At 59.5% G+C, this 55,036-nt stretch carries 56 protein-coding genes and 1 pseudogene (2 of these 57 only partly in view); 28 read left to right on the top strand and 29 right to left on the bottom strand.

The window, feature by feature from the left end; genetic code table 11:
* A protein-coding gene (locus WHX55_RS30470) for a LysR substrate-binding domain-containing protein (RefSeq protein ID WP_150753821.1) crosses the window boundary here: on the top strand, positions 1 to 633 show its 3' portion. Its footprint begins 279 nt before the window's first position; only the last 633 of its 912 coding nucleotides appear in the window; its start codon lies off the left edge, out of view; the stop codon is at positions 631 to 633.
* A 35-nt stretch (positions 634 to 668) separates the two neighbouring features.
* Here WHX55_RS30470 and WHX55_RS30465 read toward each other — a convergent pair whose 3' ends face one another.
* On the bottom strand, positions 669 to 1,259 hold the full coding sequence (locus WHX55_RS30465; RefSeq protein ID WP_150753822.1) for a reprolysin-like metallopeptidase: 591 nt from the start codon (positions 1,257 to 1,259) through the stop codon (positions 669 to 671).
* A gap of 395 nt (positions 1,260 to 1,654) precedes the next feature.
* Between WHX55_RS30465 and purE the strand changes: the two genes are divergently transcribed.
* The 4 genes from purE (at position 1,655) to WHX55_RS30445 (ending at position 4,217) form a co-directional block, all read left to right on the top strand.
* Positions 1,655 to 2,146, top strand: coding sequence for a 5-(carboxyamino)imidazole ribonucleotide mutase (gene purE, locus WHX55_RS30460; RefSeq protein WP_150753823.1), 492 nt, complete (start codon positions 1,655 to 1,657; stop codon positions 2,144 to 2,146).
* 11 nt (positions 2,147 to 2,157) lie between these two features.
* A complete protein-coding gene (locus tag WHX55_RS30455) occupies positions 2,158 to 3,240 on the top strand; it encodes a 5-(carboxyamino)imidazole ribonucleotide synthase (protein ID WP_150753824.1) in 1,083 nt (360 codons plus the stop codon).
* A 107-nt stretch (positions 3,241 to 3,347) separates the two neighbouring features.
* Positions 3,348 to 3,593, top strand: a complete 246-nt coding sequence (locus tag WHX55_RS30450) for a GlsB/YeaQ/YmgE family stress response membrane protein (RefSeq protein ID WP_008030708.1) — start codon at positions 3,348 to 3,350, stop codon at positions 3,591 to 3,593.
* An 87-nt stretch (positions 3,594 to 3,680) separates the two neighbouring features.
* On the top strand, positions 3,681 to 4,217 hold the full coding sequence (locus WHX55_RS30445; RefSeq protein WP_150753825.1) for a DUF3299 domain-containing protein: 537 nt from the start codon (positions 3,681 to 3,683) through the stop codon (positions 4,215 to 4,217).
* 135 nt (positions 4,218 to 4,352) lie between these two features.
* On the opposite strand, the gene WHX55_RS30440 is transcribed toward WHX55_RS30445, so the two are convergent.
* Both WHX55_RS30440 and WHX55_RS30435 read right to left on the bottom strand, forming a co-directional pair.
* Positions 4,353 to 5,252, bottom strand: coding sequence for a D-hexose-6-phosphate mutarotase (locus WHX55_RS30440; RefSeq protein ID WP_150753826.1), 900 nt, complete (start codon positions 5,250 to 5,252; stop codon positions 4,353 to 4,355).
* Between the two features lie 69 nt (positions 5,253 to 5,321).
* A complete protein-coding gene (locus WHX55_RS30435; protein ID WP_007942704.1) occupies positions 5,322 to 5,726 on the bottom strand; it encodes a hotdog domain-containing protein in 405 nt (134 codons plus the stop codon).
* A 363-nt stretch (positions 5,727 to 6,089) separates the two neighbouring features.
* On the opposite strand from WHX55_RS30435, the gene WHX55_RS30430 reads away from it, so the two are divergent.
* From WHX55_RS30430 to WHX55_RS30395, 8 genes are all read left to right on the top strand, one after another.
* A complete protein-coding gene (locus tag WHX55_RS30430; RefSeq protein WP_150757451.1) occupies positions 6,090 to 7,388 on the top strand; it encodes an MFS transporter in 1,299 nt (432 codons plus the stop codon).
* A 171-nt stretch (positions 7,389 to 7,559) separates the two neighbouring features.
* Positions 7,560 to 8,561 carry a phosphate ABC transporter substrate-binding protein PstS gene (locus tag WHX55_RS30425; RefSeq protein ID WP_150753828.1) on the top strand — a complete coding sequence of 334 codons (1,002 nt, stop codon included), beginning with the start codon at positions 7,560 to 7,562 and terminating at the stop codon, positions 8,559 to 8,561.
* 422 nt (positions 8,562 to 8,983) lie between these two features.
* Complete coding sequence (locus WHX55_RS30420; protein ID WP_191624902.1) at positions 8,984 to 11,017, top strand: ABC transporter permease subunit; 2,034 nt, start codon at positions 8,984 to 8,986, stop codon at positions 11,015 to 11,017.
* Positions 11,018 to 11,032: 15 nt separating this feature from the next.
* The gene (gene pstA / locus WHX55_RS30415) at positions 11,033 to 12,703 is read left to right on the top strand and encodes a phosphate ABC transporter permease PstA (protein WP_150757452.1); all 1,671 of its coding nucleotides are present in this window, start codon (positions 11,033 to 11,035) and stop codon (positions 12,701 to 12,703) included.
* A gap of 143 nt (positions 12,704 to 12,846) precedes the next feature.
* Complete coding sequence (gene pstB / locus WHX55_RS30410) at positions 12,847 to 13,680, top strand: phosphate ABC transporter ATP-binding protein PstB (RefSeq protein ID WP_007971742.1); 834 nt, start codon at positions 12,847 to 12,849, stop codon at positions 13,678 to 13,680.
* Positions 13,681 to 13,791: 111 nt separating this feature from the next.
* The gene (gene phoU / locus WHX55_RS30405) at positions 13,792 to 14,553 is read left to right on the top strand and encodes a phosphate signaling complex protein PhoU (protein ID WP_150757453.1); all 762 of its coding nucleotides are present in this window, start codon (positions 13,792 to 13,794) and stop codon (positions 14,551 to 14,553) included.
* A gap of 167 nt (positions 14,554 to 14,720) precedes the next feature.
* The gene (locus WHX55_RS30400; protein WP_150753830.1) at positions 14,721 to 15,623 is read left to right on the top strand and encodes a response regulator; all 903 of its coding nucleotides are present in this window, start codon (positions 14,721 to 14,723) and stop codon (positions 15,621 to 15,623) included.
* A gap of 206 nt (positions 15,624 to 15,829) precedes the next feature.
* On the top strand, positions 15,830 to 16,726 hold the full coding sequence (locus tag WHX55_RS30395; RefSeq protein ID WP_150757454.1) for a peptidoglycan DD-metalloendopeptidase family protein: 897 nt from the start codon (positions 15,830 to 15,832) through the stop codon (positions 16,724 to 16,726).
* Between the two features lie 115 nt (positions 16,727 to 16,841).
* Here the strand turns inward: WHX55_RS30395 and WHX55_RS30390 are convergent, their stop codons facing one another.
* From WHX55_RS30390 to phoB, 3 genes are all read right to left on the bottom strand, one after another.
* Positions 16,842 to 18,182: a hemolysin family protein gene (locus WHX55_RS30390; protein WP_150753832.1), complete on the bottom strand. Its 1,341-nt coding sequence runs from the start codon at positions 18,180 to 18,182 to the stop codon at positions 16,842 to 16,844.
* Between the two features lie 124 nt (positions 18,183 to 18,306).
* Positions 18,307 to 19,593, bottom strand: a complete 1,287-nt coding sequence (gene phoR / locus WHX55_RS30385) for a phosphate regulon sensor histidine kinase PhoR (RefSeq protein WP_257605542.1) — start codon at positions 19,591 to 19,593, stop codon at positions 18,307 to 18,309.
* An 80-nt stretch (positions 19,594 to 19,673) separates the two neighbouring features.
* On the bottom strand, positions 19,674 to 20,363 hold the full coding sequence (phoB, locus tag WHX55_RS30380; RefSeq protein WP_003229608.1) for a phosphate regulon transcriptional regulator PhoB: 690 nt from the start codon (positions 20,361 to 20,363) through the stop codon (positions 19,674 to 19,676).
* Positions 20,364 to 20,516: 153 nt separating this feature from the next.
* On the opposite strand from phoB, the gene WHX55_RS30375 reads away from it, so the two are divergent.
* Positions 20,517 to 20,900 carry a hypothetical protein gene (locus WHX55_RS30375; RefSeq protein WP_150757455.1) on the top strand — a complete coding sequence of 128 codons (384 nt, stop codon included), beginning with the start codon at positions 20,517 to 20,519 and terminating at the stop codon, positions 20,898 to 20,900.
* Positions 20,901 to 20,959: 59 nt separating this feature from the next.
* Here WHX55_RS30375 and ubiA read toward each other — a convergent pair whose 3' ends face one another.
* Both ubiA and WHX55_RS30365 read right to left on the bottom strand, forming a co-directional pair.
* A complete protein-coding gene (ubiA, locus tag WHX55_RS30370) occupies positions 20,960 to 21,850 on the bottom strand; it encodes a 4-hydroxybenzoate octaprenyltransferase (protein ID WP_150724876.1) in 891 nt (296 codons plus the stop codon).
* Positions 21,850 to 22,413 carry a chorismate lyase gene (locus WHX55_RS30365; protein ID WP_150753835.1) on the bottom strand — a complete coding sequence of 188 codons (564 nt, stop codon included), beginning with the start codon at positions 22,411 to 22,413 and terminating at the stop codon, positions 21,850 to 21,852. The genes ubiA and WHX55_RS30365 overlap by 1 nt, the downstream gene beginning before the upstream one ends.
* A gap of 198 nt (positions 22,414 to 22,611) precedes the next feature.
* Here WHX55_RS30365 and WHX55_RS30360 point away from each other — a divergent pair, with 198 nt between their 5' ends.
* The 3 genes from WHX55_RS30360 to WHX55_RS30350 all read left to right on the top strand — a co-directional run bounded on the left by WHX55_RS30360 (position 22,612) and on the right by WHX55_RS30350 (position 24,419).
* Entirely contained in the window at positions 22,612 to 22,782 is a 171-nt protein-coding gene (locus tag WHX55_RS30360; protein WP_007995385.1) for a rubredoxin, read from the top strand.
* 18 nt (positions 22,783 to 22,800) lie between these two features.
* Entirely contained in the window at positions 22,801 to 23,949 is a 1,149-nt protein-coding gene (locus WHX55_RS30355; protein ID WP_150757456.1) for an FAD-dependent oxidoreductase, read from the top strand.
* 194 nt (positions 23,950 to 24,143) lie between these two features.
* Complete coding sequence (locus WHX55_RS30350; protein WP_003195589.1) at positions 24,144 to 24,419, top strand: HU family DNA-binding protein; 276 nt, start codon at positions 24,144 to 24,146, stop codon at positions 24,417 to 24,419.
* An 89-nt stretch (positions 24,420 to 24,508) separates the two neighbouring features.
* Here WHX55_RS30350 and WHX55_RS30345 read toward each other — a convergent pair whose 3' ends face one another.
* A complete protein-coding gene (locus tag WHX55_RS30345) occupies positions 24,509 to 24,901 on the bottom strand; it encodes a DUF6124 family protein (protein WP_353741771.1) in 393 nt (130 codons plus the stop codon).
* Positions 24,902 to 25,288: 387 nt separating this feature from the next.
* On the opposite strand from WHX55_RS30345, the gene WHX55_RS30340 reads away from it, so the two are divergent.
* Both WHX55_RS30340 and WHX55_RS30335 read left to right on the top strand, forming a co-directional pair.
* Positions 25,289 to 25,675, top strand: coding sequence for a helicase (locus WHX55_RS30340; protein ID WP_150753838.1), 387 nt, complete (start codon positions 25,289 to 25,291; stop codon positions 25,673 to 25,675).
* Between the two features lie 162 nt (positions 25,676 to 25,837).
* On the top strand, positions 25,838 to 27,139 hold the full coding sequence (locus WHX55_RS30335) for a hypothetical protein (protein WP_353741770.1): 1,302 nt from the start codon (positions 25,838 to 25,840) through the stop codon (positions 27,137 to 27,139).
* 83 nt (positions 27,140 to 27,222) lie between these two features.
* Here WHX55_RS30335 and WHX55_RS30330 read toward each other — a convergent pair whose 3' ends face one another.
* The 6 genes from WHX55_RS30330 to exbB all read right to left on the bottom strand — a co-directional run bounded on the left by WHX55_RS30330 (position 27,223) and on the right by exbB (position 34,157).
* On the bottom strand, positions 27,223 to 28,626 hold the full coding sequence (locus tag WHX55_RS30330; protein ID WP_150757459.1) for an aminoacyl-tRNA deacylase and HDOD domain-containing protein: 1,404 nt from the start codon (positions 28,624 to 28,626) through the stop codon (positions 27,223 to 27,225).
* A 78-nt stretch (positions 28,627 to 28,704) separates the two neighbouring features.
* Positions 28,705 to 30,780: an ATP-dependent DNA helicase RecG gene (gene recG, locus WHX55_RS30325; RefSeq protein WP_150757460.1), complete on the bottom strand. Its 2,076-nt coding sequence runs from the start codon at positions 30,778 to 30,780 to the stop codon at positions 28,705 to 28,707.
* Between the two features lie 9 nt (positions 30,781 to 30,789).
* Positions 30,790 to 31,719, bottom strand: a complete 930-nt coding sequence (locus tag WHX55_RS30320; protein WP_008047093.1) for a hydrogen peroxide-inducible genes activator — start codon at positions 31,717 to 31,719, stop codon at positions 30,790 to 30,792.
* A 285-nt stretch (positions 31,720 to 32,004) separates the two neighbouring features.
* A complete protein-coding gene (locus tag WHX55_RS30315; RefSeq protein WP_150757461.1) occupies positions 32,005 to 32,754 on the bottom strand; it encodes an energy transducer TonB in 750 nt (249 codons plus the stop codon).
* Positions 32,751 to 33,179 carry a TonB system transport protein ExbD gene (gene exbD / locus WHX55_RS30310; protein WP_007975187.1) on the bottom strand — a complete coding sequence of 143 codons (429 nt, stop codon included), beginning with the start codon at positions 33,177 to 33,179 and terminating at the stop codon, positions 32,751 to 32,753. Before exbD ends, WHX55_RS30315 begins: the two co-directional genes overlap by 4 nt.
* Positions 33,180 to 33,185: 6 nt before the next feature.
* Positions 33,186 to 34,157: a tonB-system energizer ExbB gene (exbB, locus tag WHX55_RS30305; RefSeq protein WP_150724883.1), complete on the bottom strand. Its 972-nt coding sequence runs from the start codon at positions 34,155 to 34,157 to the stop codon at positions 33,186 to 33,188.
* A 188-nt stretch (positions 34,158 to 34,345) separates the two neighbouring features.
* On the opposite strand from exbB, the gene WHX55_RS30300 reads away from it, so the two are divergent.
* On the top strand, positions 34,346 to 35,203 hold the full coding sequence (locus WHX55_RS30300; RefSeq protein ID WP_150757462.1) for an SDR family oxidoreductase: 858 nt from the start codon (positions 34,346 to 34,348) through the stop codon (positions 35,201 to 35,203).
* 138 nt (positions 35,204 to 35,341) lie between these two features.
* Here WHX55_RS30300 and WHX55_RS30295 read toward each other — a convergent pair whose 3' ends face one another.
* The 6 genes from WHX55_RS30295 to WHX55_RS30270 form a co-directional block, all read right to left on the bottom strand.
* Positions 35,342 to 36,082 (bottom strand): hypothetical protein, encoded by a 741-nt coding sequence (locus tag WHX55_RS30295; RefSeq protein ID WP_150724885.1) that lies wholly within the window; start codon positions 36,080 to 36,082, stop codon positions 35,342 to 35,344.
* 68 nt (positions 36,083 to 36,150) lie between these two features.
* Positions 36,151 to 36,531: a RidA family protein gene (locus WHX55_RS30290; protein ID WP_003229509.1), complete on the bottom strand. Its 381-nt coding sequence runs from the start codon at positions 36,529 to 36,531 to the stop codon at positions 36,151 to 36,153.
* Between the two features lie 24 nt (positions 36,532 to 36,555).
* Positions 36,556 to 38,661, bottom strand: a complete 2,106-nt coding sequence (gene spoT, locus WHX55_RS30285) for a bifunctional GTP diphosphokinase/guanosine-3',5'-bis pyrophosphate 3'-pyrophosphohydrolase (protein ID WP_095943403.1) — start codon at positions 38,659 to 38,661, stop codon at positions 36,556 to 36,558.
* 57 nt (positions 38,662 to 38,718) lie between these two features.
* The gene (gene rpoZ / locus WHX55_RS30280) at positions 38,719 to 38,982 is read right to left on the bottom strand and encodes a DNA-directed RNA polymerase subunit omega (protein ID WP_007921129.1); all 264 of its coding nucleotides are present in this window, start codon (positions 38,980 to 38,982) and stop codon (positions 38,719 to 38,721) included.
* 167 nt (positions 38,983 to 39,149) lie between these two features.
* Complete coding sequence (gmk, locus tag WHX55_RS30275; protein WP_046038947.1) at positions 39,150 to 39,770, bottom strand: guanylate kinase; 621 nt, start codon at positions 39,768 to 39,770, stop codon at positions 39,150 to 39,152.
* 13 nt (positions 39,771 to 39,783) lie between these two features.
* Entirely contained in the window at positions 39,784 to 40,647 is an 864-nt protein-coding gene (locus tag WHX55_RS30270; RefSeq protein WP_150757463.1) for a YicC/YloC family endoribonuclease, read from the bottom strand.
* A 268-nt stretch (positions 40,648 to 40,915) separates the two neighbouring features.
* Here WHX55_RS30270 and rph point away from each other — a divergent pair, with 268 nt between their 5' ends.
* The 3 genes from rph (at position 40,916) to gltS (ending at position 43,624) form a co-directional block, all read left to right on the top strand.
* The gene (gene rph / locus WHX55_RS30265) at positions 40,916 to 41,638 is read left to right on the top strand and encodes a ribonuclease PH (protein ID WP_007989575.1); all 723 of its coding nucleotides are present in this window, start codon (positions 40,916 to 40,918) and stop codon (positions 41,636 to 41,638) included.
* Positions 41,639 to 41,666: 28 nt separating this feature from the next.
* Complete coding sequence (locus tag WHX55_RS30260) at positions 41,667 to 42,035, top strand: DUF4870 domain-containing protein (RefSeq protein ID WP_103395943.1); 369 nt, start codon at positions 41,667 to 41,669, stop codon at positions 42,033 to 42,035.
* Positions 42,036 to 42,418: 383 nt separating this feature from the next.
* Positions 42,419 to 43,624 (top strand): sodium/glutamate symporter, encoded by a 1,206-nt coding sequence (gene gltS, locus WHX55_RS30255; protein WP_150757464.1) that lies wholly within the window; start codon positions 42,419 to 42,421, stop codon positions 43,622 to 43,624.
* A gap of 107 nt (positions 43,625 to 43,731) precedes the next feature.
* Here the strand turns inward: gltS and WHX55_RS30250 are convergent, their stop codons facing one another.
* Positions 43,732 to 44,511: an exodeoxyribonuclease III gene (locus tag WHX55_RS30250; RefSeq protein ID WP_003176915.1), complete on the bottom strand. Its 780-nt coding sequence runs from the start codon at positions 44,509 to 44,511 to the stop codon at positions 43,732 to 43,734.
* An 82-nt stretch (positions 44,512 to 44,593) separates the two neighbouring features.
* Here WHX55_RS30250 and pyrE point away from each other — a divergent pair, with 82 nt between their 5' ends.
* Positions 44,594 to 45,238, top strand: coding sequence for an orotate phosphoribosyltransferase (gene pyrE, locus WHX55_RS30245; protein WP_011336558.1), 645 nt, complete (start codon positions 44,594 to 44,596; stop codon positions 45,236 to 45,238).
* Between the two features lie 179 nt (positions 45,239 to 45,417).
* On the opposite strand, the gene argB is transcribed toward pyrE, so the two are convergent.
* The 4 genes and pseudogenes from argB to coaBC all read right to left on the bottom strand — a co-directional run bounded on the left by argB (position 45,418) and on the right by coaBC (position 49,644).
* Positions 45,418 to 46,323 (bottom strand): acetylglutamate kinase, encoded by a 906-nt coding sequence (gene argB, locus WHX55_RS30240; protein WP_008047078.1) that lies wholly within the window; start codon positions 46,321 to 46,323, stop codon positions 45,418 to 45,420.
* Between the two features lie 17 nt (positions 46,324 to 46,340).
* Positions 46,341 to 47,744 (bottom strand): annotated as a pseudogene (locus WHX55_RS30235) (phosphomannomutase/phosphoglucomutase); the annotation flags it as partial.
* Between the two features lie 230 nt (positions 47,745 to 47,974).
* The gene (gene dut, locus WHX55_RS30230) at positions 47,975 to 48,430 is read right to left on the bottom strand and encodes a dUTP diphosphatase (protein ID WP_007975171.1); all 456 of its coding nucleotides are present in this window, start codon (positions 48,428 to 48,430) and stop codon (positions 47,975 to 47,977) included.
* Between the two features lie 5 nt (positions 48,431 to 48,435).
* Positions 48,436 to 49,644: a bifunctional phosphopantothenoylcysteine decarboxylase/phosphopantothenate--cysteine ligase CoaBC gene (coaBC, locus tag WHX55_RS30225; protein WP_150753845.1), complete on the bottom strand. Its 1,209-nt coding sequence runs from the start codon at positions 49,642 to 49,644 to the stop codon at positions 48,436 to 48,438.
* A gap of 136 nt (positions 49,645 to 49,780) precedes the next feature.
* Between coaBC and radC the strand changes: the two genes are divergently transcribed.
* On the top strand, positions 49,781 to 50,455 hold the full coding sequence (radC, locus tag WHX55_RS30220) for a DNA repair protein RadC (protein ID WP_150724892.1): 675 nt from the start codon (positions 49,781 to 49,783) through the stop codon (positions 50,453 to 50,455).
* Between the two features lie 134 nt (positions 50,456 to 50,589).
* On the opposite strand, the gene WHX55_RS30215 is transcribed toward radC, so the two are convergent.
* A complete protein-coding gene (locus tag WHX55_RS30215; protein WP_150753846.1) occupies positions 50,590 to 52,176 on the bottom strand; it encodes an ABC transporter substrate-binding protein in 1,587 nt (528 codons plus the stop codon).
* A gap of 445 nt (positions 52,177 to 52,621) precedes the next feature.
* Between WHX55_RS30215 and rpmB the strand changes: the two genes are divergently transcribed.
* Positions 52,622 to 52,855: a 50S ribosomal protein L28 gene (gene rpmB / locus WHX55_RS30210; RefSeq protein WP_007975166.1), complete on the top strand. Its 234-nt coding sequence runs from the start codon at positions 52,622 to 52,624 to the stop codon at positions 52,853 to 52,855.
* An 11-nt stretch (positions 52,856 to 52,866) separates the two neighbouring features.
* A complete protein-coding gene (rpmG, locus tag WHX55_RS30205) occupies positions 52,867 to 53,022 on the top strand; it encodes a 50S ribosomal protein L33 (protein ID WP_003177274.1) in 156 nt (51 codons plus the stop codon).
* Between the two features lie 95 nt (positions 53,023 to 53,117).
* Here rpmG and WHX55_RS30200 read toward each other — a convergent pair whose 3' ends face one another.
* Together WHX55_RS30200 and WHX55_RS30195 are read right to left on the bottom strand one after the other, a co-directional pair.
* A complete protein-coding gene (locus tag WHX55_RS30200) occupies positions 53,118 to 53,336 on the bottom strand; it encodes a peptidase inhibitor (RefSeq protein WP_150753847.1) in 219 nt (72 codons plus the stop codon).
* 169 nt (positions 53,337 to 53,505) lie between these two features.
* On the bottom strand, positions 53,506 to 53,868 hold the full coding sequence (locus WHX55_RS30195) for a cupin domain-containing protein (protein WP_150724895.1): 363 nt from the start codon (positions 53,866 to 53,868) through the stop codon (positions 53,506 to 53,508).
* A gap of 234 nt (positions 53,869 to 54,102) precedes the next feature.
* Between WHX55_RS30195 and WHX55_RS30190 the strand changes: the two genes are divergently transcribed.
* Positions 54,103 to 55,036, top strand: partial view of an aldehyde dehydrogenase gene (locus WHX55_RS30190; RefSeq protein ID WP_150757467.1) — the 5' portion only. The gene runs 560 nt beyond the window's last position; 934 of the gene's 1,494 nt are visible here — the first part of the coding sequence; its start codon is at positions 54,103 to 54,105; the stop codon falls past the right edge of the window.

The raw sequence follows: 55,036 nt of genomic DNA, 5'->3' as shown, positions 1-55,036 counted from the left end.
GTGATGCAGGTCGCTGCCGCGCACTCCCTGGCGCTCGGTTTCTTTCCGCGCTGGATCGCACAGTTGCGCAATGAAGGCCTGAACATTGCCACGCGGCTGGTGGCGACCAACGTCGGCGACGCCGTGCATGCATTGCGCGAAGGCGGCTGCGATCTGATGTTGGCGTTCTACGACCCGGACGCCGCCATGCAGATGGACCCGGAAATCTTCCCCTCGCTGCACCTGGGCCACACCGAGATGCTGCCGGTCTGCGCCGCCGACGCCGACGGCAAACCACTGTTCGATCTGGAAGGCGAAGGCAGCGTGCCGTTGCTGGCGTACAGCGCCGGGGCCTTTCTTGGCCGTTCGGTGAACATGCTATTGCGTCAACGTGCGCTGCGCTTCACCACCATCTACGAAACCGCCATGGCCGACAGCCTGAAAAGCATGGCTTTGGAAGGCCTAGGCATCGCCTGGGTACCGCAACTGAGCGTGCGCGCCGAGCTGGCGCGCGGTGAGTTGGTGGTCTGCGGCGGGCCGCAATGGCATGTGCCGCTGGAGATTCGCTTGTACCGCTGTGCGCTTGTGCGCAAGGCCAACGTGCGGTTGTTGTGGCGCAAGCTGGAGGGTGGTGCGGCCAGTTCGGCTTCGTGAGAGTGTTTGTGGTAACTATCGCAAGGCGACTGAACTTATGAAAAGCGATTTAGATATTCGCGAATATTTTCCCTGTTCTTGTCGCTGAAGCGGTAAACGTTTCCACGAGCAAGAGAAAAATCATCGGCGAGCATGATTGTGTCGTGCCACCAGCCGTCATAGACAACTTCACTGTCTTCGTGGGTCGCACCAAGCATATGACCTATTTCATGTGCGGGAGCTCGGTATGAGCTGATCGACGCGATTGCGCAATGACCTTTGAACATGGCAATTCCGCCTGTCCACCCGAGAACTCCGCCGAGTTGTTCGTTGATGTTGTCTCGGGTCAGCAAGAGATACTTGGTGAGATTCGCTTCATCACGGTCCCTGTATGAAATTTTTGAATACAAGTCGTGTAACAGATCTCTCCAGCCTTGCAATGCGGCTTGTTCATTCTCATTTCTGTAGTTGTATCCGGCCAGTTTTGGAGCCTCGTCATGGTGGTACATTAAAATCAGGACTTCACGTCCCGAGATGAGTTCGAGTTCGGTTTTAAGCCAGACAAAGTAATCGGCGTATAATTTGTTTTTTTGATAATCCTGTAAGTCGCTGTGAATGATGACCATTATGGTGACGTTTTTTTTCATATCTGTTAACTCCCTATTTAATTTAAAGCTTCCTGCCGTTTGAAGCTAAATCTTCTACAGGTTTTTAACCAGTTATAGTTTGTTTTTTAATATTTATAAGCATCAAGATGCCGGCAACTAATGGTGATAAAAGTTGCGAGATTAATTAAAGTAAGAAACCAAGCCTTTCGTGACATGCCGGAATCTAATGGTTGACTTGATAGTCAAGATGCATGGATTTCTCGATGGCATGACAGATGGTCGCAACAGGGGCTGTTTATCTGCTTCATTGAGGTATACTGCGCGGCCTTCGGCCGGTTACGACCGGCCATAATTCGTACAATCAAGCCACGCATCCTGCGTGGCTTGTTGTTTTTTGACGCGCCTGCGGGCGCCCAGAGAGAAGAGGCACGACGATGAGTGCACTGGTTGGCGTGATCATGGGCTCCAAGTCCGATTGGTCCACCCTTAGCCACACCGCCGATATGCTGGAAAAGCTCGGCATTCCCTACGAGGTGAAAGTGGTTTCTGCCCACCGCACCCCGGACCTGCTGTTCCAGTACGCTGAACAAGCCGAGGCGCGTGGCATCGAGGTGATCATCGCCGGTGCCGGCGGCGCGGCCCACTTGCCAGGCATGTGTGCGGCCAAGACCCACCTGCCGGTGCTGGGCGTACCCGTGCAATCGGCAATGCTGTCGGGCGTCGATTCACTGCTTTCCATTGTGCAGATGCCAGCGGGCATTCCGGTTGCCACCCTGGCCATCGGCAAGGCAGGCGCGATCAACGCAGCACTGCTGTCGGCGAGTATCCTTGGCGCCAAGCACCCGCAGTTCCATACGGTGCTGAAAACCTTCCGTGCTGAGCAGACAGACAGCGTCCTGGACAATCCAGACCCACGCATCGCCTGAGGTTGTTGACGATGAAGATCGGTGTAATCGGTGGCGGCCAGTTGGGTCGCATGTTGGCGCTGGCGGGCACTCCGCTGGGCATGAACTTCGCTTTCCTGGACCCGGCGCCGGATGCTTGCGCAGCCGCGTTGGGCGAACACCTGCGAGCCGATTACGGCGATCAGGATCACCTGCGTCAGCTGGCCGATGAAGTCGATCTGGTGACCTTCGAGTTCGAAAGCGTTCCGGCCGAGACCGTGGCTTTCCTGTCGCAATTCGTTCCGGTCTACCCGAGCGCCGAAGCGCTGCGCATCGCCCGCGATCGCTGGTTCGAGAAGAGCATGTTCAAGGACCTGGGGATTCCTACCCCGGCGTTCGCCGACATTCAGTCCCAGGCTGATCTGGACGCTGCCGTGGCTTCCATCGGTCTGCCGGCGGTGCTGAAGACCCGTACCCTGGGTTATGACGGCAAGGGTCAGAAAGTCCTGCGCACCCCTGAAGATGTAGTCGGTACCTTTGCCGAACTGGGCAGCGTGGCCTGTCTGCTGGAAGGCTTCGTGCCGTTCACCGGTGAAGTCTCGCTGATCGCCGTGCGTGCCCGCGACGGTGAAATCCGCTTCTATCCGCTGGTGCACAACACCCACGAAAGCGGCATTCTCAAGCTGTCCGTGGCCAGCACCGATCACCCCTTGCAAGCCCTGGCCGAAGACTACTCCAGCCGTGTGCTCAAGCAACTGGATTACGTCGGCGTGATGGCGTTCGAGTTCTTTGAAGTCGACGGTGGCCTCAAGGCCAACGAAATTGCCCCGCGCGTGCACAACTCAGGGCACTGGACCACCGAAGGCGCCGAGTGCAGCCAGTTCGAAAACCACCTGCGGGCCGTTGCAGGCCTGCCGTTGGGTTCGACCGCCAAGGTTGGGGAAAGCGCGATGCTCAACTTCATCGGCAAAGTGCCGGACACCGAGAAAGTCGTGGCCATCGCCGATTGCCATCTGCATCACTACGGCAAGGCCTTCAAGGTCGGCCGCAAGGTCGGTCACGCCAACCTGCGTTGCGCGGATCGCGAAACGCTCACCGCGCAGATCCTCAAGGTCGAAGCGCTGATCGCCGAATAGTTTCATGTGGCAGCGGCGGAACCATTCAGGGACCGCCGTTCTCTCATGGCAGGATGCCAAAGTCTGGCTAGGCTTTCGCATAGCCATCTCAATCAGAGGGAAATGCCATGGGAATCATCGGAACCATCTTTATCGGCTTGATTGTCGGCCTGCTGGCGCGGTTCCTGAAGCCGGGCGATGACAGCATGGGCTGGATCATGACGATCCTGCTCGGTATCGGCGGTTCGCTGGCGGCCACTTACGGCGGTCAAGCCCTGGGCATCTATCAGGCTGGCCAAGGCGCAGGCTTCATCGGTGCGCTGGTGGGCGCCGTTGTGTTGCTGGTGATCTACGGACTGATCAAAAAGAACTGATTCAGGCGACAAAGTCCTCTCGGCCGCACAAGCCGGGAGGGCTAGAATGCTCGGCGTTTCCTGATCCTTCCTATACCGAGCACCTTCATGCGCCGTCTTCTGCTGACTCTACTTTTATTGGGAACGGGCCTTGCCCATGCTGGCGAGCTGCCGGAAACCGACTGGCTTGAACTGATGCCCAAGTCGGACCAGAAGGCCCTCGAGGCCATGCCTGAAATTGACCACAATTCCCCTGAAGCCAATGGCACTTTCACCGACAAGGGTGGGATGAAGCAGGCCAAAGGCTTGCCGGCGGTGATGTACTCGACCAAGACCGTTGCGTCGATGAACGACAAGGACATCCGCATTGGCGGTTACCCCGTGCCGCTGGAGTCCGACGCTAAGGGCCGCAGTACGCTGTTCTTCCTGGTGCCGTACCCGGGCGCGTGCATCCACGTACCACCTCCGCCGCCCAATCAATTGGTGCTGGTGCGCTATCCAAAGGGCTTGAAGCTGAACGATATCTACACGCCGCTGTGGGTGACCGGCACGTTGAAGGTCGAGAAGGTCAGCAATGACCTGGCGGATGCGGCGTATGCGCTGGATGCGCAGACGGTACGGGTGGTGGAAGAGTCGGATCTATAAACAGCCTTTCAGACTGACCCAATCAACTGTGGGAGCGAGCCTGCTCGCGAAGGCGTCGTGTCATGCGACATTAATGCAATCTGACACACCGAATTCGCGAGCAAGCCCGCTCCCACATTGGTTTTGTGGAGTTGCTTAGAGCGGCTTGCTGCCGATACTCACACCCAGGGTGTGGCTCGCCCCTGGTTTCAGTTTCACCACATCGTCCATCACGTTCGCCGTCTCGATGCATAGCATGCGCTGCCAGCCATCGTCGGCCATGTCGCTGAACGCGGCGGCGCGGTCGATCCATGGGTTCCAGATCACCGCCGTACGCGATCCGCTGCTGGTCAGTTCGATGCGTCGCTCCCAAGCCGGGTCGACGATGCTCAGCAGTGGCGGGGCGTCGAGATAGATGCGATCGGTCTCCCCGGTAAAGCGCAGATCACCGGTCTGGGGGACGGTTTTCCAGTTGTCCAGGGTTTCGATGTAGTTGAGGCCATCCACACCTTCGACATGCACCTCGCGCACATCGCTGACGGCAAAGTAACTGTGCAGCGCCTGGCTGATGCTGACGGTTTCAGAGCCCCGGTTGTGGCTGATCAGATGGATGTGCAATTGCTCGTCGAGGCGAATGCTCAGCGTCAAATCCACCTGGTGCGGCCAGCCGGGAAAGCCGCCTTCGGGGTAGGGCAGGAGGAATTCGACCTTCAGGCTTTCACCTTCGGCTTCGATGCCGCCCAGTTCCCAATCCATCGCTCGTACGAAGCCGTGAGCCGACGGCGCTTCATTGCTGGTGCGCATCGCCTGAACGCTTTGCGGGTTGCGCGCAAAGTTGCCGAACCATGGCCAGCACACCGGCACGCCGGCGCGGATGCTCTTGCCGGTCTTGAACACGGCCTCGTCGTTGAGCCAGATCAGCGGCGGCTGGCCGGCCAGTTGATAACTGAGGATGTGCGCGCCTTGCTGGGCCACCAGTAATTCGGCCTGACCGTGGCGGATGCGCCAGCAGTTCAGTTCATCCAGTTTTACGGCTTCAACATTGGGCATGCTCATGGGACAGCTCTCGATCAGTAACGTGGACGACTATCGACCGCAAAACGGCTACCAGGTTTAGAAGCTCTTTCAGCGAGCCCGAGGCGGAACCGAACGGGTGCGGCCGCTGCCGTCGATGGCAACGAATACAAACACCGCTTCGGTTACTTTACGCCACTCGCTGGACAGTGGATCGTCGCTCCAGACCTCGACCATCATCTTGATCGAGCTGCGGCCGATTTCCAGGGCCTGGGTATAAAAGGAGAGCTGAGCGCCCACCGCCACCGGAACCAGGAATGCCATGCGGTCGATTGCAACGGTGGCAACACGCCCGCCGGCGACCTTGCTGGCCATCGCGGTGCCTGCCAAATCCATCTGCGCCACCAGCCAGCCGCCGAAAATATCGCCAAAGCCGTTGGTTTCGCGAGGAAGCGCGGTGATTTGCAGGGCCAGGTCGCCTTGCGGGATCGGATCTTCTTGTTCGAGCTCTATCATTCCGGGGGTGCCTCTGACCCGTGACTCTTCGTTGGTATTGCTGGTGGTAGCCGTCTTCGGGAAAAACGATTCAGCACCGAACATACTACGTTCGTCACGTTTTCCATAAGGCGCCTAAAGGGAAACTCTGCGAAATCGCCTATGAACCTGACAGGCGCTTTCGCACAGCAACCCCTCAAAAACCGGAGCAGGCTTTGAGTATATCGGTCGGTAGACTCCGCGACGACCGTCCGGTTCTCATTTTGACCGTCAAAAACGCACCTCTATGTGCTTTTTCGAACAATTTGCTATCGTGCCGGACCTGCCCAAACCTCAGCCAGCGTTGTTGAGGTTGCAGATCCGACTATAAGAGAAGCCCTTGCCATGACCACAGCGCCCTCGAGCATCGCGCAGCCAGACCAACCCGCACGTCCGCTGACCCGCAGCGACTACAAGACTCTATCGCTGTCTGCCCTGGGCGGCGCGCTGGAGTTCTACGATTTCATCATCTTCGTGTTCTTCGCCACGGTGGTGGGCAAGCTGTTCTTCCCGGCGGACATGCCTGAGTGGCTACGCCTGATGCAGACCTTCGGCATCTTCGCCGCCGGCTACCTGGCGCGGCCGCTGGGCGGCATCGTAATGGCGCACTTCGGCGACCTGCTGGGCCGCAAGAAAATGTTCACCCTGAGCATTTTCATGATGGCGGTGCCGACCTTGATCATGGGTTTGCTGCCGACTTATGCGCAGATCGGCATGTGGGCGCCGATCCTGTTGTTGTTGATGCGGGTGATCCAGGGCGCGGCCATTGGCGGTGAAGTGCCGGGGGCGTGGGTCTTCGTTTCCGAACACGTTCCGCAGCGGCATGTCGGCTACGCCTGCGGCACCCTGACCAGCGGCCTGACGGCGGGCATCCTGCTCGGCTCGCTGGTCGCCACGGCGATCAACAGCATCTACACCCCGGTGGAAGTATCGGATTACGCCTGGCGGATTCCGTTCCTGCTGGGTGGCGTGTTCGGTCTGTTCTCGGTGTACCTGCGTCGCTGGCTGCACGAAACCCCGGTGTTCGCCGAGCTGCAATTGCGCAAGGCCCTGGCCGAAGAAGTGCCGTTGCGTGCGGTGCTGCGTGACCATCGTGGCGCGATTGCCATTTCGATGCTGCTGACCTGGCTACTGTCGGCCGCCATCGTGGTGTTGATCCTGATGACCCCGACTGTGTTGCAGACGGTCTATCACTTCTCGCCAACCACGTCCCTGCAGGCGAACAGCGTGGCGATCGTGTTCCTGAGTTTTGGTTGCATCATTGCCGGCGCACTGGCCGACCGCTTCGGTGCGGGACGAGTCTTCGTGATCGGCTGTACCGCGTTGCTGGCCAGTTCCTGGACCTTCTACCACAGCCTGGCAGACCATCCCGACTGGCTGTTCCCGATGTACGCCCTGACCGGTCTGCTGGTTGGCACCATCGGCGCGGTGCCGTATGTGATGGTCAAGGCGTTCCCGCCGGTGGTGCGTTTCAGCGGCCTGTCGTTTTCGTACAACGTCGCCTATGCGATTTTCGGTGGTCTGACGCCGATGATCGTCAGCCTGTTGCTCAAGGAAAGTGCGATGGGGCCTGCTTATTATGTGGCGGTGCTGTGTGGGGTGGGGATTCTGGTGGGGGCTTATCTCTGGAAGAAGGGGCGTTAAGCGCTATTTTTTCATCGTCTATGCCGGCCCTATCGCGAGCAGGCTCGAATCATCCTGTGAAGAACAGGGTGCTGGCCTTTCATCCAATTGTCATATTTCAGCCATAGAGTGTTCACACGGCCTGCTGATACTTGGCCCCGAATAACACACCCTATCTGCTAGGAGTAAGGCATGAAACTGAAGCGTTTGATGGCGGCAATGACTTTTGTCGCTGCTGGCGTTGCGACTGCCAACGCGGTTGCCGCTGTTGACCCTGCTATCCCGAGCTACACCAAGACCACTGGTGTGTCGGGCAACCTGTCCAGCGTCGGCTCCGATACCCTGGCCAACCTCATGACCCTCTGGGCTGAGAACTACAAAAAAGAATACCCGAACGTAAACATCCAGATTCAGGCTGCCGGTTCTTCTACCGCGCCACCTGCGCTGACTGAAGGCACCGCTAACCTGGGCCCGATGAGCCGCAAAATGAAGGATAACGAGCTGCAGGCCTTCGAAACCAAATACGGTTACAAGCCAACCGCTATTCCGGTTGCCGTGGATGCCTTGGCCGTATTCGTGCACAAGGACAACCCGATCAAGCACATGACCATGGAACAGGTCGATGCGGTCTTCTCGTCCACCCGTCTGTGCGGCGGCAAAGCCGACGTCAAAACCTGGGGTGACCTGGGTGTGACCGGCGACCTGGCCAACAAGCCGGTTCAACTGTTCGGTCGTAACTCGGTATCCGGCACTTATGGCTACTTCAAGGAAGAAGCCCTGTGCAAAGGTGACTTCAAGCCAAACGTCAACGAACAGCCAGGCTCGGCTTCGGTTGTGCAGTCGATCAGCTCCTCGCTGAACGGCATCGGTTACTCGGGTATCGGTTACAAGACTGCCAGCGTGAAGACGGTGGCCTTGGCCAAGAAAGGTAGCACCGAGTTTGTTGAAGACACTGAAGAAAACGCCCTGAACGGCAAGTACCCGCTGTCGCGCTTCCTGTACGTGTACGTCAACAAAGCCCCGAACAAGCCTTTGGCTCCGCTGGAAGCTGAGTTCGTGAAGCTGGTTCTGTCCAAACAGGGCCAGGAAGTTGTGGTGAAAGACGGCTACATCCCACTGCCAGCCAAGGTTGCTGCAAAAGCACTGGCTGACCTGGGTCTGGCGGAAGGCGGCGCTGCAGTCGTAAAAAAGTAACAAATTGAGTCCGGGGTGAACCCTTCCGGACTCAAGTAAAAGGCCGGATCTGCTTGCAGGCCGGCCTTTTACACACCTCAAATTTTCGATCCTCTGCCAGTCCCGCTGGCGGTGGATTTGGTGCGTCACTGCATTGTCATCTTTCTGTCATACAGGATCGCTAGGGTGAGCGCATGAATGATCTGGCCAATTCCAACATGACTACTAATCCCCCCAAGCGAATTGACTTCAATACGCCTGAGCTGCAACGCAAGCGCCGCATTCGTGCGCTCAAAGATCGCTTCACCCGTTGGTACGTCCTCATCGGCGGCCTGGCGGTGCTGGCAGCCATCACCCTGATCTTCTTCTTCCTCGCCTATGTTGTTGCGCCGCTGTTCCAGGGTGCCGACCTGACCGCGAAAGAGTCCATTACCCCGGCCTGGATGCAGGACGCTGGCAAGCCACTGATGATCTCGCTCGAAGAGCAGAATCAGGTGGCCATGCGCGTTTCCGACAAGGGCCAGGCGTTGTTCTTCGATATCGACAGTGGCGCTGAGCTCAAGCGCGTCGATCTGCCGTTGCCGGCAGGCGCAACCGTGGCCTCCATCGGCGAAGACCAGCCAGGTCATCCGCTGGTGGCCGTGGGCCTGTCCAACGGTCAGGCGCTGGTGTTTCGTCACACCTATAAAGTCAGCTACCCCGATGGCAAGAAAACCATCACTCCGGATATCGAGTATCCGTACGGCAACACGCCCATCGCGCTGAACGAAAGCGGCGGTGCGCTGGAACACGTCAGCCTCAACGCCAACGATTCGACCCTGATGCTGGTCGGCTCCACCGGTTCGCAACTTAATGTTCTGTCGCTGACCAGCGAAGAGAACATGATGACCGGTGAAGTCACCAACGAGCAGAAGCGTATCGAACTGCCGCAGATGAACGAGCCGGTGAAGAGTATCTTCGTCGACCCGCGTCAGCAGTGGCTGTATGTGATTAATGGTCGTGCCCAGGCCGACGTGTTCAGCTTGCGTGACAAGAGCCTCAATGGTCGCTACAAGCTGGCGGAAGACGGTGATACTGAAATCACCGCCAGCACCCAGTTGGTGGGTGGCATCTCGCTGATCATCGGTGACTCCAAGGGTGGTCTGGCCCAGTGGTTCATGGCTCGCGACCCGGATGGCGAGCAACGCCTGAAGCAGATCCGCACCTTCCAGATGGGCACCACGCCTATCGTTGAAATCACTGCTGAAGAACGCCGCAAGGGCTTCGTTGCCCTCGACGCTTCCGGCAAACTTGGCGTGTTCCACAGCACCGCCCACCGCACCCTGCTGGTAGAGCCGGTCGCTGAAGGCCAGGGCATTTTCGGTCTGTCGCCTCGCGCCAATCGCGTGATAGTGGAAGCCGGCGGCAAGCTGCACCCGCTGCTGCTCGACAACCCGCACCCGGAAGTCTCGTGGAGCGCACTGTGGAGCAAGGTCTGGTACGAGAACTACGACGAGCCTAAATATGTCTGGCAATCGACCGCCGCCAACACCGACTTCGAACCCAAGCTGAGCCTGTCGCCGCTGACCTTCGGTACCCTGAAAGCCGCGTTCTACGCCATGCTGCTGGCCGCTCCTCTGGCCGTCGCCGCTGCGATCTACACCGCGTACTTCATGGCTCCGGGCATGCGCCGCAAGGTCAAGCCGGTGATCGAGCTGATGGAAGCGATGCCGACGGTGATCCTCGGCTTCTTCGCCGGTCTGTTCCTCGCACCGTATGTGGAAGGGCACTTGCCCGGCATCTTCAGCCTGCTGATGTTGCTGCCAATCGGCATCCTGGTCGCCGGTTTCACTTTCAGCCGCTTGCCTGAATCGATCCGCCTGAAAGTCCCGGACGGCTGGGAAAGTGCGCTGCTGATCCCGGTGATTCTGTTCGTGGGCTGGCTGTCGCTGTACATGAGCCCGTTCATGGAGAACTGGTTCTTCGGCGGCGACATGCGCATGTGGATCTCCCACGATCTGGGCATCACCTACGACCAGCGCAACGCCCTGGTGGTCGGCCTGGCCATGGGCTTCGCGGTCATCCCGAACATCTACTCCATCGCCGAAGACGCCGTGTTCAGCGTGCCTCGCGGCCTGACCCTGGGCTCCCTGGCGCTCGGTGCCACGCCGTGGCAGACCATGACCCGCGTGGTGATCCTCACCGCGAGCCCGGGCATATTCTCGGCGCTGATGATCGGCATGGGCCGTGCGGTCGGTGAAACCATGATCGTGCTGATGGCCACAGGCAACACGCCGGTCATGGAAATGAACCTGTTCGAAGGTCTGCGCACCCTGGCGGCCAACGTCGCAGTGGAAATGCCCGAATCGGAAGTCGGCGGCAGCCACTACCGCGTGCTGTTCCTCTCGGCGCTGGTGCTGCTGTTGTTCACCTTCGTCATGAACACCCTCGCGGAACTGATTCGTCAGCGTCTGCGCAAGAAATACTCGTCGCTTTAAGAAAGGTAGAAGTCTGTGAAACAGAACTCCCTGAAAGGATGGTTCAAGAGCGGCGCCCCCGGCGTCTGGATCAGCGGTGGCGCGGTGTCCATCGCGGTCATCATGACCATTGGCCTGCTGGCGGTTATTGCCGTGCGCGGTCTGGGTCACTTCTGGCCGGCGGATCTGATCCACGCCAGCTACGATGTGCCGGGCCAGGCCCAGCATCTGGTCGTCGGTGAGGTGGTGCAGAAAGAAGAAGTGCCGCGCGTCCGTCTGAAAAGTGCCGGTCTGCCGGTACCCGATCAGGGCCCGGAATTCATGACTCGCGAGCTGATCAAGGTCGGCAACCGTGATCTGAACGGCAACGACTTCACCTGGATCGTCGGCGAGTGGCTGACCAACCAGACCACCCCGGTCGAGTTGATGGCCATCGAGCGTCGCGAGTGGGGCAACTTTTACGGCTACCTCGTTAACGTCAAACAGGACGGCAAGGTCATCGCCGAGGGCGAAGCGGCATGGCCTGAGCTGCAAGCGCGGATCGACCGCGTGAACAAGCTTGCTGCGCAACTGAAGTCACTGGAAAAGAGTGATATTGGTGCGATCAACGCAGGTCTGGAGCGCATCCGTCTGCACGGCCGCAAGCTGGAGCTGGAAGGCAAACTCGACGCCACCGCACAGGCGGACATGGAATCCGAGCGCGCTGAGCTGAACGCCCGCTATCAGGATATCGAATCACGTCTGACTGACTTGCATGCACAGTTCAACCGCGACGCTTTGACAGCCCGCGACGCCAATGGCAAAGAAATCGAAATCGGTCTGGGCAAAGTGGTTCACGCCTACCAGCCGAACGCCATGAACACCTTCACCAAGATCGGTTTCTATTTCAGCAAGATCTGGGAGTTCCTGTCCGACGACCCGCGTGAAGCGAACACCGAAGGCGGGATTTTCCCGGCGATTTTCGGCACCGTGATGATGACCCTGATCATGGCGATGATCGTGACTCCGTTCGGCGTGTTGGCGGCGGTTTACTTGCGTGAATACGCCAAGCAGAACGCACTGACCCGAATCATCCGTATCGCGGTGAACAACCTGGCAGGTGTTCCGGCCATCGTTTACGGCGTGTTCGGCCTGGGTTTCTTCGTCTACGTGCTGGGTGGCTCGCTCGACCGTCTGTTCTTCCCGGAAGCACTGCCGGCACCGACCTTCGGTACGCCGGGTCTGCTCTGGGCTTCGTTGACCCTGGCGCTGCTGGCGGTGCCGGTGGTGATCGTGGCCACCGAAGAAGGCCTGGCGCGGATTCCTCGCACCGTGCGTGAAGGCTCGTTGGCCCTCGGCGCGACCAAGGCTGAAACCTTGTGGAAGATCGTGCTGCCGATGGCCAGCCCGGCGATGATGACCGGCATGATCCTCGCCGTGGCTCGCGCCGCGGGTGAAGTGGCGCCGCTGATGCTGGTGGGTGTGGTGAAACTGGCACCGTCGCTGCCGGTGGACGGTAACTACCCGTACCTGCACCTGGACCAGAAGATCATGCACCTGGGCTTCCACATCTATGACGTCGGCTTCCAGAGCCCGAACGTCGAAGCCGCACGACCGCTGGTGTACGCCACGGCGCTGCTGCTGGTGCTGGTGATCGCGACATTGAACCTGTCGGCGGTGTACATCCGTAACCACCTGCGCGAGAAGTACAAGGCGCTGGATAGCTGATTTGCAGCACTGATTTCTATGTGGGAGCGAGCCTGCTCGCGAAGGCATCACCGCGGTTTCAGCGTTAAACCGCAGTGCCTGAATCGCGAGCAGGCTCGCTCCCACAAAAACTGAACCGAATTTGTTAGCACAGGGAGCCTCCCATGCAGCACGAAGCACATACCCACGGCATCAACATGTCGGCGCTGGGTCGCGACAAGCAGAGCCTGAACCTCGAGCAGGAAACCGTAGCCATCGAAGTACCGGGCCTGAGCCTGTTCTACGGCGAAAAACAAGCGCTGTACGACGTCAGCATGAACATCCCGAAACAGCGCGTGACCGCCTTCATCGGCCCGTCCGGCTGTGGCAAGTCCACGCTGCTGCGTACCTTCAACCGCATGAACGACCTGGTTGACGGCTGCCGCGTTGAAGGCGAGATCAACCTCTACGGCAACAACATCTACCGCAAGGGTGAAGACGTGGCCGAGCTGCGTCGTCGCGTCGGCATGGTGTTCCAGAAGCCCAACCCGTTCCCGAAAACCATCTACGAAAACGTGGTTTACGGTCTGCGCATCCAGGGCATCAACAAGAAGCGCGTCCTCGACGAAGCCGTCGAGTGGGCGTTGAAAGGCGCGGCACTGTGGGACGAGGTCAAGGACCGTCTGCACGAGTCGGCACTGGGCCTGTCCGGTGGTCAGCAGCAGCGTCTGGTGATCGCCCGCACCATCGCCGTTGAGCCGGAAGTGCTGCTGCTCGACGAACCGTGCTCGGCACTCGACCCGATCTCCACGCTGAAAGTCGAAGAGCTGATCTACGAACTGAAATCCAAGTTCACCATCGTGATCGTGACCCACAACATGCAACAGGCGGCACGGGTGTCTGATTACACCGCGTTCATGTACATGGGCAAACTGGTGGAATTCGGCGACACCGATACCCTGTTCACCAACCCGGCGAAGAAGCAGACCGAAGACTACATCACCGGTCGCTACGGCTAGCAGCAGCCACGAGCCGCAAGCTTCAAGCGGCAAGTCAGAGCGGTTCGGGTACGACATACATCAGCTTGCAGCTTGTAGCTTGCAGCTCACAGCTTTTGCGGAGCAGACGACATGATTTCTAAGGAAGGCCTTACACACCACATCTCCCAGCAGTTCAACGCCGAACTGGAGGAAGTGCGCAGCCACCTCCTGGCCATGGGCGGGCTGGTCGAGAAACAGGTCAACGACGCGGTGACCGCGCTGATCGAGGCCGATTCCGGCCTGGCCCAGCAGGTGCGTGAGATCGACGACCAGATCAACCAGATGGAACGCAACATCGACGAGGAATGCCTGCGCATTCTGGCCCGTCGTCAACCGGCAGCGTCCGACCTGCGCCTGATCATCAGCATTTCCAAATCGGTGATCGACCTGGAGCGTATCGGTGACGAAGCGACCAAGATCGCCCGTCGCGCCATCCAGCTATGCGAAGAAGGTGAAGCGCCGCGCGGTTACGTGGAAGTGCGCCACATCGGTGACCAGGTGCGCAACATGGTCCGCGACGCACTGGACGCCTTTGCCCGTTTCGACGCCGAACTGGCTTTGTCGGTGGCGCAGTACGACAAGATCATCGACCGCGAATACAAGACCGCCCTGCGTGAGCTGGCCACCTACATGATGGAAGACCCGCGTTCCATTTCGCGGGTGCTGAGCATTATCTGGGTACTGCGTTCGCTGGAGCGTATCGGCGACCACGCGCGCAATATCTCGGAGCTGGTGATCTACCTGGTACGCGGCACCGACGTGCGGCACCTGGGTCTCAAGCGCATGAAGGAAGAAGTCGAAGGAACAACTGGCGAAAGCGCTAATGTTCCGGTCAAAACTGACGATAAGTAAGGTTGCCCAAGTAAAGCGCCCGGCCTTTTGGCCGGGCGTTTTTGTTTGCGGCTTACGAATTCGAAAAGCAGCACCCGCGAACGAAAAGTCCGGCGTGACTGAAGGTTTTTTGGCAATGTGCCATCAGCAAGGCGGTATGCTGGCCGGGATTTTTAAAGGGGTTTTGGATGAGTAAGGTCAGTGTGTTGGTCGTGGACGATGCGTCGTTCATTCGTGACCTGGTGAAGAAGTGCCTGCGCAATTATTTCCCGGGCATGCGGATCGAAGATGCGATCAACGGCAGAAAGGCCCAGGCCATGCTGGTCAAGGAAGCCTTCGACCTGGTCCTGTGCGACTGGGAAATGCCGGAAATGTCCGGCCTGGAGCTGCTGACCTGGTGCCGCGAGCAGGACAACCTCAAGGCCATGCCCTTCGTGATGGTGACCAGCCGTGGCGACAAGGAGAACGTCGTCCAGGCGATTCAGGCCGGGGTGTCCGGTTACGTCAGCAAGCCGTTCACCAACGAGCAACTGATCACAAAGGTCAAGCAGGCGTTGCACAAGGTCGGCAAACTCGACGCCTTGATCAACGTAGCCGCGACCAAAACCAGCCCTGCCTTCGCTAACGACTCCCTCGCCGCCTTGACCGGTGGCAAGGCGCCCGTCGTCACGCCAACGGCCGCCCCCGCACCGTCCAAAGGCTTGCTCAACAGCCCGCCGGTCAAGACGCCTGCGGCCTCTTCGGCACCCACCAGTGGCCGTGGCCAGGGTCAACTGCGTTTGCCGAACGGCATCGCGCAATGTGTGATCAAGGCCTTGAGCCTCAAGGAAGCCCTGTTGGTGGTCAAGCGCACCGAGGCCCTGCCGCAGATTCTCGACAGCGCCGTGCTGGACCTGGAGCAGGGCGATAACGCCGAAGTCGCCCGCCTCAACGGCTATCTGCACGCCGTCGTGGCCCATGAACCGAAACCCGACAGCGACTGGCTGCAACTGACCTTCCGCTTTGTCGATCAGGATGCGCAGAAGCTCGATTACATTTCGCGCCTGATTGCGCGGGGTACGGCGCAGAAGCATTTCATTCCTGGCGCTTGAGGCGCATCGCCTGACAGTCCGCCATCGCGAGCAAGCTCGCTCCCACAGGATTCACGCCGGACCTGTGGGAGCGGGCTTGCTCGCGAAGGGGCCATCACTGTTACCGCACATCTGCTGAACACCTTTTCTGAAACATCTGCCGACTACCCGGGTCCATTGCAGCTGCTAGGCTCAATCCCTGATCTCACTCGACAGAATCCTTGCTCATGTTCACGCGCCTGCTGCTTTTATGTGGCCTGTTCATGGTCGCCAACTCGGCCATGGCCATGACCATCTACAAATCCAAAGATGCCTATGGCGTGGTTTCCTACAGCGACCGCCCCAGCAAAGGCGCCCATGTGTTCGTTTTTCGCGATGGCATGGTCGAGCACCTTGAGCGTCAGGTGCGCCTCATCATCATGAAAAAAAACGGCGTGCACAGCGTGTACGTACGCAATGACCTGTATGCGCCGGTAGAAGTCGAATTGAGTTTTGCCGGGGTGAAGAACGCCAGCGGTGTGCCGGGGCGGACGATTCGGCGCGTGATACCGCTACGCAGCAGCGTTCGCCTGGCGAAGCTCACGGCGACTAAAGGTGGAAGGCCCCTCGCGTACGTTCCGAAGTTCAAATACTCCCTGGGCGACCCCTCAGGGCCCACGGTGGGCTATCGGTACCCGTTGCCTTGGCGTGGCGGACCGTTCCGGATAAGCCAGGGCGCCAATGGCCCCTACAGCCACTTCGGGCCCAAGAGCCGATACGCCATAGACATCGCAATGCCTGAGGGCACGCCGATCATTGCCGCGCGAGGCGGGGTGGTGGTGAAGACCGAGAACAGACAGAGCGGACGCGGCACCGACGCATCCGGTAATTTCGTGCGGGTGCTGCACGATGACGGGACCATGGGTGTTTACCTGCACCTGAAGAAAGGCTCGGTCTGCGTTCGGGAAGGTCAGCGGGTAACGGTCGGCAGTGCGTTGGCGTTGTCCGGCAACACCGGTAACAGCACCGGGCCGCATTTGCACTTTGTGGTGCAGCGCAATACCGGGCTGGGGCTGGTATCGATTCCGTACCAGTTCAACCAGCCGGTGGGCGCGCTGCCCAACTTTGCGTTGGGCAAGCAGTGAAGCCTTGAAGCAAAAGATCGCAGCCTTCGGCAGCTCCTACAGGGTCATGTGTACACCCTGTAGGAGCTGCCGAAGGCTGCGATCTTTTGGGATCAATGCGGTTTAACGAATCGCATCAATCGAGCATCAACACCTTGGCCAGAACGATCTTCGGCCCTTTCATCTTCTTGATGATGATCCGCAGGCCTTCGACTTCCAGCACTTCTTCCTCTTCGGGAACTCGTTTGAGGCTCTCGTAGACCAGCCCGGCAAGGGTTTCGGCTTCGACGTGGTCGAGGTCGATGCCCAGCAGTCGTTCAACCTTGAACAGCGGCGTATCGCCCCGCACCAGCAACTTGCCCGGCTGATACGCGAGGATTCCGCGTTCGGCCTTGCGGTGTTCGTCCTGGATATCGCCCACCAGCACTTCCAGCACGTCTTCCATGGTCAGGTAGCCGATGATGTTGCCGTCGGCCTCTTCGACCACGGCGAAGTGCGAGCCGCCCTTGCGGAACTGCTCCAGCAACTGTGACAGCGGCATGTGCCGCGATACGCGCTCCAGCGGGCGGGTCAGTTCGGCCAGGTTGAACGACTCGGGAATGTGGTCCAGCGCCGCCAGTTCCAGCAGCAGATCCTTGATGTGCAGCAGGCCGACGAATTCCTGGCGCTCACTGTCGTACACCGGGTAGCGGCTGAACTTGTGGCGACGGAACATCGCCAGGATCTGCTTGAGCGGCGCGTTGAACTCCAGGGTCACCAGGTCTTCGCGGGAGTTGGCCCAGTCGACCACTTCCAGCTCACCCATTTCCACTGCCGAGGCCAAGACACGCATGCCTTGGTCGCTCGGGTCCTGGCCACGGCTGGAGTGCAGGATCAGTTTCAGTTCTTCGCGGCTGTAATGGTGTTCGTGATGCGGGCCGGGTTCACCTTGCCCTGCAATGCGCAGGATCTGGTTGGCGCTGGCGTTGAGCAAGTAAATGGCCGGGTACATGGCCCAGTAGAACAGGTACAGCGGCACGGCGGTCCACAGCGACAGCAATTCGGGTTTGCGGATCGCCCAGGATTTGGGGGCCAGTTCGCCGACCACGATGTGCAGGTACGAAATGATGAAGAAGGCGGTGAAGAACGAGATGCCTTTGACCACTTCGGCCGACTCGACGCCGACCGCGCTCAACACCGGCTCAAGAATGTGGGCAAACGCGGGTTCACCGACCCAACCCAGGCCCAGGGAGGCGAGGGTGATACCCAATTGGCAGGCCGACAGGTAAGCATCGAGCTGACTGTGCACGGTACGCAGGATGTGCCCGCGCCAGCCGTGTTTGTCAGCGATGGCCTCGACCCGGGTCGAACGCAGTTTGACCATGGCAAATTCCGCCGCAACGAAAAATCCGTTGAGCAAAACCAGGATCAGAGCAAAAAGAATCATGCCGAAGTCGGCGAAAATTGTAGCGAGGGTCAAGCCAGGGGAAGGGTCCATGATGGAGTTTTGCGGGTTCCGTATATTCGAGAGGGAAGTAAAAAACCGCGTCTGAAAGGCAGACGCAAGTCAGCCAATGTAGCGGCTGACCGGCCAGTTGCCTAGTGGCGCGTGCTGGCCGGTATCAGTCAGCGGTGCTGATAACCCGTGATTTGGTGACCTGGGCCGGGGCAAAGTGGCAGGTAAAGGTGCTGCCATGGCCCGGTACGCTGCTGATTTCCATCCGTGCCCGATGACGCAACAAGACGTGTTTGACGATCGCCAGTCCCAGGCCGGTGCCCCCGGTGTTGGAGTTGCGGCTGGAGTCGACGCGATAGAAGCGTTCGGTCAGGCGCGGCAGGTGTTTGGCATCGATGCCGATCCCGGAATCCTGCACGCTCAGGTGCGCCCCCTGGTCATCGCCCCACCAGCGAATGCGGATGTTGCCTTCGGCCGGGGTGTATTTCACCGCGTTGAACACCAGGTTGGAAAACGCGCTGCGCAACTCCGCCTCGCTGCCCTTGAGCAGAATCGTCGGGTCGGCTTCCAGGGTGATTTTCTGGTTTTTCTGGGCGGACAACTGCTGCGCGTCGCTCTTGATCGATTGCAGCAAGCCGTCGATCGGCACCGGCTGGTTGTCCGACGGATAATCGGTGGCTTCCAGCTTGGCCAGCAACAACAGGTCGTTGAGCAGGGTCTGCATGCGTCCGCCTTGTTGCTGCATCTGCTGCAAGGCACGGCCCCAGCGCGGGTTCACCTCGTCGACGTTATCGAGCAAGGTTTCCAGGTAACCGCAGATCACCGTCAACGGTGTGCGCAGTTCATGGGAAACGTTGGCTATGAAGTCTTTGCGCATTTGCTCAAGCTGATGGATGCGCGTCACATCGCGCACCAGCATCAAGTGTTCGTTGTTGCCGTAACGGGTGATGTACAGCTGGATGCGCACGCGGTCGTTGGTCGGCGAAGGGATTTCCAGCGGCTCGGCGTAACTGTCTTGCTCGAAGTATTCCTTGAAGCGCGGATGGCGCACCAGGTTGGTCACCGGTTGGCCGCTGTCCTGTGGCGTCTTGAGGCCCAGCAGGGTTTCGGCGGCGCGGTTCCACCATTCCAGGTTGCCGTCGGAGTCGAGCATGATCACCGCATCCTTGAGCGCGGCGGTGGATTCCTGAACCCGGTCGATCACCGCTTGCAGGCGCCCACGTACCCGTTGGTCGCGGCGTTGCAGGTGGTAGATGCTGTCGAACACTTCGCCCCACAGGCCATAGCCGTCGGGTGGCGCTTCATCGGGTTTGTGCAGGCGCAGCCACTCGTGCAGACGCAGCAATTGCTTGAGGGTCCAGGCCAGGTAAAGACCCAGGCCTGCAGCGAGGCTCCAGCCGTAATAGCCGGTGATCAGGCCGATCACCAGGCAGGCGGTGACCAGCAGCAGCATGTGGCGAATCAGGGTGCCATGCCAGTTTTGGTTCACTTGACGCGCGTCCTTGTCAGCTTGTCGGGCGGTAAAGGTCCGGATCAGGCTTTGGTAGAAAAGCGGTAACCGGTGCCGCGCACGGTTTGTACCAGATTCTCGTAAGCATCGCCGAGGGCTTTGCGCAGGCGTCGAATGTGCACGTCGACCGTACGCTCTTCGACGTAGACGTTGCCGCCCCAGACCTGATCCAGCAACTGGCCACGAGTGTAGGCGCGCTCCTGGTGGGTCATGAAGAATTGCAGCAGGCGGTATTCAGTCGGGCCCATCTCGGCAGGACGGCCGTCGATGGTCACGCGGTGGCTGATCGGGTCCAGCAGCAGGCCGCCGACTTCGATTGGCGCCTCGCCATCGGTCGGGCCGGCACGGCGCAGCACGGCCTTCAGGCGCGCCACCAGTTCGCGGGGGGAAAACGGCTTGGTGATGTAGTCGTCGGCGCCAACTTCCAGGCCCTGGATCTTGTTGTCCTCTTCACCCTTGGCGGTGAGCATGATGATCGGGATATCCCCGGTCAGTTCATCACGCTTGAGGCGACGGGCCAGCTCGATGCCGGACGTGCCGGGCAGCATCCAGTCGAGCAGGATCAAGTCCGGTTTGCGGTCGACGATAATGGCGTGGGCCTGCTGGGAGTTTTCAGCCTCCAGGCAGTCATAGCCGGCCATTTCCAACGCAACGGCGATCATTTCGCGAATAGGCGCTTCGTCGTCGACGATCAGAATGCTCCTGCCAACCATGCCCTTAGTCCTCTTGTCATTTAACTGTCTTGCGCCGCATTAGATAACGGAATTATTGCAGTCGTGTGACAGTATTTTAGTCGACCGGCGATTGGCTGGATCCTGGGCTAAGCTCTAAGTCCGAATCCTGACAACCACAAAGGAAGGCTTCAAATGACTCTACACTCGCAATCCATCAAGGCCCTGCTGCTGGCCGCTGCCCTGGCGTTGCCTTCGATGGCCTTCGCCGCCGAACCGGCGATGATGAAAGACGGCATGATGACCGACCACAAAGGGATGACCCTGTACACCTTCGACAAGGACACGGGTGGCACGTCGGTCTGCACAGGTGAGTGTGCAGAGTACTGGCCACCGCTGAAGGCGGAAGCGGGCGCCAAGGCTGAAGGCAAATGGTCTGTCATCAAGCGTGACGACGGGACAATGCAATGGGCCTATGGCGGTAAACCGCTGTACTACTACAAGGACGACAAAGCACCCGGAGAAATGAAGGGCGACAAGAAGAAAGACGTCTGGCACGTCGTTCGCGAGCATATGTAACACTGCAGAAGATCGCAGCCTCCGGTAGGAGCTGCCCAGGGCTGCGATCTTTTCAACCGTCAACGCAACGCGTAATCCAGCACAATCCCGACGAAAATCGCCAAACCCGCCCAGTGATTGTGCAAAAACGCCTTGAAGCAACGCATCCGGTCCTTGTCGCGGGTATACCAGAACTCCCACGCAAAGCAGCCTGCCGCCGCCAGCAACCCAAGGTGGAACCAGCCGCCGAGCTCGAATTTCGACCCCGCCAGCAACAGACAACCCAACGCCAGCCCTTGCAGCGTCAGGATGATCGCCCGGTCCGCGTCGCCGAACAGAATCGCCGTGGATTTCACCCCGATCTTCAAGTCGTCGTCGCGGTCGGTCATCGCGTAATACGTGTCGTAACCCACGGTCCACATCAGGTTGGCGATCCACAGCAGCCATGCAACTGCCGGCAACTCACCGGTTTCTGCAGTGAACGCCATCGGCATCCCCCACGAAAATGCGGCGCCCAGCACCACTTGCGGGTAATAGGTGTAGCGCTTCATGAACGGGTAACTGAACGCCAGCGCCAGGCCGCCCAGCGACAGCCAAATGGTCGCGGCATTGGTGCACAGCACCAGCAGGAAACTCACGCCCATCAGCAATGCGAAGAACACCAGCGCCTCTTTGGAACTGATCTTGCCGCTCACCAGCGGCCGCTGCTCGGTACGCTTCACATGACCATCGACCTTGCGGTCCGCCCAATCATTGATCACGCAGCCGCCGGCGCGGGTCAGCACCACGCCGAGGACGAAAATCACAATGTTGGCCAGGGACGGCGACCCCTTGCCGGCAATCCACAGCGCCCACAGCGTTGGCCAGAGCAGCAGGTAAATGCCGATCGGCTTGTCCATGCGGGTCAGCTGAATGAAATCCCAGGCCCGAGGGTTCAAGCGGTTCAAGGACTTGAGCAGGCTTTGGTACATCAACGGTTCTCCGATTGGGCGCAGGCGGCGTCCCACAGGGAAGGCAGGAATATTTCGGCCACCAGCACGCTCAGCGCACCGCGGTCGAAGCGCGAGCGGCGGCCCCATAGTTCAGGCGATTGCACCTCGACGGGCAGCCACGCTTGCGGATAATGGCAAACCTCGATGGCCCGGCGCTGGAAGGCCTGATCGCAAAACAGCAATTCGCCCAGCGAGCGGCTGCCCAGTTCGTCCATGTGCAAGCCGTCGCCTTGCAATGCACTGCGTGACGCTACGCTGCGCGCAAACACCCACGCCTGGCCATGACCGCGCAAATACACCTCGCGCACCCAGCCCTCACTGCCATCGACCAGGTCCAGTGCTGCGCATTCGTCGGCACGTAGGGGTTGCCAGCCTTCGAACATCGGCGAGACGCTGAAGGCATCATTGGACAGATGAATCAGACGTCTGGTCAGCGAGCCTTCGTCGAACAGCCAGTCGAGGGTGGCAGCATCGGGGAGGGGCGCCAGTTCGCTGCGCGAGAGCCAGAGAGGAGCTGGAGAGGGGGATTCTGTGTGATGCACAATGAGTCATTATTGGCAGCAAATGAGGCGGCGAGCTTAACATGTCAGCCGCCGATATCGATTGAAATGGCCTGCCGTTGCGCCGAACAGGCTTGCATCCGACGGCCCCGATCAGTACAAAACGCGCTGAGTTGGACGGCAGTGCTGCAACCATCGACCGTCTGGCCGGCAAACGCCTGAACCCTGAGGAAGTACCTGATGAAAAAGTGGCAATGTATCGTCTGCGGCCTGATCTACAACGAAGCCGACGGTTGGCCGGATGACGGCATTGCGCCGGGCACCCGTTGGGAAGACGTCCCGGCAGACTGGCTGTGCCCGGACTGCGGTGTGGGCAAAATGGATTTTGAAATGATCGAAATCGCTGCCTGAATAATTGAGGAGTAAGGAATGAACGCACCTGTCGTAATCATTGGCACCGGCCTGGCGGGCTACAACGTGGCCCGCGAGTTTCGCAAACTCGATAGCGAAACCCCGCTGCTGCTGATTACCGCCGATGACGGGCGCTCCTACTCCAAGCCGATGCTCTCCACCGGCTTCGGCAAAAACAAGGATGCCGACGGCCTGAGCATGGCCGAGCCCGGCACCATGGCCGAACAGCTCAAGGCCGAAATACGCACCCACACGCGCATCAGCGGCATCGACCCGGGCCACAAACGCCTGTGGATCGGTGAAGAAGCGGTGATCTACCGCGACCTGATCCTGGCCTGGGGCGCCGAAACCGTGCGCGTGCCCATCGAAGGCGACGCGGCGGATTGCGTATTCCCGATCAACGACCTGGAAGACTACGCACGCTTCCGTGCGGCGGCGGCCGGCAAGCGCCGCGTGCTGCTGCTCGGCGCCGGTCTGATCGGCTGTGAGTTCGCCAACGACCTGACCTTGGGCGGATACGAAGTGCAACTGGTTGCACCGTGCGAACAAGTCATGCCGACCCTGTTGCACCCGGCGGCGGCCGCTGCGGTGCAGGCAGGCCTCGAAAGCCTCGGCGCGCGCTTCCACCTCGGCCCGGTGCTCAATCGCCTGCAGCGAGTGGCTGACGGCCTGGAAGCGCACCTGTCCGATGGCCAGGTGATCCCGTGCGACGTGGTGGTCTCGGCCATTGGCCTGCGCCCGCGCGTCGACCTGGCGGCTGCGGCCGGTTTGCAGGTCAGCCGTGGCGTCATGGTCGATCGGCACCTGAAGACCTCCCACGCCAACATCTACGCCCTGGGCGACTGCGCCGAGGTCGACGGGCTGAACCTGCTGTACGTGATGCCCCTGATGAGCTGTGCGAGGGCGCTGGCGCAAACCCTGGCCGGCAACCCGACCGCCGTCACCTATGGCCCGATGCCAATCACCGTCAAAACCCCGGTCTGCCCGCTGGTGGTGTCCCAGCCGCCACGGGGTGCAGAGGGCATTTGGACAATCGAAGGGCAGGGCGCCGACATCAAGGTTTTATGCCGCGATGCCGCGGGCAAGCTGCTCGGTTACGCCCTCACCGGTGCCGCCGTGATGGAAAAACTGGCCCTGAACAAAGAGCTTCCGGCCCTGTTGGCATAAATACCGGTCGTTCTGTCGGAATCACCCCCCTTTTGCCCTAACAATGGCCGCGCCGATACTGGCGCGGGGCCTCACTGCGTGCCATCCTCACTCCCGTCTGCCGCAGAGTAGAGCACCTGCGGCGCTTTTGGCGCTGCTCCGCAGAGAGCAGCACGGACATAACAACAACAAACCGTCAAAGGGGCTTCACTCACATGCGTAAACCAGACCTCGCAGCAGCCATTGCTGAAAAAGCAGACCTCACCAAAGAACAAGCCAACCGCGTTCTCAACGCCGTTCTTGAAGAAATCACCGGTGCCCTGCACCGCAAAGACAGCGTGACGCTGGTGGGCTTCGGCACCTTCCTGCAACGCCATCGCGGTGCCCGCACCGGCAAAAACCCGCAAACCGGTGAACCCGTCAAAATCAAGGCCAGCAACACCGTTGCGTTCAAGCCAGGCAAATCGTTGAAAGACAGCGTTAATCCGTAATCCTTTTTCACCTCCCGCGTAGCGGGGGAGTGGAATAAAAAATGGGCACGCCAACCAGGGTTGGGTGCCCATTTTTTGTGGGTGGCGAATCAGCCGAGCCCGCTTTGTTGCTTGGCGAGAATCGCCGCCATTTGCGGCTCATCCAGATGATCCAACGCCCGCTCTACCAGCAAATGCGCCCCCTCAGCCACGCGACTGATCGCCAAGGCTACTGAGCGGCGTGAACCGTTTACATCATCGGCCAGGTCAGCGGCGATGGCGCTGATGGACAGCAGATCTTCCGAGGCGTTGGCCAGGAGTGCTTCGGTGCTGATGTCCGGGCAGACACTGAAGAGTTGGCCGCTGCGTTTCGTCGGTGTTTGTTTTGGTGGGGTGAGATAGTGATCGAGGGCGCGTTCGGCGGTTTCGTGGAGTTTTTTGGAATCGAGGGATTCGTAGGGGGATGTGGCTTCGTTTTCGGATGCGTCGGGTATCGGAGTCATTGGTGTAAATCCTTGGTTAAGAAGTTTTGCTCCCGATTTCGGACTTGCACATCCGGTCGCCGTTTTTGGCGGTGACGATCAGAGGTTATCGATGAATCCAAAACTCGCCTAGTTCATGCGTAGCGCAGCATTTTGAAGGAAGTTTCCGATAGGTTTGCAGGGTGGGGGATCAAAAAATCGCAGCCTCCGTCAGCTCCTACAGAATGTGTTTCGTTTGGTGTAGGAGTGGCGTGTGGAGTGGTCGGAGTGATCTGCTGATAATTGTGACTTAGTAGTCATCGTGCAGGTAATGGTAATGATCTTCTCCTAATGCAGCTGGATACTGGTGTTATCCCCTGAAGCCGTTAAACTGCCCCAGCCGTTCATTTTTCTCTTGAGGCTGTGCGCATGAAATTTCGTTTTCTGCTGTGGATGCTGGGTTTGTTGATGGGTAAGGCCAGCCGGACTAATCCGGCGTTTCAGCAGCAGTTGGGGGACAAGGACCTGGTGTTTCAGTTGCAGACCCTGGACGGGAAAGTGGCGCGGCATTTCCGCGTGAAGGACCAGCGCATCACCAGCCAATCGGGTGTGCATGCCGAGCCTGCGTTTGCGATTGCCTTTAAAGACGCCGCGTACGGCTTTGCCACGATGCAGGCGAAGAACAAGCAACTGGCGTTCATGACGGGGATTCAGGACAAGTCGATTCAGATCAAGGGCAACCCGGCGCTGGTGATCTGGTTCCAGGGGTTGACCAAGTATTTGAAGCCGAAGAAAAAGCCTGTTGCTTCGCGTTGAAAGAGTGTTTCGTGGTTGTTTCGGGATTAACGAAGTCGAAATCTAGTTAGAAAAAAACTATGTAACTGTCATTAATGACAGTTACAGCCGAAAATTTTGCGTGCTCCACTGTGTCGGGTGTAGTGGGTCTACACCTTTGATTCGTCACCATGGAGCACGGCTATGGACCAGATGCAGAAAGGCACGAAGGCGGGAGCGCTTGACCCGTCATTTGGAGATAATGGTGTGGTGGGCCTAGTGTCCGAGGGGACTGCTGGTTCCCAATCTATTCTTCCGTTACCAAGCGGAAAATTGCTCTATGCCAACAACGATTTTTTTGATTCGTACAGTACGCTGAAGTTAAGGCGTTTGAATACCAATGGCTTTTTCGATAGTTCGTTCGGTAAGAATGGTTTAATAGTTCTGCCAGGTATTACTACAGCCGGTAGATTTTCACTATTCTCTTATCTGGACGACAGGTTTTTAGTAAAAAGTATGCGGGTGGATGATTTGGGGCACGGCGATATTGTGCTCAGAAAATTGGATCAGAATGGCCAAATTGACACCACTTTTGGTACTGATGGGGTCGTAAATATCAACCCTTGGCGGCCGACTGATAAAGAGAGTTTGCAGTCTCCGCAAGTTGTTGAGATGAAAAGTGAGAGCCGTCGTAAGCGGTTTCTCATTTTGTATGAGTATCAGGGTGGGTCTGTGTGCGTGCAGCCGGATGGAAAAATTCTTGTGGCGCACACTGGAGTTCCGCATTATCCCGACCATTTCCGCGATGGGATGGTGTTTCGCCTTATGCCGGATGGCTCACTCGACAAAACCTTTAATGAAAAGGGTTTCTTATACGTCAAGCTTGAAGGTGTTGATTACGATGAAAGTATGGCCACGAGTATTGCGTATCAAAAAGACGGAAAAATTTTGGTTGCAGGGATCTACGTCAACTCCAACCAAACTCCCACATATTTAAACAGTTATGTTGTTCGTTACAAGGAAGATGGTCAATTAGACGCCGATTTCAATAATTGGCGCGCAGTTATTATTGCCGATTCTGAGTTTTCACAGATTGAAGTTGGGACAATTTCAGTTAGAGGTAGTGACGGTGCAGTTGTAGTGGTAGGCGGTGCAAAAAAGACGTTTGATACTTCATTCTCTGATATACCATGGCTTGCAGTTTTAACCCCGAGCGGGTCGTTCAACCTTTTGTTCAATAATGGCAAGCCGCTGTTTTCTAAAGAATCGCCTGAATGGCGTATGTGGCAAAACTGCGAATGGCAGGAGGGCTCCAACTCGATCATCGTTGCCGGGGGGGAAGTGGCAGCACGGTATTTGTCGAGTGGCTTGCTGGATTTGTCTTTCGACGGGAAGGGCTGGTTCGCCCGCATTGGTTCTTTCAAGGAGATGAAAGTAACGAAGGACCAGAAGCTTGTCCTTGTCGGCAGTGCGGCAAATCCATTTTTACTGCGTTGCCTGTTGTGACGGGTGCTGATCATGTCTTCCAGGTAAGCCTCACTCCTGCCAGCGGATGCTACCTGCAGGAGCGAGGTTTACCCCATAAGCTTTCAGCCCTGAGTAAATTGCGAAGCCAGTTCGCGCAGTAACACTTCGGCCTCGAGGACTTTGCTGACCACGTCGTTGGCTTTTTCGCGGCTCAGGCCAAGGCGTTCGAGCAGGGCGTCGGGGATGTCTTCGTCGGGGCCCGAGCCGATGCCACGGCTGCGCAGCAGGCGCACAGACAGGCACACCAGATTCGGGTATTCGGCGTAGGCGCCGTCGTAGGCCGGGTCGTGCTGGAAGCGCAGGGCGGTGGCCAGTTCTTCAGGCATGTCCCAGTAGCGCATCAGCCACGTGCCGATCTGTTCCCGGCTGATGCCCAGCAGGTGTTGTTCCACAAAGCTGTGGCACAGGTGTGGGTTGACCTCCAGGTGGCGGCAGATCAGCGAGAAGTGTGGCGGGAACACATGGGCCAGCAGCAGGTAGCCGAAGTTGTGCAGCAGGCCGGCCAGGTAGGTCAGGCCGGCTTCCGGACGCTGGGCGCGCGGCATGGCGCGGGTCAGGCCTTCGATGACGGCGGCGGTGTAGATCGATTGCTGCCAGTACGGGGTGGAGTGTTGCGGGTGGTCCTTGGGCAGGCTCAGGGTTTTGCCCAGGGCCAGGCCCAGCGCCAGGTTGATCACCAGGTCGAAGCCCAGCACCCGGACGATGGCATCTTCCACCGAGCGGATCTTGCCCGGCGAGGCGTAGTACGGCGATGCCGCCCAGCTCACGACTTGTGCGGCCAGCGCCGGGTCGGTTTCGACCACGCCGGTGATGTCGTCGATGGTGGCGTTGGGGTCGACGCGCAGCTTGATGATTTTTTGCGCGGTTTCGGCCAGCGGCGGAATTTCGATGGTCGCTTCCAGACGCTGCTGGATGCGTCGTGCGGTGAACGCCTGGACGGCCTGGGTGATTTCCTCGCGGTCGTCATCGGGGCGGTTGAGGTTCGGACGGATGCTGGTCAGGTTTTCGCCGAAATTGGCGGCGCTGGCCTTGGTCAGCATGGTCGCCTTGAAGTCTTCACTGGAGATTTCCAGCAACACGCCCGGCTCACCGGAGTTGATCAGCAACTTCGGCTCGTGCAGCAGGCTTGCGTCGTACAGGCACGGTGAACTGGTCAGTGCCGGCAGGCCCGGCAGCAAGCTGAGATTGTGCTTGCCGAGCATTTTTGTCAGGCGTTCGGTCGGTACGGCGGCGAGGCGGCGACCGGTGAGTTCAGTGAGGCGATTGAGGTCCAGCAATTGGCTCTGCGGGAACAGCACCATCAACACGCCAACGCTGTCATCCAGCAGAACGGCCTGCACTTTGCGCGCGGCATTCAGGCCGTGACGGTCCAGCACTTCTTCGTAGGCAATGCCCAATTTGCCCAGCATCAGCCGAATGACCGACGGAGCGTGCGGGGTGTCGGGTGCGAAGGCAACGTCGGTCATGGTCTGTATCCGGACTAAAACAATTGCGGGAGTATAACCAGCTTGCTTGGGGCCACGCCTCAGAAACCGTGACGGTTGTCACACTTGGCCGTATTGTTGGCCATGACGCAGCCATCGGTCGAGTAGCGGGCTGACGTGGGTCGGCCAGCGCTCGAGCAATGCCTGGGCGGCATCCCGCACGGCGGGCAGCAAATCGGCATCGCGCATCAGGTCGGCGACCTTGAATTGCAGCAAACCTGTCTGCCGGGTGCCGAGCATTTCGCCGGGGCCACGCAGTTCCAGATCCTTTTCGGCGATGACAAAACCGTCGTTGGTTTCGCGCATGATGCCCAGGCGCTGGCGGCCGATCTGCGACAGCGGCGGATGGTAGAGCAGCACGCAATGGCTGACGGCGCTGCCCCGGCCGACGCGGCCGCGCAACTGGTGCAATTGCGCCAGGCCCAGGCGCTCGGGGTTCTCGATGATCATCAGGCTGGCGTTGGGCACGTCCACGCCGACTTCGATCACCGTGGTCGCGACCAGCAGTTGCAGGTTGCCGGCCTTGAACTCGGCCATCACCGCAGCTTTTTCCGCAGGCTTCATACGGCCGTGGATCAGCCCGACTTTCAACTCGCCAAGGGCGGCGGTGAGGTCTTCGAAGGTGGTTTCGGCGGCCTGGCAGGTCAACTCTTCCGACTCTTCGATCAGCGTGCACACCCAATAGGCCTGGCGCCCCTCGGCGCAAGCGCTGCGCACCCGTTCGATGACTTCGACCCGCCGGGTGTCGGTGATCAGCACGGTGTTGACCGGGGTTCGGCCGGGCGGCAATTCGTCGAGGATCGAGGTGTCGAGATCGGCGTAGGCGCTCATGGCCAGCGTGCGCGGAATCGGCGTGGCGGTCATGATCAACTGGTGCGGGCACATGCGCCCGCCGACGCCTTTCTGCCGCAAGGCCAGACGCTGCTGTACGCCGAAACGGTGCTGTTCGTCGATGATCACCAGCGCCAGGTTCTTGAATTGCACTTCGTCCTGGAACAACGCGTGGGTGCCGACCACCATCGGCGTGCCGCTGGCGATTTGCTCCAGCGCGGCTACGCGGTTCTTACCCTTGAGCTTGCCGGCCAGCCATGCGACTTCGATGCCCAGCGGTTCGAGCCAGCGCTTGAAGGTAATGAAGTGCTGCTCGGCGAGAATCTCGGTGGGCGCCATCAGCGCAACCTGATAACCGGCCTCCAGCGCTTGCAGCGCGGCAAGGGCGGCGACCACGGTTTTGCCGGCGCCGACGTCACCCTGGATCAGCCGCAGCATCGGTTCGTGCTGGCTGAGGTCATAGGCGATTTCATTGCCGACCCGTTGCTGGGCACCGGTTGGGTTGAAGCCGAGGTTGGCCAGGTATTTGGCCGGCAGTTGCGTGGCTTTGGGCATCGCGGGCGCACGCAGGGCGCGCATGCTTTCGCGCAGGCGTTGTTGCGACAGCTGATGGGTCAGCAGTTCTTCGAAAGCCAGACGGTGCTGCGCCCAGTGGTGACCGAGGGCCAGTTCATCGACGTCGGCATCGGCGGGCGGGTTGTGCAGGTAGCGAATCGCATCGGCCAGCGGCGCCAATTGGTAGTCGCGGGCCAGTTCGTTCGGCAGCCAGTCGGGCAGGCTGCTGGGGCCGAGCAGGGTGAGGGTCTGCATGCACAACTGGCGCAAGCGCTGTTGGGTCAGGCCTTCGGTCAGCGGGTAGACCGGGGTCAGGGTTTCATCCACCGGCGGCGGTTCGTCGCCGGTGATGGCGCGGTATTCCGGGTGGTAGATCTCCAGCCCCGAAGCACCGGGTCGCGCCTCGCCGTAGCAGCGAATCCGCGTGCCGCGTTTGAGGCCTTCCTTTTGCGCGTTGCTGAAGTGATAGAAACGCAGGCTCAAGCCCCCGGTGCCATCCTGCAATCGGACCACCAGGCTGCGCCGCCGGCCCATGACCACATCGGCACCGCTGACGGTGCCTTCGATGACCGCATCTTGCCCGGGCCGCAGTGCGCCGATCGGCACCACGCGAGTGCGGTCCTGATAGCGCAGGGGCAGGTGAAACAACACGTCCTGGAGGTTTTCCAGGCCGACCTTGGCCAGTTTCTCGGCCATGGCTTCACCGACACCCTTGAGTGCCGTCACCGACACTTGCGACAACTCGCTCATGACCCTTGCTTAGCCCGCAGCGACTTGTGCCGCTGGCTTGGCCACCGAGCACAGGCGAATGGAGTCAGCGAGGATTTCAATCGCTTTCGGGCGCGGAAAGCTGGCGCGCCAGGCAATGGCCACGGTGCGGAACGGTACGGGTGCCGACAACGGACGCACTTCGATCACGCCGGGGGCGTAGTGATGGCTGTCGACTGCCGACAACGGCAGGATCGAAATCCCGAGGCCCGAGGCGACCATGTGGCGAATGGTTTCCAGGGAACTGGATTCCACCGTGGTGTGCTTGGCGCCGTCGTTGCCTTTGGTCAGGGTCGGGCAGGCTTCCAGTACCTGATCGCGGAAGCAGTGGCCTTCGCCGAGCAGCAGCAGGCTCTTGTCGTTGAGCAGACTGGCGTCGATGGATTCCTTTTGTGTCCACGGGTGCTGCGCCGGCATCAGCACGTAGAACGGCTCGTCGTAGAGCTGCAGGGTCAGCACGTCGGCTTCATTGAACGGCAGGGCGATGATGATCGCGTCGAGCTCGCCGTTGCGCAGCTTGTCGCGCAGCACGTGGGTGAAGTTTTCTTCGATGTACAACGGCATCTGCGGGGCGACCCGGTGCAGTTGTGGAATCAGGTGCGGAAACAGGTACGGTCCGACGGTGTAGATCGCGCCGACCTTGAGCGGGGCGGTCAGCTGGTTCTTGCCAGCCTGGGCCAGTTCGCGGATGCCTTGGGCCTGTTCCAATACCTTTTGGGCCTGGGCCACGATGCCTTCGCCGACCGGCGTCAGGCGCACGGCGCTTTTGCTGCGCTCGAAAATCAGCACACCGAGTTCGTCTTCAAGCTTTTTCACACCCACCGACAGGGTCGGTTGGCTGACGTGGCAACGCTCGGCCGCGTGGCCGAAGTGCTGCTCTTGGGCGAGGGTAACGATGTAGCGTAATTCTGTGAGGGTCATAGCTAGCGTCCATGTAGTTGCGGGCCAAGCATACCGGCTGCAATCGATAGACGCACGTTATCAGACTGAGTGCGTCGAGTGACACCGGACAATGCCGGATTGCCGCTGGCAGATATGCAAAAGGCACCTTTCGGTGCCTTTTGGGCTTGGAACGCGGCCTTCCTGCTGGCAGAAACCTCTGTGGGAGCGAGCTTGCTCGCGATGAGGGCCCAACATTCGACATCCGCGTTGAATGTCAGACCGCTATCGCGAGCAAGCTCGCTCCCACATGGGGCGGTGGTGCATTTACCGGCGGCGCTTTTCCAGCGAATACACAAACGGTGCAACAATTTCGATGGAACCGTTGGTCAGCATGTCGGCCGGTGGCTTGGGCAGCGGTTGAGCGCGGCGGATCATTTCCAGGGTGGCCCGGTCCAGATCGGCAGTGCCCGAGGCGCCTACCAGCTCAAACGACAACACATTGCCTTCGGCATCCACGACGAAACGCAGACGGTTCATGCCTTCCTTGCCCCGCGCCTGGGCACTTGCAGGGTACTTCTTGTACTTCTGCAGGTGTGCCAACAGCGTGCCTTGCCAGCTGGCCTTGGCTGCCATTTGAGCAGGCGACGGACCCGGCGCAGGCTGGGCGGATTTCTCCGTCGGTGCCTGAGTCTGCTGGGTTTCGGCAGGCTTTTCTTCGGCCGGTTTTTCCTTCGGCGGCTCAGGTTTCTTTTCTACCGGTTTGGGCGGCTGCGGCTTGGGCTTTGGCTTGACGGGCTTGGGCACGGCAATTTCAGCTTTCGGCGCTTCTGCGAGCTTGGGAATCGGCAGTTCTTCAATCGGAGCCGGTGGCTGCGGCGGGGTGACGACTTTCGGCGGAGCAGGCGGTGGCGGGGCAGGAACCGGTGCCAGCTCGACCATCATTGCCTGGGGAGGCAATTCGATGGGCGGACGGGCGGACCAGTTCAGCGCCAGCGCGATGGCCAGCGCGTGAACACCCAGCACCACAGCCAGGCTACCGCTGTAACGCGTCAGCTTATGGCGCGTCGTGATCATTTCTTGGCTGCCGTCTCGAGTCCGACCAGACCTACCTTCAGGTAACCGGCAGAACGCAGGTTGTCCATCACGCTCATCAGGTCGCCGTAATCCACGCCTTTGTCGGCCTGGAAGAAGATTGTCGTGTCTTTCTTGCCCTGGGTCCTGGCGTCGAGGGTGGCGCCGAGTGCTTCGGCCTTCACTTCGTCTTCACCGAGGAACAGGCGCTGGTCGGCCTTGACGCTGAGGAACACCGGTTTCTCTGGCCGCGGCGCCGGTTTGGCGGTCGAGGCGGGCAGGTCGACCTTGATGTCCACGGTGGCCAGCGGGGCCGCCACCATGAAGATGATCAACAGTACCAACATCACGTCGATGAACGGCGTAACGTTGATTTCGTGGTTTTCGGACAGATCGTCGTCTGCCCCTTCTTTCAAATGCAGGCCCATGGCCGATTACCCCACTTTCACCATGTGCGGTTGCGAGCTGCGCTCAGGCTGGTGGTCGAGGTCGCGGCTGACCAGCAGCAGGACCTGTGCCGACGCGTCGGACACCTGAGCCTTGTAACCGGCGATGGAGCGGGCAAAGACGTTGTAGATCACGACCGCAGGGATCGCTGCAACCAGACCCAGCGCGGTAGCCAGCAGGGCTTCGGCGATGCCGGGGGCGACGACGGCGAGGTTGGTGGTCTGGGTCTTGGCGATGCCGATGAAGCTGTTCATGATGCCCCACACGGTACCGAACAGGCCGACGAACGGCGCGGTGGAACCGATGGTGGCCAGCACGCCGGTGCCGCTGCTCATGTTGCGCCCGCAGGCGGCGACCAGGCGCTCAAGACGGAAGCTGACGCGTTCCTTGATGCCTTCTTTCTCACGGCTGTTGACCGACAGGCGCATCTCTTCGAGAGCGTCATGTACCAGCAGGTTGGCCAGGGTGCCTTCCTTCGCCGCAGTGGCGCTGGCTTCCTTGAGGGAGGCGGATTTTTTCAGTTGGGCGATTTCACCGCGCAGACGACGCTTGGCGCCCATCAGCTCAAGACCCTTGGCGATCCAGATGGTCCAGGTGATGATCGAGGCGATGGCCAGGCCGATCATCACGATTTTGACGATGATGTCGGCGTTCTTGTACATGCCCCACGGCGACAGGTCGTGGGCCATGCCCAAGGTGTTGTCGGCTTCGAGGACCTCAGGGACGTCTTCACCAAGCGTTTCTGCCGGTGCGGCCTGGGCAGGATCGGTCGCTACCGGAGCAACGGAAGGGGCGGCGTGATCGGCCGGAGCCGGCGCGGTGGCGGCTGGTGTAGCTGGCGCCTGGGCATCGGCGAAAGCGGCGACTGGCGCGAGCATCAGGCTGAGGAGCAGGGCGGCCACCGCGCTCCAGGCGCGAGGTCGTTTGGTTGGCGAAGCGGAGAATTGATTGCGTGTCATGCTGGCCGGACCTGAGAGAAAAAACGGGTGATGTTCTTCCAGGCCTCGAAAGGCCGAGAACAAAAGTGGGGCGCATTATTGCAAGTAATTCTTGTTAACAGAAGTAATAGCGTCTCTTTTTTTCCTGCATTGCTAGCCGCCTGTCTATTGCCGGCGCTAGTCTGTGGCTTTCCGATGGGAGTTTTCTGATGTCTGCGCCTACTGTTTTGATCGCCGGCTGCGGTGATGTCGGCAGCCGCTTGGCCACACAATTGCTGGCGGCGGGGTGGGAGGTCCATGGCCTGCGACGCGACGTTTCACGCCTGCCCGAGGGCGTCATCGGCGTGGCCGGTGACCTGTTCAACAAAGACTGCCCGGACACTTGGCCAATCGGCGCCGTGGATTACCTGGTGTATTGCGCGGCGGCCACCGATCACGACGAAGCCGGCTACCGCGCTGCGTATGTCCAGGGCCTGGAGCATGTGCTGGAGTGGCTGGACGACTACGGGCAGATACCCAATCGCCTGTTGTTCGTTTCCAGCAGCAGCGTCTACGGTCAGCAGAACGGCGAATGGGTCGATGAGGCTTCACCGGCCGTGGCGGCGGGCTATTCCGGGCGTGTGATGCTCGAGGCCGAGCAACTAGCCCTTAAAAGCGGCATTCCGGCGAGCATCGTGCGTCTGACCGGCATTTATGGTCCGGGCCGTGAGTGGCTACTGACTCAGGTTCGTCGGGGGTATCGCGTGGTAACCGATCCGCCGTTGTATGCCAATCGAATTCATGCCGACGACGCCGCAGGATTGATGGCGTGCCTGCTTGAGGCGGATCGGCGTGGTGTGGCGCTGGATGATGTCTATATCGGCGTCGATGACGCGCCGGCAGCACTGGCCGATGTGGTGGACTGGTTGCGTGAGTATCTGGGTGTGACCGAATGGGCCGATGATGACAGCGTGCGTCGCACAGGCAGCAAGCGCTGCAGCAATGCGCGGGCAAAAGCGTTGGGCTGGACGCCGAAGTATCCGAGTTTTCGCGAGGGGTATGCGGCGATCATTGAGGGGCGCAGCTGACTTCCAGGCGCCGTAAACACCTGTGGGAGCGGGCTTGCTCGCGATGGCGGCATAACAGTCAACGATGATGTTGGATGTTATGGCCTCATCGCGAGCAAGCTCGCTCCCACAGTGTTTTGTGGTGCTTTCAAGGGATGCTTATTGTTTCTCGAGCAACCACTTGCGCTCACCCGGGGTGAACGAGGGCATCTCGTCAGCCTGCGCCGTGTTCACGGTCTGGAAAATCTCCAGCTCCTTGCCCTTGCGTGCAAAGATCCAGGCGTTGCCCTGGCCATTCTGTTGCAGCCACATGTTGTCATTGCCGCCGCTCATGGAGGCGCAATCGCCGGCCAGGCACAATGCATAGCGGTCGCTGCCTGGCAGGCCGGTCACCTGGCCGTCGGCCTGGAATTGAACCGTGCTGCCTTCACCCGGGCCACTGACGATTGTCCAGCCGCCGCCCATGTAGGCTGAATACAGCGCACGTTCGAAGCTGGCACCCATCGGTGCGCCATCCGGTACCTGGATCTGTACGCGGTCGAAGACTTGCTCAGGCTCGTTGTCGCTGGCGGACTGGCTCAGTTGCTTGCCGTCACGCTTCAGCTCACTGGCCGAGCTGCCATAAAAGTCGACTTTCCAGGCGCCGGACTCTTCGCCCAGTAGCTTGCCGTCGACATTTTCAAAACCGTTGGTGTAGCGGGCCTGGCCGGCCTTGGTGTTGATGTCCCATTCCAGGTTGGGGCCATAGGCCTGGAGCGCTTCACGCAGGGGGACGCCTTTGGCGGCGGCATCGATCGCCACCTGGTTGATCCAGGTGCCGCTGATGTCGCGGTCGGCAGGGTTGCTGGCACATCCGCCCAGGAACAGGGCGAGCAGCGAGAGAGCAAGCGCGTTGCGCATGGGTGGAATCCTTTCAAGCATTCTTTACAGCAGAGCAGTCGGCGCAGCCCGAGGCTGCGCCGTACGCATTACTCGATGACCAGGATGGCATCCATTTCAACCTGCGAACCCTTTGGCAGGGCTGCTACGCCGATGGCGGCGCGTGCAGGGTAAGGCTGGTCGAAGTACTTGCCCATGATCTCGTTGACCTTGGCGAAGTGGCTCAGGTCGGTGAGGAAGATGTTCAGCTTGACGATGTCCTTGAACGAACCACCAGCGGCTTCAGCAACGGCCTTGAGGTTCTCGAACACCTGGACGGTCTGGGCTTCGAAGCCTTCAACCAGTTCCATGGTTTTTGGGTCCAGGGGAATCTGACCTGACATGTAAACGGTGTTGCCAGCCTTGATCGCCTGGGAGTAAGTGCCGATGGCGGCCGGGGCCTTGTCGCTGGTGATAACAGTCTTGGTCATGTAGGACTCCTTGTAATTAGGGGCTTAGGCGCGCATGCGGGTGATGCGAATCACCCCGGTCAAGGCGCGCAGTTTCTTGATCACGCGGGCCAGGTGCACGCGGTCGTGCACGCTGACCACCAACTGGACCACGCTGATGCGACCATCGCGTTCGTCCATGCTGATTTTCTCGATGTTGCCGTCGGCGGCGTTGACGCTGCTGGCCAGCAGGGCGATCAGGCCGCGCTGGTGTTCCAGTTCGACGCGCAGTTCGACGTTGAATTCGCCGGTAACGTCCTTGGCCCACGAGAGCTGGATGCATTTTTCCGGGTTGTGGCGGATTTCGCTGATGTTGCGGCAGTTGTCCAGGTGCACGACCATGCCTTTGCCAGCGGACAGGTGGCCGACAATCGGGTCGCCCGGGATCGGCGTGCAACACTTGGCGTAGCTGAGTACCAGGCCTTCGGTGCCGCGAATCGCCAGCGGGCCTTCTGCACTTGGCAACTGTTCGCCTTCGCCCAGCAACCGGCGGGCCACCACATAGGCCATGCGATTGCCCAGGCCGATGTCTTCGAGCAAATCTTCGATCAGTTCCAGGCGGTACTCGACGAGCATGGCCTTGACGCGTTCGGCCGGGATTTTCTCCAGCGAGCTGTCGAAGCCGTTGAGGACCTTGTTCAGCAGGCGCTCGCCGAGGCTGATGGATTCGGAGCGGCGTTGCAGTTTCAGTGCATGGCGAATGTGCGTGCGCGCCTTGCCGGTGACCACGAAGTTGAGCCAGGCCGGGTTCGGCCGCGCGCCGGGAGCGCTGACGATCTCGACCGTGGAGCCGCTTTGCAGCGGTTCGGACAGCGGCGCGAGACGACGATTGATCCGGCAGGCGATGCAGCTGTTGCCCACGTCGGTGTGTACCGCGTAAGCGAAGTCGACCGCCGTGGAGCCCTTGGGCAGCTCCATGATCCGGCCTTTGGGCGTGAACACGTAGACCTCGTCCGGGAACAGGTCGATCTTCACGCTTTCGATGAATTCCAGCGAGTTGCCAGCGCGTTGCTGCATTTCCAGCACGCCCTTGACCCACTGGCGGGCGCGGGCATGGGTGCCTTTCGGCTGCTCGTCGCCGCTGGACTTGTACAGCCAATGGGCAGCGATGCCGTTGTTGGCCATTTCTTCCATTTCACGGGTGCGGATCTGGATCTCGATCGGAACACCGTGCATGCCGAACAGCGTGGTGTGCAGCGACTGATAGCCGTTGGCCTTGGGGATCGCGATGTAATCCTTGAAGCGCCCCGGCAGTGGTTTATATAAGTTATGTACAGCACCCAGCACGCGGTAGCAGGTATCGACCTTGTCGACGATGATCCGGAACGCGTAGACGTCCATGATCTCGTTGAAGGCCCGACGCTTGCCGCGCATTTTCTTGTAGATGCCGTAGAGGTGTTTCTGGCGACCGCTGACCTCGCCCTGAATGCCATCGATGGCCAGGCAGTGGCTTAAGGATTCTTCGATCTTGTTGACGATTTCCTTGCGGTTGCCCCGGGCGCGTTTGACCGCCTGGTAGATCCGCGCGGAACGCATCGGGTGCATGGCCTTGAAGCCGAGGTCTTCGAATTCTATGCGGATGGCGTGCATGCCCAGCCGGTTGGCGATGGGTGCATAGATTTCCAGGGTTTCCTTGGCGATGCGCCGGCGTTTTTCCCCGGACAGCACTTCCAGCGTGCGCATGTTGTGCAGGCGGTCGGCCAGCTTGACCAGGATCACGCGAATGTCGCGGGCCATGGCCATGGCCATTTTCTGGAAGTTTTCGGCTTGTGCCTCGGCCTTGGTCTCGAAGTTCATCTGGGTCAGTTTGCTGACCCCGTCGACCAGTTCGGCCACGGTTTCGCCGAACTGCGCTTGCAGCGCTTCCTTGGCAATACCGGTGTCTTCGATCACGTCATGCAGCATCGCGGCCATCAGGCTCTGATGGTCCATGTGCATGTCGGCAAGAATATTCGCAACCGCGAGTGGGTGCGTGACGTACGCCTCGCCGCTACGGCGGCGTTGGCCGTCGTGGGCTTGTTCGGCGTAGAAATACGCTCGGCGGACCAGATTGACCTGGTCCTTGCCGAGGTAGGTCGATAAGCGATCGGCGAGGGCGTCTATGCTCGGCATGATATCTCCTGCCGTAAGCTTTTATCCCGCGCCGTGCTACGTCGACCAGGCATAGGCTTAGACGGCCTCGTTGGACTCGTCCTCGAATGCAGCAAAAAGCGGTTCATCTTCAACGATTTCGGCTTCGGCGATAGCTGCGTAGTCGATCAGGCCTTCAGCGATTTCGCGCAGGGCGACGACGGTAGGCTTGTCGTTTTCCCATGCTACTTTCGGCTCTTTGCCGCCGGTGGCCAGTTGACGGGCACGCTTGGTAGAGAGCATGACCAGCTCAAAGCGGTTATCCACGTGTTCTAGGCAGTCTTCAACGGTTACGCGGGCCATGGTCTTCCTCGTAGCAAATGCAATATGCGCGCTGCCCGGATGGGCGAGCGGACTCGACAGTTTAAAAAATCACCAGCGTTTAGGGAAGCGCTGATTTTTTGACCAAGCCCTTCAACGCGCTACAAGTGCCAATGTAAAGCCCTTGCAGCGGTTTTGGGAAGAGCTGATTAACCGAGCAATTCAGCCAGCAATTTGCCGTGACGCTGCTGCTGACGCTTTTGAATCAGCTGATTGGCGCGGAAAATCGCCTTCAGGTCGTGCAGCGCGTGGGCGAAATCGTCGTTGATGATCAGGTAGTCGTAGTCGACGTAGTGGCTCATTTCGCTGACGGCTTCGCGCATCCGGCCGTCAATGACTTCGTCACTGTCCTGGCCGCGATTGGTCAGACGCTGGTGCAGGGCCTGCAATGACGGCGGCAGAATGAAGATCGAGCGGGCCTGAGGCATCAGCTTGCGCACTTGCTCGGCACCTTGCCAGTCGATTTCCAGAATCAGGTCGTGGCCTTCGTCCAGGGTCTGCTGCAGGTGGCTTTGCGAAGTGCCGTAGAGATTGCCGAACACTTCGGCGCGCTCGAGGAAATCCCCGTGCTCGATCATCTTCACGAACTCGCTGCGGTCGACGAAGTGATAGTTCACGCCATTCACTTCACCGGGACGCATGGCGCGGGTGGTGTGGGAGACCGAGACGCGGATCTCCGGATTTGCGTCGGTCAGGGCCTTGACCAGACTGCTCTTGCCCGCGCCCGAAGGGGCGGAAATGATGTACAGGGTGCCGGTGCTGTGTGTCATGTCGGGGGTAGCCTTACTCAATATTCTGCACTTGTTCGCGCATCTGCTCGATCAACACCTTGAGGTTGACCGCAGCCTGGGTGCTGCGCGGGTCGAAGGCTTTGGAGCCCAGTGTATTGGCTTCGCGGTTGAGTTCCTGCATCAGGAAGTCCAGGCGCCGACCGGCGGCACCGCCGGATTTGAGCACCCGGCGAACTTCGATGATGTGAGTGCTCAGGCGATCCAGTTCTTCGGCGACGTCGCTTTTTTGCGCGAGCATGACCATTTCCTGCTCCAGGCGCTGCGGATCCATCTCGGCCTTCATGTCGGCGAAGCGGTCGAGGACTTTCTGGCGCTGGGTGGCGAGCATTTGCGGGACCAGTTCGCGCAAGGTCACCACGTCTTCTTCAATGGCGCTCAGGCGCTCGTTGATCAGCCGCGCCAGCTCCGCGCCTTCGCGCTCGCGGCCGGCCTTCAGTTCCTTGAGGCCTTGGTTGAACAGTGCCAGCGCTTCGGCGTTCAAGGCTTGCGGGTCAGTGGCGTCGCCTACCAGTACGCCGGGCCAGGCCAGGACTTCCAGCGGGTTCAGCGCTGCCGGGTTCTTGATCAGGCTGGCGATGGTCTCGGCGGCGGCGACCAGTTGCGCGGCGCGCTCCTGATCGATTTGCAGTGCTTTGCCGGTGTTTTCTTCGGTGAAGCGCAGGGTGCATTCGAGCTTGCCCCGCGATACACCCTGGCGCAGGGCTTCACGAACAGCGCCCTCGAGGTCGCGGAAGGATTCCGGCAGGCGCAGGTGGGGTTCCAGGTAGCGGCTGTTGACCGACCGCAGTTCCCAGCTCAGGGTGCCCTGGACGCCGACTTTCTCGACGCGGGCGAAGGCGGTCATGCTGTGCACCATGGAGGTACCTCGCAAGGCAGATCGGCACAGAACCGAGGTTCCGGGAATCCGATATCAATGAATTAAAGCCGACTGGCAGCAAAGGCGCAGGATTGTAGCGCAGTGGCGCGGATGCGCCCAAACACACGGTGTGACAAAGAGCGGCAGGCCTGCACCGACGCGCGGTGCAGAGCCCTCGGTCGTCGGCGGAATTTTTTAGAAGTGCCCAGTGGCGGCCGTCGGCTCTATAATGCTCCGCAGTTTTCCGTCCCCAGTACAGGTACTCCCTATGATACGTCCAAGTGGTCGCGCTGCCGATCAGCTCCGCTCGATCCGCATCACCCGCAACTACACCAAACACGCCGAGGGTTCTGTGCTGGTCGAGTTTGGCGATACCAAGGTCATCTGCACCGTCAGCGTTGAACCGGGCGTACCGCGTTTCCTGAAAGGCCAGGGCCAGGGTTGGCTGACCGCCGAGTACGGCATGCTGCCGCGCGCTACCGGCGAGCGTAACCAGCGTGAAGCCAGCCGCGGCAAGCAAGGCGGCCGCACCCTGGAAATCCAGCGTCTGATCGGTCGTTCCCTGCGCGCTGCGCTGGACATGTCCAAGCTGGGCGATGTCACCCTGTACGTCGACTGCGATGTGATCCAGGCTGATGGCGGTACCCGCACGGCTTCGATCACCGGTTCCATGGTTGCGCTGATCGATGCCTTGAAAGTCATCAAGAAGCGTGGCGGCCTGAAGGGCGGCGACCCGGTCAAGCAAATGATCGCTGCGGTTTCCGTGGGCATGTACAAGGGTGAGCCTGTGCTCGACCTCGACTACCTGGAAGACTCGGCCGCCGAGACCGACCTGAACGTGGTGATGACCAGCGCTGGCGGCTTCATCGAAGTCCAGGGCACTGCCGAAGGCGCGCCGTTCCAGCCTGAAGAGCTGAACGCGATGCTTGAACTGGCCAAGAAAGGCATGAACGAGATCTTCGAATTGCAAAAGGCCGCATTGGCCGACTGACCGGACTGCTCCAGGCAAGGAGGACACCATGAGTGACGAGCAACTGCCGCTGCCCACGCCGAGCCAAGAGGTGCGTCAGTGGGCCATGTTTTGCCACTTGTCCGCCTTGCTGGGGATCTGGATTCCGTTTGGCACGATCATCGGCCCGCTGATTCTCTGGCAGATGAAGCGTGAGATGGACCCGTTCATCGATGCCCAGGGCAAGGAAGCGCTGAATTTTCAGATCACTGTCGCGATCGCCTCGGCTATCTGCTTCCTGCTGATGCTGTTGATTATCGGGTTCTTCCTGTTTGGCCTGATCGCGATTGGTGCGCTGGTGCTGACGATCATTGCCGGGGTGAAAGCCAATGAAGGGCAGCCTTACCGGTACCCGTTCACATGGCGGTTGATCAAGTAAGCCAAGACGCTGATGCTATTTTAAGCGCAGTTCAATACAAGTGCCCCGACATGTTGGGGCATTTGTTTTTTTGCAATCAGATTAATCTCTAATGTTGCGTACTTGGTCGCTCGCTATTCAAGCGAAGTTCATTCGTGCAAATAAAATTTCTTACACGTTTAGTCACAAACTGCAAAGCTCAGTACGGCTTGTATGCTTGGCAATGAGACTTGGCGATTGATAAAGTTGCCGCAAGTAATATTTATAAAGAAATATTTCGATATATTCTGGCCATTGACGGCCTCTGAATCTAATACTAGTCAGTGTTGAGATTGATCAACCTGTTCAAGAGGCGTGTCCAGGTAAAAAGTTCGCCCCTGAATGTAAAAGCAAGAATATCCCAAATGCTTCAGCTCGATTTTTATGGAACACTTGTCGCCGCCTCTTTAGTACTTTTGTTGGGGCGCGCTCTTGTCTCGCGTGTCGGTTTTTTACGTACTTATAATATCCCGGAACCTGTAGCAGGCGGCCTGGTGGTTGCCTTGGGTCTTCTGGCTTTAAGAACTCTCGATATTGAAATCCGATTTGATACCTCGCTGCAAACTCCCTTGATGTTGGCTTTTTTTGCCACGATTGGCTTGAGCGCAGACTTCGCCAGCCTGAAGAAGGGCGGACGCATAGTGGGGATCTTTCTGCTGGCGGTTGTCGGACTTCTGATGATCCAGAATGCCATGGGCATCGGGCTCGCAACGGCGTTGGGGCTCGATCCGTTGATGGGCTTGTTGACAGGCTCGATTACTCTGGCAGGTGGTCACGGTACAGGTGCTGCATGGGGGGCGACGTTCAGCGAGAAGTTCGGTCTGGCCTCTGCCTCTGAGTTGGCAATGGCTTCTGCAACGTTTGGCCTGGTGCTGGGCGGCTTGATTGGCGGGCCTGTTGCCCGCCTGCTCATCAGTCGTGTCCAGACACCCGGCTGCGAGCAGGAAAAGCCACGGCTGCCCAAGGGCTTTGAACAACCGAACAAAGAGCGCTCGATCACGTCGTTTTCGCTAGTCGAGACACTGGCTTTGATCGCTGTCAGCCTGCTGGCGGGCTCACTCCTGAATGGGTGGCTTCAGGGAACCGCATTTGAGTTGCCGACGTTTGTTTGCGTGTTGTTCGTGGGCGTACTTTTACGGAACGGGCTTTCGGCGCTTGGCGTGTATCAGGTGTTTGAGCGAGAAGTCTCCGTGCTGGGGAATGTCAGTTTGTCTCTGTTTTTGGCAATCGCTCTGATGTCGCTCAAGTTGTGGGATCTGGCTGCACTGGCGTTGCCGATTTTTATTATCCTGGCTGCGCAAACGTTGGTCATGGCTCTGTTTGCGATTTTTGTGACATTCAGGATGATGGGCAGTAACTACGACGCGGCTGTATTGGCGGCAGGGCATTGCGGTTTCGGACTGGGTGCCACGCCAACGGCCATCGCCAATATGCAAGCGGTGACACAGCGCTATGGGCCTTCTCAGATAGCGTTCCTGGTGGTGCCAATGGTGGGTGCTTTCTTCATCGACATCATTAATGTCATCGTCATCAAGTTGTACCTTGCACTGCCGTTTTTCGCCGTGGTTTGAAGTTCAGGCCGTTGGGCCCCCCTGAATAGAGCGCATAAAAAATGCCCGTATCTTGCGATACGGGCATTTTTTTCAACTGTCTATCAGGCCGTCCAGTGAAAAATCACTTAGATCGTCAGCGTCCAGTCGTAGTCCACGATCAGCGGCGCGTGTTGCGAGAAGCGCGGCTGGCGTGGCAGGCGTGCGCTGCGTACGAAGCGGCGCAGGCCCGGGGTCAGCAGTTGATAGTCGAAGCGCCAACCGAGGTTGAGCATCTCCGCCTGTTCGTTGTCCGGCCACCAGCTGTACTGGTCGCCTTCACGGCTGACTTCACGCAGGGCGTCGACATAACCCATGTTGCCGACAATCTCGTCCATCCAGGCACGTTCAGGTGCCAGGAAGCCCGGAGATTGCTGGCTGTCGCGCCAGTTCTTGATATCCAGCTTCTGTTGCGCCACGTACAGCGAGCCACAATAAATGTACTCGCGACGTTTGCGCCGCTGTTTATCCAGATAACGGGCGAAGTCGTCCATTAGCTTGAACTTCTGGTTCAAGTCTTCATCGCCGTTCTGCCCCGAAGGGAGCAGCAAGGTCGCGATGCTGACCTTGTCGAAATCGGCTTGCAGGTAGCGCCCGTAGCGGTCGGCCGTCTCGAAACCGAGACCGCTGATGACAGCCTTCGGTTGCAACCGCGAATACAAAGCCACGCCGCCTTGGGCGGGAACTTCGGCATCGCAGGCATAAAGGAAGTAGCCATCCAGTTGGAAGGCTGGGTCATCCAGTTCAAAGGCGGAGGCACGGGTGTCCTGCAGGCAGATGACGTCGGCATTCTGTGCTTGCAGCCAACTGAGCAAACCACGCTCGACTGCAGCCTGAATACCATTGACGTTCACACTGATGATCCGCATAAATGGCCCCAAAAATCGCGTGCGTGTATGATACACGGCGTCAAGCTAATTAGCTAAATCCGTGGTATTTGGGGTTTTTTTCATGCAAGCGTATCAGCGCGATTTCATTCGTTTTGCCATCGATCGCGGCGTTTTGCGCTTCGGTGAGTTCACCCTGAAGTCCGGGCGTACCAGTCCTTACTTCTTCAACGCCGGCTTGTTCAACTCGGGTTCGGCCCTGGCGCAGCTGGGGCGCTTCTACGCCGCAGCTATCGCCGAAAGCGGCATTCCCTTCGACGTGCTGTTTGGCCCGGCCTACAAGGGCATCCCATTGGCGGCGACCACCGCCGTGGCCCTGGCCGAACATCACAACCGTGACCTGCCATGGTGCTTCAACCGCAAGGAAGCCAAGGCCCACGGCGAAGGCGGCAGCCTGGTTGGCGCACCCCTGACCGGCGACGTTCTGATCATCGACGACGTGATCACCGCCGGCACCGCGATCCGTGAAGTGATGCAAATCATCGCTTCCCAGGACGGCGCCAAGGCAGCCGGCGTGCTGATTGCCCTGAACCGTCAGGAGCGTGGCAACGGCGAGTTGTCGGCGATCCAGGAAGTCGAGCGTGACTTTGGCATTCCGGTCATCAGCATCGTTTCGCTGAATCAGGTGTTGGAGTTTCTGGCTGATGATCCGCAGCTCAAGCAGCATCTGCCAGCCGTGGAAGCCTACCGCGCACAATTCGGCGTTTAATCGCTATTGCCTTGTAGGAGCGAGCTTGCTCGCGATGCACGTCAGGGCGCCGCTTTTCGCCAGGCGCTCCGCGTTATCGTTGACGTTTTTCGCGAGCAAGCTCGCTCCTACAGGGACTGTGGAATAAAAAAGACCCCGCTCAGCCAGGCCGAGCGGGGTCTTTTTGTTTGCGCTATCGCTTAAGGACGCTTGCGATTGCTGATCAGGGTGCCCACGCCGGTATCGGTGAAGATTTCCAGCAGGATCGCGTTCGGCACGCGACCGTCGATGATCAGCGAGCTGCCCACACCGCCCTGGACCGCTTCCAGTGCGCAGCGGATCTTCGGCAGCATGCCGCCGTAGATGGTGCCGTCGGCGATCAGGTCGTCGACTTGCTGGGTTGTCAGGCCGGTCAGGACCGTGCCCGACTTGTCCATCAGGCCGGCGATGTTGGTCAGCAGCATCAGTTTCTCGGCTTTCAGCGCTTCGGCGACTTTACCGGCCACCAGGTCAGCGTTGATGTTGTACGACTCGCCGTTGGCGCCGACGCCGATGGGCGCGATCACTGGAATGAAATCGCCCTTGACCAACAGGTTCAGCAGGTCGGTATTGATGCCAACTACTTCGCCCACATGGCCGATGTCGATGATTTCCGGGGTGGTCATTTCCGGCGTCTGACGGGTAACGGTGAGCTTCTTCGCGCGAATCAGCTCGGCGTCTTTACCGGTCAGGCCGATAGCGCTGCCGCCATGACGGTTGATCAGGTTGACGATGTCCTTGTTGACCTGGCCGCCGAGGACCATTTCCACCACGTCCATGGTCGCGGCGTCGGTGACGCGCATGCCGTCGACGAAATGGCTCTCGATCGACAGGCGCTTGAGCAGGTCACCGATTTGCGGGCCGCCACCGTGAACCACCACCGGGTTGATGCCCACAGCCTTCATCAGCACGATGTCGCGGGCGAAGCCGGTTTTCAGCTCCTCGCTTTCCATCGCGTTGCCGCCGTATTTGATCACCAGTGTCTTGCCGACATAACGGCGGATGTAAGGCAACGCTTCGGACAGGACCTTGGCGGTGTTGGCGGCGGCTTCGCGTTCGAGGGTCATTCAGGGCTCCGGGTGAATCAGAACGGTAGTTGGAGATCAGGTGCAACACGCTTCAACTGGGCGTGGAAAACGTCCTTGATGCGTTGCAATTCAGCCTCGTCATCGGCCTCGAAACGCAGCACCAGCACCGGTGTGGTGTTGGATGCGCGTACCAGGCCCCAGCCTTTGGCATAGTCGACTCGCACGCCGTCAATGGTGGTCAGGTCAGCGCCTTCGCCCCACTGTGCATCGTGCAATGCATCAATGATGCTGAATTTGCTCTCTTCGGTCACATGGATATTGATTTCCGGCGTAGAAATATCGTTCGGGAAGGTCGCGAACAGCTCTTCGGCCGAGGATTTTTCCTTGCTGAGGATCTCCAGCAAGCGTGCGGCGCTGTAGATGCCGTCGTCGAAACCGAACCAGCGTTCCTTGAAGAAGATGTGCCCGCTCATTTCGCCAGCCAGCAGGGCGCCGGATTGTTTCATTTTCTTTTTGATCAACGAGTGACCGGTCTTCCACATTAACGACCGGCCGCCGTATTCCTTGATCAGCGCAAACAGGCGGCGGGTGCATTTGACGTCGAAGATGATCTCGGCGCCCGGGTTGCGCGCCACGACGTCGCGGGCGAACAGCATCAGCAGGCGGTCCGGGTAGACGATGCTGCCGGTGTTGGTCACCACGCCGACGCGGTCGCCATCGCCGTCGAAGGCCAGGCCGATGTCAGCGTTGGTTTCCTTGACCTTGGCGATCAGGTCCACGAGGTTTTCAGGCTTGCCCGGGTCCGGGTGGTGGTTCGGGAAGTTGCCGTCGACCTCACAAAACAGTGGAATGACTTCGCAGTTCAGCGCTTCGATCAGTTGCGGGGCGATCACGCCGGCCGCGCCGTTGCCGCAGTCGACGACCACTTTCAGGCGACGGGCCAGCTTGATGTCCTGGACGATTTCGGTGGTGTAGCGGTCGAGGATCTCGACCTGGGTGATGCTGCCCTGGCCGCTGCTCAGGTCGTTGGTCTTGAGGCGGTCGTGCAGGGCCTGGATCTGTTCGTTGGCCAGTGTGTCGCCGGCAATGACGATCTTGAAGCCGTTGTAGTTCGACGGGTTGTGGCTGCCGGTGAGCATCACACCGGATTTGCCGGCCAGCACGTTGGCGGCGTAGTAGAGCGCCGGAGTCGGGACCAGGCCGACATCACTGACGTGGCAGCCGCTGTCGGCGATGCCTTTGATCAGTTGTGCGACCAGTTCCGGGCCGGACAGACGGCCATCGCGACCGACGGACACGTTTGGCTCGCCCTGGGCCAGGCTTTGGGAGCCGACGGCGCGGCCGATCCAGTAAGCGGTTTCAGCGTTCAGGAATTCCGGGACGGTGCCGCGGATGTCGTAGGCGCGGAAGATGCTGTCAGGGAACTTGGGTGCGACTTTGGCCGGGGTGTTCATCTGTGGAAATGCTCCATCTCGAAAGTGACTGGACAGGCCGCCGGTTCATTTGGCGGCAGGTTCAAACTGAAGGGTATGACGGCGTTTTCCACAGAGAGTTCGTGGTATGAAAGGGCCATGACGCCCCTGGCGGCGGGGGATTGACCGGGCAATGCCTTGATTTTCGGAGCTAAACCTTGAAGATGACATTTTGAATTTTGTGGCGAGCTCCCTCGCCACAATGGATCTCTATCGAATCAACGTGTACCGGTATGGCCGAAACCGCCAGTGCCGCGTTCGGTTTCAACAAACTCTTCAACCATCTCGAAGTGAGCCTGCACCACCGGTACCAACACCAGTTGCGCCAGGCGCTCGCCGACCGGCATGGTGAATTCGGTCTGGCCACGGTTCCAGCAGGAGACCATCAATGGGCCCTGGTAGTCGGAGTCGATCAGCCCCACCAGGTTGCCTAGCACGATGCCGTGCTTATGGCCCATCCCCGAGCGCGGCAGAATCAGCGCTGCCAGGTTCGGGTCACCGATATAGACCGACAGGCCGGTGGGAATCAGCACGGTTTCACCCGGCTTGATCACGGTGTCCTGTTCCAGCATGGCGCGCAGGTCGAGGCCGGCGGAGCCTGGTGTGGCGTATTGCGGCAGCGGGAATTCGGTACCGATGCGGGGGTCGAGGATCTTGGCTTGCAAAGCGTGCATGTAAATTAAACCTGGTTCAGACGTTCGGCGATAAAAGTGATCAGCTGGCGAGCAATCTTGCTCTTGCTGGTCTGGGCGAAAAGTGTGGCGTGAAGCTCGCGGTCGATGACGCTGCAGGCGTTTTCTTCGCTGTTGAAGCCAATGCTCGGATTGGCGACGTCGTTGGCGACGATCAGATCGAGGTTCTTGTCTTTCAACTTGCGTGCAGCGTAATCGAGCAGGTGTTCGGTCTCGGCGGCGAAACCGACACTGAACGGGCGGTCGGGGCGGGTGGCGATGGTGGCAAGGATGTCTGGGTTGCGCACCATCTGTAGCAACAAGCCGTCGCCGTTCGTAGGATCTTTCTTGAGTTTCTGTGGTGCGACGACTTCCGGACGGTAATCCGCGACCGCTGCCGAGGCGATGAACAGGTCGCAAGGGATCGCCGCTTCGCAGGCAGCGAGCATGTCGCGGGCGCTGACCACGTCGATGCGGGTGACGCGATCCGGGGTCTGCAGGTGCACAGGGCCGGTGATCAGGGTTACGCGGGCACCGGCTTCCACCGCGGCTTCGGCCAGGGCAAAGCCCATTTTTCCGGAACTGTGGTTGGTGATGTAGCGCACCGGGTCGATGTTTTCCTGGGTCGGGCCGGCCGTGATCAGCACGTGTTTGCCAGTCAGTGCCTGACGCTGGAAGCAGTCGGCGGCGCATTGGGCCAGTTCAAGGGCTTCGAGCATGCGCCCCAGGCCGACGTCGCCGCAGGCCTGGCTGCCGGAGGCCGGGCCGAAGACCTTGATGTCGCGGTTTTCGAGGGTTTTCAGGTTGGCCTGGGTCGCCGGGTCGCGCCACATGGCCTGGTTCATGGCCGGCGCAACGGCGACCACTGCGTCGGTGGCCAGCACCAGCGTGGTCAGCAGATCATTGGCAATGCCTTGGGCCAGGCGGGCGATCAGGTCTGCGGTGCCGGGAGCGATCAGCACCAGATCGGCCCATTTGGCCAGTTCGATGTGGCCCATGGCCGCTTCGGCCGCCGGGTCCAGCAGGTCCAGGTGGACCGGGTGCCCGGACAGGGCCTGCATGGTCAGCGGGGTGATGAACTCTGCGCCGCCACGGGTCATGACCACGCGCACTTCGGCGCCCTGATCGATCAGGCGGCGAACCAGGTCGGCGCTTTTGTAGGCAGCGATACCGCCGCCGACGCCCAGAACAATGCGTTTCCGATACAGCCGCTGCATAGGCCTGCCTTTCAATTCGTTGGTGACATACGTGGCGAAACCCCCTCCCCAGGATGAATTCGCCCGCAAAAAAAGATGGGCTACGATATCACAGCGACCGCTACGGAACAGCGGTGCCCACAGACAGGGAGGTGCTATGAGTATTCGCGATTGGCCGGCGGCAGAACGGCCGCGGGAGAGGTTGCTTGAACAGGGCGCGGAAAGCCTTTCGGACGCCGAGTTGCTGGCGATCTTTTTACGTACAGGCGTGGTAGGTAAAAGCGCCGTAGATTTGGCGCGACACCTGTTGAATCAGTTTGGCAGCCTGCGTTTGCTGCTTGAGGCCGATCAGGAAACGTTCAGCAAGCAGTTGGGGCTTGGGCCGGCGAAATTTGCACAGTTGCAGGCTGCGCAAGAAATGAGCAGGCGTCATCTGGCCGAGCGTGCGCGCCAAAAATCGGCACTGGAGAATCCGCACGCGGTTCGCGAGTACCTGAAATCGATGCTGCGCCACGAGCCACACGAGGTGTTTGGTTGCCTGTTTCTCGATTCCAGGCATCAGGTACTGGCGTATGAGACGCTGTTTCGCGGCTCCATCGACAACACCAGCGTTCATCCGCGAGAGGTGGTCAAGCGCGCCTTGGCCAACAACGCAGCGGCATTGATCCTCTGCCACAACCATCCTTCGGGCAATACCGACCCCAGTCAGTCCGACCGGGTGCTGACCAAGCGCCTGCAAAAGGCGCTGGAGTTGATTGACGTGCGGGTGCTCGACCATTTCATCATTGGAGATGGCGATCCGTTGTCGATGGCGGAGTATGGGTGGATGTAGATCTGGTGGGGGAATGCAGAACCCTGTGGGAGCGGGCTTGCCCGCGATGGCGGCGGCACATTCAGCACAAGCGTTGCCAGAAAGTCCGCTATCGCGGGCAAGCCCGCTCCCACAGGTTTTGCGTTTGAAGTGGACTACTTGAAGTTCACCTTCGAGTAATCCTGCCGCCCGAACGGGCTGACTGAGTACCCCTCGACATCCTTGCGTGTCAGCGCGAAGGCCGTCGGGTGGGCAAGCGGTAGCCACAACGCCTGCTGCTGGATCTGCGCCTGGGCCTGTTCGTAGAGCTTGCTGCGCACACCTTGCTCGCCAGTGGTCTTGCCGGCGCTGATCAGCTTGTCCAGGTCCTGATTGCAGTAGCGGGCGAAGTTGGTGCCGGACTTGACCGCGGCGCAGGAAAACTGCGGCGTGAGGAAGTTGTCCGGGTCGCCGTTGTCGCCAGCCCAGCCCATGAACAGCAAGTCGTGCTCACCGGCTTTGGCGCGGCGGATCAGTTCGCCCCATTCGATCACGCGGATTTCAGCCTGAATGCCGATTTCTGCAAGGTCAGACTGAAGCAGTTGAGCGCCGAGGCTTGGGTTGGGGTTAAGCAGGCTGCCGGAAGGGCGGGTCCAGATGGTGGTCTGGAAGCCGTCCTTGAGTCCGGCCTTGGCCATCAAGGCTTTGGCCTTCGCGATGTCGTGAGGGTAGCCCGGCAGGCCTTTCGCGTAGCTCCAGGTGTTGGGCGGATACGGACCGTTGGCCGCCTCGGCAGTGTTTTCGAACACGGCTTTTACATAGTTGGCCTTGTCGAAGGCAAGGTTGATGGCCTGGCGGACTTCAGGCTTGTCCAGTGGCGGATGCTGACTGTTGATGCCGACGAATGCTGTCATGAACGCGTCAGTCTTTTCGACTTTCAGCGTTGGCTCTTTCAGCGCTTCCTGTACGTCCAGAGGCTTGGGCGACAGGGCGATCTGGCATTCGTTACGGCGCAATTTCTGCAGGCGCACATTGGCGTCCGGGGTGATGGCGAAGATCAGCGGGTCTACAGAGGGTTTGCCGCCGAAGTATTCGGGGTTGGCTTTGTAGCGAACCGAGGCGTCCTTCTGGAAACGGGTGAAAACGAACGGTCCCGTGCCGATCGGCTGGCTGTTGAGCTTCTCGGGTGTGCCGGCCTTCATCAGTTTATCGGCGTATTCGGCTGAATAGATCGAGGCGAAACCCATGGTCAGGGTCGCCAGGAAGGTCGAATCCGGGTGGTCGAGGGTGAAGCGCACGGTCTGCGGATCGAGGGCGTCGATCTTCTTGATCAGTGCAGGCAATTGCATCGATTGCGCATGGGGAAAGCCGCTCTGGGCGACTTTGTGCCACGCATTGGCCGGGTCGAGCATGCGGTCGAAGCTGAAAATCACGTCTTCGGCGTTCAGGTCGCGCGTGGGGGTGAAGTACTCGGTGCGATGGAATTTCACCTGCGGGTGCAGCTTGAAGACATAGGTCAGGCCGTCGGGGCTGACTTCCCAGCTGTCGGCGAGGCTGGCGACCACTTTGCCACTGGCCGTGTCAAAGTCCACCAGGCTATTCATCAACACATCGGCCGAGGCGTTGGTGGTGGTCAGTGAGTTGTACTGCACCACGTCGAAGCCTTCAGGGCTGGCCTCGGTGCAGACGCTCAGGGCGGCGGCAAAGGCCTGGGGGCTCAGCAGAAGCGGGGCGAGCAACAGCGGTAGGGCAGCGAGGCGCATGGTCGGCTTCCTTTACAGGTCGAAGGCCCATCTGCAAGTGCAGTCTGGAAAAGGCTTACCCTAGTGGGCTCTTTTGCAAATGACTATCCCCTTTTTCATTTTGAGGGGACTATAGCGCCTGAATTTGCTGTGAGGCGGGCGAGCAAAATCCTGATTTGGCCGGTTGGCCGATTCTCTGCGACGAGCGGTCGCCATCGATGATAGCCTTTGTCCAAGGCGCTCGGAGCCCGGAAAACGGGGTTTTTGTGAATTCGACGCACACTGAATGTTGTTGCTCTCCAGTCTTTCTGGTATAAAGCAGCGCTCTTTTCTAGGGGCCCGGTTCCTTCACTGTAGGTGTAGCCGGTAAGACCTCTAAAGAAACGCGGCGCCTGGCGCCAAATGACTGAGAGATTAAGCGGCCAACCCATGCCGGGTTGGGCATGTGGTTTTAGAGGGCTGAGGCATGTCTAGAGTATGTCAAGTTACCGGTAAGGGTCCGGTAACCGGGAATAACATTTCCCACGCAAACAACAAAACCCGTCGTCGTTTCCTGCCGAACCTGCAGCATCACCGCTTCTGGGTTGAAGAAGAGAAACGTTTTGTGCGTCTGCGCGTATCTGCCAAAGGCATGCGTATCATCGACAAGCGTGGCATCACTGTCGTGCTGGCCGAACTTCGCCGCGATGGCAAGGTTTAAGGGAGCTAATCATGCGTGAATTGATTCGTTTGATTTCGAGCGCCGGTACTGGTCACTTCTACACTACCGACAAGAACAAGCGTACTACCCCGGACAAAATCGAGATCAAGAAATATGATCCGGTTGTTCGCAAGCACGTGATCTACAAAGAAGGCAAAATCAAGTAATTGATTTTTCCCTCTTACGAAAAAGGCCCGTATCGCGAGATACGGGCCTTTTTTGTTGCACGGGAATCAAGTTGTTTTGTCAGTGCCGAAACGAATCAGCCGCAGTTGATGCTGACGATGATTCTGTCGGCATTGGTATGCAGGTTGATGCGTCGCGGGCGCAAGTCCCAGCTCGAAGGGTACTTGGGTCCAGTGGCTCGCACTGGCGCGCCATTGGCCAGGGCGCGAACTTCTTCAAGCAGTTGCGGGGTGCATTTCTGGCCGATGGTGTACTGGGCGATGGCGAGATCGCATTGATCGGGTAAGACTGGCATGTTGCCTCCTTGCATGACTGTTGATTGGGGCGCCTGCGTCGCCGGGTGGCAGCACGTCCTGTGCGTTACCGTCCCGACGATGAAAAAACGTGGCACCTGTCAGCAAGTCTTACCCGGTGTCGCTGCCTTGGGCCAGCGGCAGAATGTCAGCGACTGTTTCGATCTGGGTTCAAGCCTTCTGTTCAAACGCCACGTAGATCTTGCGGCATGGCTCCAGCACTTCCCAAGTGCCCTTGAAGCCGGCCGGGATTACGAAGCGATCGCCAGCGCGCACGGTTTTGCTGTTGCCGTCGTTGTCGCGCAGCACCGAAACGCCCTGAACGATTTCGCAGTATTCATGCTCGGTGAAGTTCACCAGCCACTGGCCGACGGCACCTTCCCACACGCCTGCGTTCAGCTGGCCGCAGGGGCTGTTGTAGTGGTTGTACACTGCTTGTTCCGGGTCGCCCTTGAGGACTTTCGCCGGGTCTGGCCGATAGCGCTCGGGCTGGGTAGTGGCCTGGCTGAAGTCGACGATGTTCTGGATGCTCATTGTTCTAATCCCCCGTCATTGCGGTGCGAGTGGTTGTTAAAGCCAAAGTCTATGTTTATTAAAATGAACATCGCAAGGCCGTTTGCCAGCGTTTTGTCAAATATATTGAAACTTCATATGCGGCTGGTTTAGGGTGGTGGATGCCTTGGGCCGAAAAGCAGGCTGGCCGGGCAGAATTCCTGACAGCGCCCGCGAAGAACGCGGGTGTCGTATCAATAAGAGGAGGACACTCGCATGACCACCCTGACCCGTGCCGACTGGGAACAACGTGCCCGCGACCTGAAAATCGAAGGCCGCGCCTATATCAATGGCGAATACACCGCCGCCGTTTCCGGCGAGACTTTCGAGTGCATCAGCCCGGTCGATGGCCGTCTGCTGGGCAAGATTGCCAGCTGTGACGCCGCCGATGCCCAGCGCGCCGTGGAAAACGCTCGCGCCACATTCAATTCCGGTGTCTGGTCGCGCCTGGCGCCGACCAAGCGCAAATCCACCATGATCCGTTTCGCCGGCCTGCTGAAACAGCACGCCGAAGAGCTGGCCCTGCTTGAAACCCTGGACATGGGTAAGCCGATCAGCGATTCCCTGTACATCGACGTTCCCGGCGCGGCGCAAGCCCTGAGCTGGAGCGGCGAAGCCATCGACAAGATCTACGACGAAGTCGCGGCCACCCCGCACGATCAGCTGGGTCTGGTGACTCGCGAGCCAGTGGGCGTGGTTGGCGCCATCGTGCCGTGGAACTTCCCGCTGATGATGGCGTGCTGGAAACTCGGTCCTGCGCTGTCCACCGGTAACTCGGTGATCCTCAAGCCGTCCGAAAAATCCCCGCTGACCGCCATCCGCATCGCCGAGCTGGCTGTCGAAGCCGGCATCCCGAAAGGCGTGCTGAACGTGCTGCCGGGTTATGGCCACACCGTCGGCAAGGCCTTGGCCCTGCACAACGACGTCGACACCCTGGTGTTTACCGGTTCGACCAAAATCGCCAAGCAACTGCTGATCTACTCCGGCGAGTCGAACATGAAGCGCGTCTGGCTCGAAGCCGGCGGCAAGAGCCCGAACATCGTGTTCGCCGATGCGCCGAACCTGCAAGACGCTGCCGAAGCGGCTGCGGGTGCCATCGCCTTCAACCAGGGCGAAGTCTGCACTGCTGGCTCACGCCTGCTGGTGGAGC

Source organism: Pseudomonas fluorescens, from assembly GCF_040448305.1.
In the GTDB taxonomy this organism is placed as follows: domain Bacteria; phylum Pseudomonadota; class Gammaproteobacteria; order Pseudomonadales; family Pseudomonadaceae; genus Aquipseudomonas; species Aquipseudomonas fluorescens_BH.
Note: the sequence above shows the minus strand (reverse complement) of the source record. Positions and strands in the feature narration are given on the sequence as shown.

Bases quoted from the DNA above. Each gene is read 5' to 3' on its own strand.
- WHX55_RS30465 (WP_150753822.1), bottom strand. From the start codon at position 1,259: ATGAAAAAAAACGTCACCATAATGGTCATCATTCACAGCGACTTACAG.
- purE (WP_150753823.1), top strand. From the start codon at position 1,655: ATGAGTGCACTGGTTGGCGTGATCATGGGCTCCAAGTCCGATTGGTCC.
- WHX55_RS30455 (WP_150753824.1), top strand. From the start codon at position 2,158: ATGAAGATCGGTGTAATCGGTGGCGGCCAGTTGGGTCGCATGTTGGCG.
- WHX55_RS30450 (WP_008030708.1), top strand. From the start codon at position 3,348: ATGGGAATCATCGGAACCATCTTTATCGGCTTGATTGTCGGCCTGCTG.
- WHX55_RS30445 (WP_150753825.1), top strand. From the start codon at position 3,681: ATGCGCCGTCTTCTGCTGACTCTACTTTTATTGGGAACGGGCCTTGCC.
- WHX55_RS30440 (WP_150753826.1), bottom strand. From the start codon at position 5,252: ATGAGCATGCCCAATGTTGAAGCCGTAAAACTGGATGAACTGAACTGC.
- WHX55_RS30435 (WP_007942704.1), bottom strand. From the start codon at position 5,726: ATGATAGAGCTCGAACAAGAAGATCCGATCCCGCAAGGCGACCTGGCC.
- WHX55_RS30430 (WP_150757451.1), top strand. From the start codon at position 6,090: ATGACCACAGCGCCCTCGAGCATCGCGCAGCCAGACCAACCCGCACGT.
- WHX55_RS30425 (WP_150753828.1), top strand. From the start codon at position 7,560: ATGAAACTGAAGCGTTTGATGGCGGCAATGACTTTTGTCGCTGCTGGC.
- WHX55_RS30420 (WP_191624902.1), top strand. From the start codon at position 8,984: ATGCAGGACGCTGGCAAGCCACTGATGATCTCGCTCGAAGAGCAGAAT.
- pstB (WP_007971742.1), top strand. From the start codon at position 12,847: ATGCAGCACGAAGCACATACCCACGGCATCAACATGTCGGCGCTGGGT.
- phoU (WP_150757453.1), top strand. From the start codon at position 13,792: ATGATTTCTAAGGAAGGCCTTACACACCACATCTCCCAGCAGTTCAAC.
- WHX55_RS30400 (WP_150753830.1), top strand. From the start codon at position 14,721: ATGAGTAAGGTCAGTGTGTTGGTCGTGGACGATGCGTCGTTCATTCGT.
- WHX55_RS30395 (WP_150757454.1), top strand. From the start codon at position 15,830: ATGTTCACGCGCCTGCTGCTTTTATGTGGCCTGTTCATGGTCGCCAAC.
- WHX55_RS30390 (WP_150753832.1), bottom strand. From the start codon at position 18,182: ATGGACCCTTCCCCTGGCTTGACCCTCGCTACAATTTTCGCCGACTTC.
- phoR (WP_257605542.1), bottom strand. From the start codon at position 19,593: ATGCTGCTGCTGGTCACCGCCTGCCTGGTGATCGGCCTGATCACCGGC.
- phoB (WP_003229608.1), bottom strand. From the start codon at position 20,363: ATGGTTGGCAGGAGCATTCTGATCGTCGACGACGAAGCGCCTATTCGC.
- WHX55_RS30375 (WP_150757455.1), top strand. From the start codon at position 20,517: ATGACTCTACACTCGCAATCCATCAAGGCCCTGCTGCTGGCCGCTGCC.
- ubiA (WP_150724876.1), bottom strand. From the start codon at position 21,850: ATGTACCAAAGCCTGCTCAAGTCCTTGAACCGCTTGAACCCTCGGGCC.
- WHX55_RS30360 (WP_007995385.1), top strand. From the start codon at position 22,612: ATGAAAAAGTGGCAATGTATCGTCTGCGGCCTGATCTACAACGAAGCC.
- WHX55_RS30355 (WP_150757456.1), top strand. From the start codon at position 22,801: ATGAACGCACCTGTCGTAATCATTGGCACCGGCCTGGCGGGCTACAAC.
- WHX55_RS30350 (WP_003195589.1), top strand. From the start codon at position 24,144: ATGCGTAAACCAGACCTCGCAGCAGCCATTGCTGAAAAAGCAGACCTC.
- WHX55_RS30345 (WP_353741771.1), bottom strand. From the start codon at position 24,901: ATGACTCCGATACCCGACGCATCCGAAAACGAAGCCACATCCCCCTAC.
- WHX55_RS30340 (WP_150753838.1), top strand. From the start codon at position 25,289: ATGAAATTTCGTTTTCTGCTGTGGATGCTGGGTTTGTTGATGGGTAAG.
- WHX55_RS30335 (WP_353741770.1), top strand. From the start codon at position 25,838: ATGGACCAGATGCAGAAAGGCACGAAGGCGGGAGCGCTTGACCCGTCA.
- WHX55_RS30330 (WP_150757459.1), bottom strand. From the start codon at position 28,626: ATGACCGACGTTGCCTTCGCACCCGACACCCCGCACGCTCCGTCGGTC.
- recG (WP_150757460.1), bottom strand. From the start codon at position 30,780: ATGAGCGAGTTGTCGCAAGTGTCGGTGACGGCACTCAAGGGTGTCGGT.
- WHX55_RS30320 (WP_008047093.1), bottom strand. From the start codon at position 31,719: ATGACCCTCACAGAATTACGCTACATCGTTACCCTCGCCCAAGAGCAG.
- WHX55_RS30315 (WP_150757461.1), bottom strand. From the start codon at position 32,754: ATGATCACGACGCGCCATAAGCTGACGCGTTACAGCGGTAGCCTGGCT.
- exbD (WP_007975187.1), bottom strand. From the start codon at position 33,179: ATGGGCCTGCATTTGAAAGAAGGGGCAGACGACGATCTGTCCGAAAAC.
- exbB (WP_150724883.1), bottom strand. From the start codon at position 34,157: ATGACACGCAATCAATTCTCCGCTTCGCCAACCAAACGACCTCGCGCC.
- WHX55_RS30300 (WP_150757462.1), top strand. From the start codon at position 34,346: ATGTCTGCGCCTACTGTTTTGATCGCCGGCTGCGGTGATGTCGGCAGC.
- WHX55_RS30295 (WP_150724885.1), bottom strand. From the start codon at position 36,082: ATGCGCAACGCGCTTGCTCTCTCGCTGCTCGCCCTGTTCCTGGGCGGA.
- WHX55_RS30290 (WP_003229509.1), bottom strand. From the start codon at position 36,531: ATGACCAAGACTGTTATCACCAGCGACAAGGCCCCGGCCGCCATCGGC.
- spoT (WP_095943403.1), bottom strand. From the start codon at position 38,661: ATGCCGAGCATAGACGCCCTCGCCGATCGCTTATCGACCTACCTCGGC.
- rpoZ (WP_007921129.1), bottom strand. From the start codon at position 38,982: ATGGCCCGCGTAACCGTTGAAGACTGCCTAGAACACGTGGATAACCGC.
- gmk (WP_046038947.1), bottom strand. From the start codon at position 39,770: ATGACACACAGCACCGGCACCCTGTACATCATTTCCGCCCCTTCGGGC.
- WHX55_RS30270 (WP_150757463.1), bottom strand. From the start codon at position 40,647: ATGGTGCACAGCATGACCGCCTTCGCCCGCGTCGAGAAAGTCGGCGTC.
- rph (WP_007989575.1), top strand. From the start codon at position 40,916: ATGATACGTCCAAGTGGTCGCGCTGCCGATCAGCTCCGCTCGATCCGC.
- WHX55_RS30260 (WP_103395943.1), top strand. From the start codon at position 41,667: ATGAGTGACGAGCAACTGCCGCTGCCCACGCCGAGCCAAGAGGTGCGT.
- gltS (WP_150757464.1), top strand. From the start codon at position 42,419: ATGCTTCAGCTCGATTTTTATGGAACACTTGTCGCCGCCTCTTTAGTA.
- WHX55_RS30250 (WP_003176915.1), bottom strand. From the start codon at position 44,511: ATGCGGATCATCAGTGTGAACGTCAATGGTATTCAGGCTGCAGTCGAG.
- pyrE (WP_011336558.1), top strand. From the start codon at position 44,594: ATGCAAGCGTATCAGCGCGATTTCATTCGTTTTGCCATCGATCGCGGC.
- argB (WP_008047078.1), bottom strand. From the start codon at position 46,323: ATGACCCTCGAACGCGAAGCCGCCGCCAACACCGCCAAGGTCCTGTCC.
- dut (WP_007975171.1), bottom strand. From the start codon at position 48,430: ATGCACGCTTTGCAAGCCAAGATCCTCGACCCCCGCATCGGTACCGAA.
- coaBC (WP_150753845.1), bottom strand. From the start codon at position 49,644: ATGCAGCGGCTGTATCGGAAACGCATTGTTCTGGGCGTCGGCGGCGGT.
- radC (WP_150724892.1), top strand. From the start codon at position 49,781: ATGAGTATTCGCGATTGGCCGGCGGCAGAACGGCCGCGGGAGAGGTTG.
- WHX55_RS30215 (WP_150753846.1), bottom strand. From the start codon at position 52,176: ATGCGCCTCGCTGCCCTACCGCTGTTGCTCGCCCCGCTTCTGCTGAGC.
- rpmB (WP_007975166.1), top strand. From the start codon at position 52,622: ATGTCTAGAGTATGTCAAGTTACCGGTAAGGGTCCGGTAACCGGGAAT.
- rpmG (WP_003177274.1), top strand. From the start codon at position 52,867: ATGCGTGAATTGATTCGTTTGATTTCGAGCGCCGGTACTGGTCACTTC.
- WHX55_RS30200 (WP_150753847.1), bottom strand. From the start codon at position 53,336: ATGCCAGTCTTACCCGATCAATGCGATCTCGCCATCGCCCAGTACACC.
- WHX55_RS30195 (WP_150724895.1), bottom strand. From the start codon at position 53,868: ATGAGCATCCAGAACATCGTCGACTTCAGCCAGGCCACTACCCAGCCC.